Below are 57,671 nucleotides of genomic sequence, written 5' to 3' on the forward strand. Positions count from 1 at the left end.
ATGCAGTCGATCTACGCCATAGCACTGCTTGGTCTGAGTATGAGCGACTTTAACCAGTAGTTCACACTGATTGCGATGTATCTGTTGGTCGCTGAGATCACGACCCAGCCAGTCGTAATAGCTTGATAACTTAACACTTAGCACGCGGCACATAGTGGTGATGCGAAAGAGGTGCTGGTTATCTTTGATGAAGGCGTACCTGACTAGCTGTGCCTTGCAAAGTACGCCGTCGCCTCATTCGAGCATAGCTCTCATCTTGCGTCGGGGCGAAGCGGTGCTTCGCTTTATCCCTCCTCATTTAGAATTTCGCGCTCCTCTTCGGCTACTTTAAGCTGCCGCTTGAGCTGCTTTATTTCTTGAAGAGCACTCATAAGATCAGGATCATATTGTTCTGTGCCAATAAGCTTGCCTTGATTGGCTTTGTTCTGCCAGTTCGATAACGTTTGCATCGCTATGCCAAGTTGCTTGGCTGTGGCTGAAACATTACCGTTATTGTCTGCTATCTTCTTAACGGCTTCTGCTTTAAATTCGTCACTGTAGGTTCTTACTTTCTTGGTCATGGTAAACTCCAGTTAATACGCTTAGTTTACCAAGTTTAGTTGTACGGTTTCTTCAGCATAGCTCAGTCCTCTCATATCTGTATGAGCAACTTGATAGGGATTCATAAATTTATCCCAATACTTTGGAGAGTTTACCCTATTAGCTATAATAGCTAAACTTGCTGGTATTTTATATTTATCATGTAATGGCAATGCGATATCGTAGTTATCTATTAAGCCATCGTCGTACGAAAATGTAATATAACCCATAATCAATTCACAAATTTATTAATAATTAGACTGAAACATGAAAGCATTAAGTCAAAAGGCTAATAATACTCCACTTAAACAATCACTATATCAGCTGACATTCCCTTTCCAACAAAGTCACAGTTGCTCTTATAAAAGTCTGCATTGATGTCCCAACTATGACTACTACCATCCTTAGAACGCCATACAACGAAGTTAAATGGATCAGCTGCATAGACCTTTTTACCAGCTGCTTTCATACGTCTAAGTAAGTCTGAATCTTCTCCCTTAGAGGCTTCAAGAAAACCACCAACCTCAAACAGATCTGACTTTCTCATCACCAAAGTTGCTCCCATCACAAAATCAGTATCAATATGTCTTTGATTAGGATATTTAACAATTAACTTATCTTCCGACTCTAGATAAAAGAATCCTTCCTTTTTACCTACTACGCTCCAATCACCAAACTTAAATGGTAACATCATATCTGTTAAATAATTAGGGAAATATAAATCATCATCGTCAAACTTGGCTATGAACTCACCATTAGCTTGTTGTAGAGCTTGATTTAATCGTGCGCCAAGATTTTGAGCACTATTATTTTCTATTACTTTGCAAGTTATGTTTTCATAATTATCAAGCTTTAACTTAAGTTCATCTACTTCGTTTTTACTATAGCCTTGAGTAATTATTACACATTCAATATTAGAATATGTTTGATTTCCTATATTACTGACAATTCTATCTATAAAATACGGTCGCATTGTAGGTAGAATTATCGAAATTAAGGGGTTAGAAGCTTTATACTCAATATTTAAAGCTTCTAAAACTATCTCTTTTCTATTTTCATACGTATGCTTTATCATAACTTTTCGATACCCTTTATGCGCTAAGCGTGCGTACTCCCAAGGGTTATCTAAAAGGTTTCTAGCAATTCTCTCCGCTTCTTGAGCATTTGTCGCAATTTGTACAATATTAGGAAACTGTTCCTCAATAGCTTTTGATGGTGTTGATATGACGGGAGTTCCACATGCCAAAAGTTCATACACCCTTCTTGACATCATAGTAGGTGAGTCTGTAATTGTATTAACATTTAAGAATATTTTGAAATGCTTATACAGACCAGTCATATCTTTGAAATTAACACTATCTCTAATTATAGATTTATAAATAGATGGAAAGAAATATCTTTCATTATTTAATTGCGACATTCGATCATAAATCACTCCATCTAATTTTAGTAGAGCAGGAAGTACTCTATCCATTTGCTCTTTTCTATCATCATGACCGACTGAATAATAAGAACCTGCAAAACAGATACTTTCTTCTTCATATCGAGAGCGATTTAAAGGATTGCAAATGTATGGGTTAGCAGCAAACGGTAGAGAATAGACATTATTGTTTTTAAGATCTTCTTTATAGTCATTTACCTTATTAGCATCCGTAGTGAAAATAATGTCACACTTTTCAGCTATAGGTAAAAACTTTTCATAATGCATCGGATCTTCTTTATTCCAAAATAATATTGGCAGACCTTTATTTTTTGCTACATCTAGAGCTTTTAAAAGACTTTGAGCATTTTGATGCTTTAACCCTGGCGACGTAAATGCATACTCCCACTCTCCTTGATTTCCTTTCCAGCAGCTCTCAATAAATAATCCATTTGCTGTAGAAGCTTCAATTTGGTCAATAAAATTTTTCTTTACCAGTCGAAATAGCTTAAATTCTTCAGACCATGAGTTTTCTGATATCTCATCCAAAACAGATATAAATCTAGTATCTTTAACTTTTTTAGGCCAATGAGATTTGCCATACTCATAACTTATTCTTTTAAAGTCCTTATTGATATCAATATAATCTCTAAGAACTTCCACACTCTTGTCAGCTCCAGCTTGTACAGAATTATTATTAACTTCAGTTTGTTGGAACTTGTTATTCAGTAATCTCTCAGCTTTCACTTCCGTTTTATTATTAGTATTAGACTCATCAAAGAGTATACCTAAAACTTTCTCAAGCTTATGAGCATTCTTTTTCTTAGATCTTCTTCTAATACTCTCTTTGACTAAGTATGTGGAAGACTTAGGAATGTTTCTAATACCACTCTTAGGATTCTTGATAGTATCGATGATCGACTCACCTAACTGATAGGCAATAGTCTGTGACTCTTTACTGCTAAACTTATCTTTTAACTCATTACTTAAAAAATCTATTTTTGCATTTAAATTATTATTGATTTTCTTTTGATGATTCAAAGAATCAACCAACGCTGCATTTTGATTACTTAAAACATCAGATTTACTTTGTTGTGCATTCAACTGCTCTCTCAAAGCTTCAACCTTGATTTTTAAGGCCATTAGCTCATCTAAATTTTTTGAGCTCTCAGATTTAATTATTCTATTAATTTCAAGTTTGATATTATTCAACTCATCTTGCTTTAAGAAAAAAAGTTTTTCATCGATAATACGATCAATCTTATCTTTCATGACTTTGCCTATTTCTAAATACTAAAGGTTGTGTGCCAGTTTTACTAAAATCATCATTACTGATTAATTTATTATTCCTACTGCATCAACTAGTTTATCTTCAGGCAAACTAACTTCTTTAAACTGACTATGCCCAACTAATACAGCCAAAATATCTGCTTGTTCTAACGCCGAATCTAAATCAACTAAATTCCCTGCTATTAAACTCTTAGGCAGCTCATTAATATTTGGCTCAACGAGTAATAGCTCAGCTAAATCAGCATCTAACATGTCTCTTGCAATATTAACCGCTGGGCTTTCACGTAAATCATCGATATTAGGTTTAAAGGCCAAACCTAGTAGTGCTACAGTAGGTCTATCTATGCCGTGTTGCTTAAGTGCTTCTATTTGCTCATTAATCTTGGCGATTACCCACTTTGGCTTACCATCATTAATCTCACGCGCCATACGTGTAATGCGTGCTTCTTCAGGATTCTGATTAACAATAAACCATGGGTCAACAGCAATACAGTGACCGCCTACCCCAGCGCCAGGCTGCAAGATATTGACCCGTGGATGATGATTGGCCAGCTCAATCAGCTCCCAGACATTGATATCGAGCTTATCCGAGATGATAGACAACTCATTGGCAAAGGCAATACTCACATCGCGAGAGGCATTTTCAGTCAGTTTTGCCATTTCAGCGGTACGAGAGTTAGTTGCTAGTAAGTCACCCTCTACAAAAATGCGATAAACTTCTTGAGCTTTTCTAGTCGATTCTTTAGTCATACCACCAATAATGCGATCATTCGAAATTAGCTCTTCAACTACTTTGCCTGGTAATACACGCTCAGGACAATAAGCTACAAAGATATCCGCTTCGTTATCAGGCTCATGATATTTAGGAAAGCTTAAATCTACACGTTCTTCAGCGAGCCATTCAACCATTTTTTCAGTAGCACCTACTGGGGATGTGGACTCTAATATTACTACATCACCCTTTTGTAGTAGTGGGGCTAGTGCTTTGCTAACAGCTTGAATGTAAGAAAGATCAGGCTCATGATCTTGACCTTTGAAAGGTGTAGGAACTGCAATAAGGTAAGCATCTGAATGTACAGGAGTGAGGCTAGCCTTAAGATTGCCTTTATCCACGGCTTGCTTGACGATGGCTTCTAAACCTGGCTCTACGATATGTATTTTGCCTTGGTTTATCGTATCGACTGCATGCTGGTTAACATCAACCCCTATTACATTTGCTCCATGATGAGCGAACATTGCTGCTGTTGGTAAACCAATATAACCTAGACCAAAAACACAAATATTTTTCATTATTAACTCACTTAACTTATATGTAATTATTTATTTCGAAATTTTTTCTTGACTGAAAAAATTAACAATAGTTTCTGTGATGCGTTGTGATGCTTGTCCATCACCATAAGGATTATGTGCTTGACTCATTTTGAGATAAATAGCCTCGTTTTCAATCAAACTGCTCACTTCAGCTACAATAGTAGGTGCATGCGTCCCTACTAGTTTCACCGTTCCTGCCTCTACAGCTTCCTGCCTTTCAGTAGTTGAACGCATTACTAATACTGGAATACCAAGAGAAGGTGCTTCTTCTTGGATGCCACCTGAGTCGGTTAAAATTATATGGCTAGTACTCATCAAGTATACAAAAGGTAGATAGTCTTGAGGTTCGATCAATTTGACGTTGCCAAGGTTTTTTAATAACCTATTTACGGGCTCTTTAACGTTAGGGTTTAAATGCACAGGGTAAACAAATTCATAATCTGGGTACTTTTGCGCTAACTCTTGTATCGCTTGGCAAATCGACTCAAACCCATCACCAAAGTTCTCACGACGATGACCAGTAATCAGAACGCGACGTTTAGTAAAATCCAATTCAGAAAACTTAAGTTTTAATTCATTGCGTAAAGCTTCATTATTTTCAAGCTTGTCCTTAACTTCTAACAAAGCATCGACTACTGTATTACCAGTGGTATATATATAATCAGGGTTATTGTGTTCATCATATAAATGCTGTGCAGCGGTTTTAGTTGGGGCAAAATGTAACTTAGTAATTATACTTGTAAGCTGTCTATTAGCTTCTTCCGGCCAAGGAGAGTAAATATCATAAGTACGTAGACCCGACTCAACATGTCCGATAGGGATTTGCTGATAAAAAGCGGCCTGTGCTCCGCATAATGTTGTTGAAGTATCACCATGAACAAGTACTAAGTCAGGCTGGCATTCCTTTAATACTGGTTCAAGGGCAAGCAACATTCTGGAACTAGCTTGAGTTAAGCTTTGTCCTGACTTCATAATATCCAAATCATAGTCTGGAATGATTTCAAATAATGACAATACTTGATCAAGCATTTCACGATGTTGAGCCGTTACGCAAACTAAGGACTCAATATTTGGATTACTATCTAATGCTTTGACAACAGGGGCCATTTTAATTGCTTCAGGACGCGTCCCAAATATACTTAGTACTTTTATCATAAGGTTCTCTTATTAACTTTTGTCTGTTTTTGTTAGTGAATTATATCACTTTAGTGTAACCATTTGGATTCATGCTCTGCCAGTGCCATGTATCTCGACACATATCAGCAATCGATAATTCGGCTTGCCACCCTAACAGCATTTTCGCCTTATCGGCACTGGCATAACAACTCGCAATATCACCCGCTCGACGATCTGTAAACTGATAAGGAATAGCTTGTCCAGATACCTCAGAAAATGCAGATACCAACTCTAATACAGACGTACCTTTGCCAGTGCCTAAGTTGATAGGTAAAAAACCTACTGAGTTCTTTTTTGCCGTACCACTTCCGTTTGATCTGGTTTGTTTATTTAGATAATTTAGTGCAGTCACATGACCTTTCGCCAAATCAGTGACATGAATAAAGTCACGGACACCTGTTCCATCGACAGTAGGATAGTCATTGCCAAAGATACTGAGCTTATCAAGTTTGCCGACGGCCACTTGAGAGATATAAGGCATCAAGTTGTTAGGAATATCATTTGGGTCTTCGCCAATCTGCCCAGATGAATGCGCACCTACTGGATTAAAATATCTAAGAGCAATCAGGTTCCATCTGTCATCAGACACAGCTAGGTCTTCCAAGATATGTTCAACTGTTAGCTTACTTTGTCCATAAGGATTGGTGCAGGAGCGTGGTGATTCTTCATTGATAGGTAGGCTTTCAGGATCACCATAAACAGTAGCAGAGGATGAGAAAACGAAATTTTTGACATCATACTCTGACATCATTTCTAATAAAGTGATGGTTCCACTGACATTATTATTATAATACATGAGTGGTTTGGCAACAGACTCACCAACGGCTTTTAAACCAGCGAAATGAATTACGCCAAAAAAATGATGCGCGGCAAATACTTGTTTGAGTGATTCAGCATCTCGTATATCACCTTCGATAAACTCAATTGTCTGTCCAATAAGCGTAGAGACACGGTTAATCGCCTCACGGCTACTATTGAATAAGTTATCGTACACAACAAAATCATAGCCTGCTTCATGCAATGCTATACAGGTATGCGTACCAATATAGCCTGCTCCTCCCGTGACTAGTATCTTATTTTTCATAAAATTTTCAAGCATAAAAAAGACACCCCATTGTAGGGGTGCCTTCTTAATAATTCAATAGAGTTTTAGTAGTTAATAAACCTAATGCCTATCTTACCAGCCAGTAACTTCTTTTAGCTTATCGCCAAGTTTAGATGGGTCACGTGTATACGCGATACCAGCATCTTCAAACGCTTTGAATTTCTCTTCAGCAGTACCTTGACCACCAGAGATGATAGCGCCAGCATGGCCCATACGCTTGCCTTCTGGAGCAGTAACACCAGCGATATAACCAACAACTGGCTTAGTTACATGGTCTTTGATGTAAGCAGCAGCTTCTTCTTCAGCAGTACCACCAATCTCACCGATTAGGATGATAGCTTCAGTTTGTGGATCAGCTTCAAATAGCTTCAGTGCGTCAATCTGGTTCATACCAGGGATAGGATCACCACCGATACCGATACAAGTTGACTGACCAAAACCAAGCTTAGTAGTTTGAGCTACAGCTTCATAAGTCAATGTACCAGAGCGTGAGATGATACCTACTTTACCTGGCTGATGGATATGGCCTGGCATGATACCGATTTTGCACTGACCTGGAGTGATAACGCCTGGGCAGTTAGGACCAACCAAACGTACGTCACCAGCTTCTTCAAGATAGCGTTTTGCTTTTAGCATATCGATAGTCGGTACGCCTTCAGTGATCACAACGATTAACTTAACGCCAGCATCGATTGCTTCAACGATAGAATCTAGTACAAACGGTGCTGGTACGTAGATAACAGAAGCGTCAGCTTGAGTCGCTTCCATTGCTTCCGCCATGGTGTTGAATACTGGTAGGCCTAGGTGCGTTTGACCGCCTTTACCTGGAGTCACACCACCAACTACTTTTGTACCATATTCGATAGCTTGTTCAGAATGGAACGTACCATTTTTACCAGTAAAACCTTGTACCAATACTTTGGTATCTTTATCGATTAATACACTCATTATATTTTCCTTGTATTCGGTTGTCTTGTAACAGTGGTCTTTGTAACCATCATTATCAAATTTTGATAACCAATCTTTGCTATAAAACCACTACTACGATTTGACTACTATGCTTAAGCATTTATCTCTAAACACCTATATTTAAAGACTTACGCTTTAACAGCATCGACAATTTTTTGAGCCGCGTCAGATAAACCTTGAGCTGAAATCAATTTCAGACCAGACTCTTCTAAGATTTGTGCGCCTAGCTCAGCATTGTTACCTTCTAAACGAACAACAACTGGTACTTGTACATCAACTTCTTTGATAGCAGCGATAATAGCTTCTGCAATCATGTCACAACGTACGATACCGCCGAAGATGTTGATTAGAACGCCTTCAACACTGCTGTCTTCTAGGATAATTTTGAACGCTTCAACAACGCGATCTTTAGTTGCGCCGCCGCCAACGTCCAAGAAGTTAGCAGGCTTGCCGCCATACAATTTGATGATGTCCATGGTTGCCATCGCAAGACCAGCACCGTTAACCATACAGCCGATGTTACCTTCTAGAGCAACATAGTTTAGGTCAAATTCAGCGGCTTTAAGCTCACGCTCATTTTCTTGAGTCTTGTCTTGTAGCGCTGCGATTTTTGGCAAACGATATAGTGCGTTTGAGTCGATACCAATTTTGCCATCAACACAAACGATTTCGCCATTTTCACGAACCGCTAATGGGTTGATTTCCATTAGAGCAAAGTCGTTTTCAACGAATGCTTTATAAGCGCCAGTCATCAATTTAACGAACTGGTTAATTTGTTTGCCTTCTAGACCAAGTTTGAACGCAACGTCGCGCGCTTGGAAAGGCATTAAACCAACTAAAGGATCAACATTTACTTTGAAGATTTTTTCTGGAGTGCTGTGTGCTACTTCTTCGATATCTACACCACCTTCGGTAGATGCCATGAACGTTACACGACGAGTTGCACGATCAACGACTGCACCAAGATATAGCTCAGTTTGTACTGGATACATATCTTCTGCAACCAATACGAAGTTTACTGGCTGACCATCAGCATCAGTTTGGAACGTTACTAGGTTAGTACCGATCAGCTCTTCAGCAACTTGTTTAGCTTCTTCACGAGTTTTAACCAGCTTTACACCACCAGCTTTACCGCGACCACCAGCATGTACTTGCGCTTTAATTACCGCAATGTCAGTTGGGGTTTTATCAAAGGCTGCAGCAGCTTCTTCGCCGTTATGAGCGATGATGCCTTCTTGAATTGGCAAACCGTAGCTTTTTAATAGCTCTTTTGCTTGATACTCATGTAAATTCATTGATTGTATCCTTTATTTTTTACAATTAATAAAAAGTGAAATCAAGTGCGCACATATACATATTGATCATACGTCTGACGCACTCATGATTGTGGCATCACCAAAATAGCGATACCCCAATCAGGTTGTAAATCGATAATAACTAAACGAGCAATTACTTATTTCTTACGCTTTTTGCGCTGGATAGCGTGAATAGCACGGCCATCTGCAGATAGAGCAGCTTCATGTACTGCTTCTGAAATAGTTGGATGAGCAAATGTCATCAACTGCAAATCTTCGATGCTAGAGACGAACTCCATCGCGATCATACCTTGATGGACGATATCACCAGCACCAGCAGCGATAGCATGCATACCTAATAGACGATCTGTTTTGGCATCAGCGACTACTTTCACAGAACCTTGCGCTTCACTTTGTGCTAATGCACGACCGTTAGCAGCTAAGTTGAAAGAACCTGTTTTAACTTCATAGCCAGCTTCTTCAGCTTCTTGCTCAGTCAAACCTACCCATGCTATTTCTGGGTGAGTATAAATGACATTGATGATAGTGTCATAGTTAACTTGAGGTTTTTCACCATGAATACGCTCAACAGCCATCATGCCCTCTTCCATAGCTTTATGCGCAAGCATAGGACCACGGACCAAATCACCGATAGCATAAACGCCATCAAGATTGGTTTTGCATTGGTCATTGACATCGATAAGGCCACGTTCAGTCAATGTGATACCGCTGTCATCGCCAAGTAGCTTTTCAGAATAAGCGCGACGACCAACACAAACGATTAGCTTATCAAAGCTCTCCTCGCTCGACTCGCCTTTGCTTTCGCTAGTGACGACAACTTGGTCACCTTGTACTTCAGCATTGGTTACTTTGGTATCGACACGGATATCAAGACCTTGCTTCTTCAGCATTTTGCCAGCTTCTTTTGAGATATCTTTGTCAGCAGCAGCTAAGAAACTAGGGAGTGCTTCATATACGACTACTTCTGCACCTAGACGACGCCATACTGAACCAAGCTCAAGACCGATAACACCAGCACCAATAACGCCTAGACGCTTAGGTACTTCGGTAAAATCAAGTGCGCCAGTTGAATCAACGATACGGTCACCGTCAGTTTTGGCAACAGGAATCTCGATAGGCACAGAACCGGCCGCAAGAATGACATTCTTAGCAGTAATCGTCGTTTCGCTTTCGTCTTCTAGAGCAGTAAATTTAACTTTTTTGTCAGCACCTTTACCGTCAACTAAAGTACCCCAGCCTTGTAACCAGTCAACACCATTGCCTTTCAGCAACGCGGCAACACCACCAGTCAACTGCTTAACAATACCTTCTTTACGCTCTATCATTTTTTCGATATTGATAGCAACGTCACCAGTACTGATACCGTGCTCGTCAAGGTCATGCTTAGTAGCTTCGTAACGATGTGAGCTGTCAAGTAGGGCTTTTGATGGGATACAACCAACGTTTAAGCAAGTACCGCCAAGTGCTGGCTCACCTTTATAAACGCGCTTTTCGATACAAGCAACACTCATACCGAGCTGGCCTGCACGAATAGCTGCTTCGTAACCACCAGGACCGCCGCCGATGACGACTAAATCATAATTGTCTTTCATAGTACGTTCCTATTTTTAATTGTATGTGTCATTTAAACTGGTTGTTATCTCGCTGATAGATCAGCGTGATCTACACTGAATAGTTAATACACTACGTCAGTAAGATAGACTCACTTATCAATAGCAAATCACCATTATTAAATTCATTTAAATACAGTTATCAGCGCATCAAGTGATCGCTGATTAATAAAAATCATTATCTATACCAAAGTTAAAAAGCTTGTATCAGCGGTTGCCAATACAAGCTTAAAAGCTTACAGGTCTAGTAGTAGCATTGCAGGGTCTTCGACCAACTCTTTGATAGTTACCAAGAACTGTACTGCTTCTTTACCATCAATCATACGATGGTCATAAGATAGTGCTAGGTACATCATTGGTAAGATTTCAACTTTGCCATCGACTGCCATTGGGCGATCATTGATCGCATGCATACCTAGGATAGCAGTTTGTGGTGGGTTCAAGATAGGTGTTGACATCAATGAACCAAATACACCACCGTTAGAGATAGTGAACGTACCGCCAGTCATGTCTTCTAGACCAAGCTTACCTTGTTGTGCTTTACCGCCAAACTCACGGATTTTGCTTTCAACGTCAGCCATGCTCATGCGATCAGTATCACGTAATACTGGAACAACCAAGCCACGATCTGAAGATACCGCTACACCGATATCATAAAAACCATGATAAACAATGTCATCACCATCTAGTGAAGCGTTTACTGCTGGGAAGCGTTTTAGCGCTTCTGTCGCTGCTTTTACGAATAACGACATAAAGCCTAAACGTACGCCATGACGCTTTTCAAACTTCTCTTTGTACTTAGCTCGCATGTCCATCAATGGCTTCATGTTCACTTCGTTAAACGTCGTCAACATCGCTGTATCTTGTGATGCTGACAGTAGACGCTCAGCGACACGCTTACGAAGACGAGTCATTGGAACACGTTTTTCAGTACGCTCACCCATTGATTCAGCAACAGGACGGCCGCTATCAGACTTGATGCTGCTGTCTGATTTCAATGTCGGGTTTGCCATATCAGTTTTGGTTACACGACCACCGCGGCCACTACCTTCAACTTCTTTAGGATCTACGCCTGACTCTTTTGCTGCTTTACGAACTGCTGGGCTTTGATCTTTATGATCAGCTTCGCCTTTCTTATCTGTTGCTTGAACAGGCTCGCCACCATCAGCAGCTTGTTTAGCTTGAACTGGCGCAGCTGGTTGGTCTGGATCTACTGCTGGCGCTTCTTCTGCGCTAGCACCAGCACTTGCACCGGCTTCAAACTGAGCGATAAGCTCATCAGACAATACAGTATCGTCAACTTGCTTTACGATTTTGGTCAATATACCATCATCAGGTGCTACAACTTCTAACACAACTTTATCAGTTTCAATTTCAGCCAATAGGTCATCACGATTAACTTGTTGACCTTCAGTGACGTGCCACTCAACGATTGTGCCATCGGCAACCGATTCTGGAAAAACGGGGGCTTTGATGTCAGCCATCGATATACTCCTTAGATTTGGATATTCATACTTATTATTAAGTCGTGATAGGCAGTCAGTAATCTTCTAATAACTTTACTTATATTTTATTAAAAAACACTGACTGTCATCGCCTGATTCATTTATCTTCTATAATCTTTGATTAGACAAGGTATTACTAAGCTAATTCATCAACACTTATGCCAAGGCCACCAGCAATGAGTGCTTGCTGTTGTTGAGCATGCAGTTTCGGTGATCCTGTTGCAGGGGCTGCGCTAGGAGGACGCGCTACTGGCTCCATGACTTTTGCTTTGGTTGGATGCGGTACGACAATACGGAACATATGCGGTGCTAAATAGTACCAAGCGCCTTGGTTCAATGGCTCTTCTTGCGTCCATACGATTTCAGTTAGGTTGCTGTATTTTTCGATTTCAGCGATTAAGCGAGTCTCTGGCAATGGATACAATTGCTCAATACGAACGATAGCCACATGATCAAGACCTAATGCACGGCGCTGCTCTAACAAATCATAATAAACCTTACCACCACACAGAACCATACGGGTCACTTTATCTGCGTTGTGATCGTCCATCTCTGGCAATACCGTCTCAAACTTACCGTTAGCAAGCTCTTCTAGATTAGAAGTCGCTAGCTTATGACGTAATAAGCTCTTTGGTGACATGACAATCAATGGCTTACGAATAGGACGTACTGCCTGACGACGTAAAGCATGATAAATTTGCGCAGGAGTTGTTGGGGTAATGACCTGCATATTGTCTTCAGCACATAACTGTAAGAAACGCTCTAGACGCGCAGATGAATGCTCAGGACCTTGACCTTCAAAGCCATGTGGTAATAACATCGTTAAACCACAAACACGCTGCCATTTGGTCTCGCCACTTGAGATGAACTGGTCAATCACAACCTGAGCACCGTTAACGAAATCACCAAACTGTGCTTCCCAAACGATCAATGCGTTCGGTACAGTGGTCGCGTAACCATACTCAAAGGCTAGTACCGCTTCTTCTGATAACAATGAGTTGTAAGTAGCAAAGCGCGCTTGATTTTCGCTCAAATGAGACAACGGCACATACATGCTGCCATCATTGACATTGTATATTTCGCTGTGACGATGTGAGAAAGTACCACGGCCTACATCTTCACCAGTAATACGTACTAATACGCCGTCGTTATCGACCAATGATGCATAAGCTAATGTCTCAGCTGCACCCCAGTTAAGAGGCTCTTCGCCCGTTTGCATCGCTAAACGCTGCTCAACGACTTTTTGCACTTGACGTTGTAGCTTATAACCTTCTGGCATTTCAGCCATACGGCGTCCATAGCCTTTAAGCTTTTCGATATCAACACTGGTATCCCAGTCATCAACCAAGTCATGACCTAGATAAGGTTTCCAATCTACAAATAACTGTTCGTTAGGCTCTTGAACCAGTGAGCTAACAACATAATCACCACGGTCTAATGACTCACGATAGTCATCTTCGTACTGTTTCTCTTCTTCGGCATTCAAGATACCTTCTGCAATAAGCTTTTGCGCATAAAGAGTACGAGTAGTCGGAAGCTTCTTAATAACAGCGTACATCAATGGCTGAGTTGCAGATGGCTCATCTGCCTCGTTATGGCCATTACGGCGATAGCAGAACAAATCAATGATGATGTCTTTATCAAACTTATGACGATAATCTAATGCTAACTGAGCGGCAAATACGACTGCTTCAGGATCATCACCGTTTACATGTAGGATAGGAGCATGAACCATTTTAGCGACATCAGTACAATATTCAGTTGAACGAACATCTTCTTGACGACTAGTAGTAAAGCCAACTTGGTTATTGATCACGATATGCACAGTACCGCCAGTGGTATAAGCACGGGTCTGTGACATCTGGAAGGTTTCTTGAACCACACCTTGACCAGCGAAAGCAGCATCACCATGAATCACGATAGGTAATACTGAATTACCACCAGTATTGTCTAGTAATGGCTGATCGTTACGACGTACTTGACGGGCACGTACTGAACCTTGTAGTACTGGCGCGACAATTTCAAGATGCGATGGGTTAAATGCTAAAGCCAAATGCGCTTCGCCACCTGGTGTCATCACGTTAGATGAAAAACCATTGTGGTATTTAACGTCACCTGAGCCTTTTTCTGGCTGTACTTTACCATCAAACTCATCAAACAAGTCTGCAGGGTTTTTACCTAAGATGTTGACTAGTAGGTTTAGACGGCCACGGTGAGCCATACCAATGACCATTTCTTTTGTGCCATATCCGCCAGCACGTTGAATGATTTCATTGATAGCAGGAATGAAGCTCTCACCACCTTCCAAACCAAAACGCTTAACACCCGTATATTTACGAGCAAGGTATTTTTCTAGACCTTCAGCAGCCGTTAAGCGCTCAAGAATAGATAAACGTTTTTCTTTATCGAATTTGATATAGCCTAGATTGGTCTCTAGGTATTCTTCCATCCAGCGTTTTTCGGTACTGGTGGTAACATGCATGTACTCGACACCGATATGGCCACAGTAAACACGTTCCATGATTTCAATGATTTCGCGCAATGTCGCTTCATCTTTACCAATAACTAAATCATTGGTTGGGAATACGGTATCGAGATCAGCTTCTGACAAATTATGATAAGCAAGCGTCAAATCTTCTACTTCTGCACGTGGATGCAAATTTAAAGGATCAAGCTTGGCACGGCGATGACCGCGACGACGATATGCTGAGATTAATTGCTGTACGCCCATCTGCTTAGGATCACAGTTAGCAGAGCTGCTAGAGTCGGTATCAGTACTGCTACTCTTATTTGCCGTTTGATTACGAGCAAGTAGTAAGAACTGATCTTTGATAGCGTTATGCTGAGCATCGTTCTGCGACTTATACTGTTCAAAGTACGTTTGCCAGTCAGTATCAACGCTATTAGGGTCTGTTAGGTATTGCTCGTAGAGAGCTTCTATATAGTTGGCGTTATCGGCAGCCAGTTCGGTATGTACTTGGCCAGATTTTTCTTTGGTTATACTATTCATAATAATCGTCTATTTGATAGATAAATGAATGGAATCGTGCTTATTATTGTGTCAGTCGTTGTATGCTCAGGTAGTTAGACAATGTGTCATATCCTGTTAAATACTATTCGATAAAACACTTTTATCCCTAAGTATTGCCATCACCATAGAATATTGCTGTCATTGTCTACAAGAGCAAGTGATGCTAAATAGTGGTAACAAGTCTTATTGCAATACCCGTCTAAAAATAAAACTATTTGTGAACGCTCAGTTTTCTTATCTAGCTCGTTTCACAACATTAATTTATATATACTTCTTTGAGTCATAACCAATCCATTAATGATAAGCTATTAATAGATAATTATATTTTCAGCTAACCTATAAACTGGTTATTGATGCTGAATTACTCTAGATTTGCTGATAAATCTTGCCTTTTCAGACAGACATACATTGCTGTATAGATTATCATGCCCATTTTTTGCGACATAGTTTGTTTGTTCAATACTAGGTATTTATGTAATGAATATCTATCATCAATTATAAACGCATAATCATTGTGCGCATAGTATTTTAGCCCGATAATGTCATAATGTGTTCAAACGACACATACTAAGCGCTAAAAAAGACGCTTTGATCATCTCATTGAATGCCAAATACAATTATACCAAAATTCGACTATGTCTATATTCGATTATATAGGGTGATTGTCTATATATTATTTCTTCTTACATACGACCAACGTATTGACCATACAGTTTTACTCTTAAATCATTTAATACTTATTTTTCAATAGCCTAAATTCATCATATTTTTAAATGACAAGTTAGCTATAAAAGTAGTAAACCTATATATCAGCTTTTTAACTAACAAAAACACCACCTAATGAATAGGTGGTGTTTTTCGTATAGTAACTATAAATATCAATTACTTATGCTTAACCAGCTTGATCAATCAACATATTACGTAGATGACCGATCGCTTTGGTTGGATTCAATCCTTTTGGACAAACTGATACACAGTTCATGATACCGCGGCAACGGAACAAGCTAAACGGATCGTCTAAGCGAGCTAAACGTGCTTGAGTATCACCGTCACGGCTATCAGCAACGAAGCGATAAGCATGCAGTAACGCTGATGGACCTAGGAACTTATCAGGGTTCCACCAGAAAGATGGGCAACTGGTTGAACAGCAAGCACATAGGATACATTCGTATAGACCGTTCAGTTTTTCACGCTGTTCAGGCGACTGTAAACGCTCTGTTGGCGGTGCTGGCTGATCATTGATTAAGTACGGATGCACTTTTTCATACTGCTCATAGAACTGGTTCATATCAACAACCAAGTCACGAACCACTGGCAAACCAGGTAGCGGACGAACCGTTACTTTTTCTGGTAGCGTGTTCATGTTGATTAGACATGCTAAACCGTTCTTACCATTAATGTTCATGCCGTCAGAGCCACAAATACCTTCACGGCAAGAGCGACGGAAAGTAAGCGTTTCGTCTTCTTTCTTTAGGCGTAATAATACGTCAAGCAACATACGATCTGAATCAAGTAGCTCAATCGTATAAGTTTGCATGCGTGGCGCTGCGTCCAGATCAGGATCGTAGCGATAGATTTCGATGGTGCGAGTACCTCGGCTCATAATGCTAAACTCCACACGTAGGTGATGGCGGGCATACAAAGATTGCAACATATTTGCGTTAGCTATTAATCAGTACTGATAACCGATATCGAATACTAATTAATAGCGTAGTAACGCTGGCATGAGCATGTAGCTGGCGGTCACCTTTTTAATAAATTAATAAGGGATAAAACGTTAACACTGCTGTTATCTATCAACTATATTTAAAGCATGCAGTCTAGGATTAGTAGACGCGGACTTTTGGTTCGATATAATCAACAGTTAATGGCACTTTACGTACTGGCTTATAAATGATGCGATTGCCTTCAGAGTACCATAAAGTATGCTTCATCCAATCGTGGTCATTACGGCCGTTAGGTGCGTAATCATCATCTTCTGGACGATCATAGTCAGATACACTGTGTGCGCCGCGGCTTTCATGACGCTTCGCTGCAGATATCATTGTCGCTTTCGCTACTTCATACAAGTTAGCAACTTCGAATGCTTCAATACGCGCTGTGTTGAACACTTGTGATTTATCGCCAAGATGGATCTTGTCGATTTTTTCACCTAGCGCTAAAATCTTCTCAACGCCTTCGTCCATCATCGCTTGCGTACGGAATACACTAGCGTGTTTTTGCATCGTAGCACGAATCTCATCAGCCACGTCTTGAGCATTGTAGCCTTCAGTAGACTGTTGCAGTTTGTCTAAACGCTTCACTGTAAAATCAAGTACGCGTGGATCAAGTGGTTTATAGTTATGATCAGCATGATGGAACTCATCAACAATATGCTTACCAGCTGCACGGCCAAATACCAATAGATCTAGTAGAGAGTTCGTACCTAGACGGTTAGCACCATGTACACTTACACAAGCACACTCACCGATTGCATAAAGACCTTTAACGACGTTGCCTTTAGCATATAAGCCGTCTTCATCAGTACCTGCATCTAGATCCGGTACAATCACTTGACCATGAATAGTGGTTGGAATACCGCCCATCATGTAGTGAATGGTTGGGATTACTGGAATTGGCTCTTTAGTGATGTCAACGTTAGCGAAGTTTTTACCGATCTCAAATACTGATGGTAGACGTTTCATGATGGTTTCAACACCTAGATGCGTCATATCCATTACGATATGGTCAGCATTAGGACCACAACCACGACCTTCTTTGATTTCTTGGTCCATTGAGCGCGATACAAGATCACGTGGTGCCAAGTCTTTCACAGTTGGTGCATAACGCTCCATGAACGCTTCGCCATCTTTGTTACGCAAGATAGCACCTTCACCGCGGCAACCTTCAGTCAATAGTACACCTGCACCATGAACACCAGTTGGGTGGAACTGCCAGAACTCCATGTCTTGCAATGGAATACCAGCACGGACTGCCATGCCAATACCGTCACCGGTATTGATATAAGCATTGGTAGAAGCTGCGAAAATACGACCAGCACCACCTGTCGCTAGGACAGTAATTGGTGATTGGAATACTGCAATCGTACCCGTTTCTTGCTCAAGCGCGACGACACCGTTGATGTTACCAGCTTCGTCTTTGATCAAGTCAAGGGCGATCCACTCGATAAAGAACTCAGTACCCTGCTCTAGGTTTTTCTGATATAGCGTATGTAGTAATGCGTGACCTGTACGGTCAGCAGCGGCACAAGCACGTTGTACTGCTTTTTCGCCATAGTTGGATGTGTGACCACCGAACGGACGCTGATAAATAGTACCGTCTTCGTTACGGTCAAACGGCATGCCCATGTGCTCAAGCTCATAGACTACTTTTGGCGCTTCACGACACATATATTCGATAGCGTCTTGGTCACCTAACCAATCTGATCCTTTAACGGTATCATAGAAGTGGAAGTGCCAGTTGTCATTGCTCATATTACCCAAACTTGCACCGATACCACCCTGAGCGGCAACCGTGTGCGAACGCGTTGGGAATACTTTGGTAAGGACTGCAACCTTCATGCCCGCTTCCGCTAAATGCAATGAAGCACGCATACCTGAGCCGCCGCCACCAACGATAACTGCATCGTAGTTTAGGGTCTTGATATTACTAATGGTATTGTCTTGTCTAGTTGCCATTACGGTTTTCCTAATGCCTGTTAATGCGTAAAAGTAAATCAAAGACTTTTGAGACATCTCTATTACAGCTATAAAGGCTTACTATTTGGCCATCTCTACGCTTATAAAATAAAGAGTCTTAATAGTCGTTAACCACTTAATTTGCATATCTATCGTTATACTGAACTAAGCCTACTCAACTATAATCAGATTAGCTGATCAGTAATGCTAGTCCAATGCTATGACTATTCTTGGCTATCGACGGATGACTCTAAAATACTTTGCCAACTAATGTAGCAGCTAGATACATCCGTCGTTATATATAGATATCAGAGCTTTTTATGAGATGGTTAAACGGCAGCGATACCGAAACCGTTACCCCAAAAAATCATGATGCCCCAAAATAGAAATACTAGAATAGCGATAATCATCAAAGTCTGTAATACCAAACGTAGTCTTGGCGCACTTTCACCCATCTTGCCAGATGTAATATAGTCAGTAAATACTGTCCACATCCCGACCCAAGCATGACCAGCTAATGCAAGTACTGCAACCAAGCTGAATAGACGCATTGGTAGGCTGGTCATAAATGATGACCATTCAACAAAAGTGACATCGCCATGGGTCAAAAAGAAGCCCAGCAATACCACACTATAAACGGCTAAAACAACAGCACTAATACGCTGGACAATCCAATCACGTGAGCCTGAACCTGTCAGACCAGTAGCACTTTTGATTCCTGAATCATTTTTTCTCATTAGAACATCACCCATACAAATGACGCGACAACTAAAATCGCTGCAATCACAAAACTGACCATAGAGGCAGTGCGGCCAGATTTTAGCTCTTCGTTCATGCCCATATCAGCAAATAAATGTTTGATACCCATTACAAAATGATATGCAATGGCGGCAACAAATATCCATGCTAAAAAGCGCACAAGTACATTGTCAAATACGGTCGCAAAACTCTCAGGCGATGCCAATGAGTTCTGTAATATCCATAACATGACAGGAATCAATAAAAATAAAATAATGCCAGAGATACGATGCAAGATAGAGGCGATCGCGATCGGTGAGCGATTAACGCTAATCACTTGGCTTAAAGGCAGATCAATAGGTCGGTTGCTTTTCACAGCGGGCATCCTTTTGCGGTTATACTCCTGTATCTGCTATCAACGCCTGACATAAATAGTGTCAATTGAGCATCGAGCAACACACGAGACGAATAAAGTAAGGAAGAGCTAGCTGACTTCGTTTAGTTTGCGCTAAATATGAAGAAAGGATCATGTATATAAAAGTATTGATAGACTGTTCAATGTCGCTTGTCGAATCGACAGGCCTATCAAACAACCTATCTATTATACAACAAAGAAAATAAACATGAGTAACATCGACTAACCAGTCTATTTTAGAGGTCGTATGAATAGTAAGACAACGTTACTATGTCTTCTATATCAGAGCAGACCTTATACTAGGCACTTGAAATCCTGTGCCAAACAAATAAAAAAGATTGGTTAAGAAGAAAATTCAAACCATAGAATGCGGTTTGGTCTATCGTAACACCAGACAATCGTAAATAAGCATGAATAGAAGACGCTCTGAACGACACTATAACATGGTCATTTATTAATTCGCGCAAAGCTAGTGCCAGTTAATTCCTACAATTATAAAATGCCTGAGCAATAATTACAAATTTATCCATTCAGTAAGAATATATACATATTTAATCAATAAATGAATTGATAAGGATAATACTGGTTTTAACAGTGATTATTATGACAAACTTTAATCCGCTTACTAGGCATAGTCTGCCAGTTTTTGGTGTCATTATTTATGAGTTTTGTCTCTAAAATATATTTACAAACCCAAAATATTGCTCCAATAATGCTGCTATAAACTTGCTCAAAAACAGATGAACTTTAAGCAAAATAACCTGACAGACATATTTTGATACAAAAATTACAGCGAATAACTACCGCTACACCGCGCCAATTGGACACATGGTCCATAAAAGTTTTTTCAAATCATCAAGAATTGCTGCTAATATACCCTGCGTACTAAATGAGTTGAATGCACTTTTACCGTTCAACCGACAATGACGCGAAGGTATGCGTCTGTAGTAATTTATTCTAACAAGTCAAACCAATGGAGAGCAATTTATGGCTGATACTAATGCCAAACTAACCGTGAATGGTGAAGAATACGAACTTCCTATTATTAAAGGTACTTTAGGGCGCCCAGTTATCGATATTGCTGCTTTACAAGAATCAGGATTTTGGTCTTATGACCCTGGTTTTAAAGTAACTGCTCCTGTTGAATCAAAGATTACTTATATTGATGGTGGCAAAGGCGAGTTATTACACCGCGGCTACCCTATCGACGAGCTAGCGAACAACGCTGAATACCTAGAAGTTGCTTATGCACTTTTACATGGTGACCTACCTACTGCTGAGCAAAAAGCAGAATTTTTTGAAAAAATCCGCGAGCATACTCCTGTTCATGATCAATTGCGTAAGTTCTTTGAAGGCTTCCGCCGTGACGCGCATCCAATGGCTATTATGGTTGGTGTCGTTGGTGCCTTATCAGCGTTCTATCATGAAGACCTAGACGTGAGCAATGAAGAACATCGCGAAATCACAGCTATTCGTCTGATTGCTAAGATGCCTACGCTTGCTGCGATGAGTTATAAATACTCACAAGGCGAACCGTTCATGTATCCGCGTAATGACTTTAACTACGCAGAAAACTTCTTATACATGATGTTTGCAACGCCTGCTGATGTAGACTACGAGAAAAACGACGTTATCACTCGCGCAATGGACAAAATCTTTACTTTGCACGCTGACCATGAGCAAAACGCTTCTACGTCAACGGTACGTTTAGCTGGTTCTACTGGCGCAAACCCTTATGCGTGTATCGCTGCTGGTATCGCAGCCCTATGGGGTCCATCACATGGCGGCGCGAACGAAGCTGTTCTTGAGATGCTAGATGAAATCGGTACTGTTGAAAACGTGCCTGAGTTCATGGAAAAAGTGAAGAGCCGTGAAGTGAAGCTAATGGGCTTTGGTCACCGTGTTTACAAAAACTTCGATCCACGTGCTCAAGTAATGAAAGAGACTTGTGATGAAGTACTAGAAGCACTAGGTATCAACGATCCTAAGCTTGAATTGGCAATGGCACTAGAAAAAATTGCGTTAGAAGATCCGTTCTTCATCGAGCGTAACCTATATCCAAACGTTGATTTCTACTCTGGTATCATCTTGAAAGCCATTGGTATCCCAACGTCAATGTTTACCGTAATCTTTGCATTGGCTCGTACTTCAGGTTGGATCAGCCATTGGTTAGAAATGCACAGTGCACCTTTCAAAATCGGTCGTCCACGTCAGTTATACACTGGTGAAACGCGCCGTGATTTTGTAAAAGTTGAAGATCGCAAGTAAGCAAAAATAATCGTTATCCAATAAAAAATCCCGCCATCGTGCGGGATTTTTTATTATCTTAATTCTCGTTATTTGATATTGATTGTTTTATGAGAAATGACTAACTAAGTGAGTTTGTAAAATTATAGTCAGTTACTGAAACTCTTTTAACGTTTGCTCATATTTGGCAATCTGCTCATCGTATCCTTCGATGGTTTCATTAAACTTAGCCATCAAAGCTTCAAACTCTTGTTGCTGCTTCTGTTTCATTTGCTGCATATCAACCACTTGTTGTGCTTCTATTTGCTCCCATACCTGATGCTGAATAATTAAACGGGCAAGAGCCGGACTTTTTGCACTTACTCTGCCAGCAATCTCTGCATGCTCAAATAACTGCGGAACCAACGTCGCCATATTGATTAATGTATCAGAATCCTCTGCGCTCAGCGGTGTTGTCACCGGTTGATATAAAGCGTCCATAGTTTGCTGATATCGCTCTATGATTTGATCCTCGGTCAACATAACAGGTTTACGCGGCTCAAGACTGATGCGTTTTAAAACTTTTAAATCACGCTCACCAACTTCAGTGCTAGTATTGACATCTACCTCTGCATTTACATTTGAATTGCTGTCTATCGGGGCGATATCGTTATTCGATGACGCCACTTCTGCAGAACTGGTAGCAGTAGTATTCGCAATGGGAGCGGTATCATCGGTCGCTACTTCGTTATTACTATCTGTATTTTCATTATTATTAGTATTCAGTAATAAAAGCTCCTCACTGTCTGACGCATCTGCCGCTTGCAATGACTCATATTCCGCTTGCAATCGTCTCTGTAAACTCTGCGCCTGTGCGACATATATCGGCTGAAATTGTTTTATGCGCGCAGCAGCTGAGTCACTTTTTGGCATAGGCTGACTGTCTTCTACGCTTGTTTTTTCACTGGTTTGACTGTCATCAGCTACAGGCAATGTTTCAGACTGCTGACAACCTGTCAAAAACAATACTCCTGACAGTGCGGCTACAAGCAAGGTCGATGGATATCGAGTATCAACATTAGGCTTTACTGACAAAAATTTAAACATGAGAGTATATATCCTTTGGTAAAGCAAAATTATAAAAGGGTAAGTTACAATTGCGGTTCATTATTCTTTGATTTTTAGCGACACAGTTGACTGTTAAATCGTTCAACTTACTTATCCAATATTTATCCGACTGACCTGTATCTCAATTGCTATATAGTTTAATTGTTCTATAGTTCGGTTATGCTTATCATAGTTAAGCTTACTGTTACTTTTAAAAATTAGATGATTGATGGATTATCAGTATTTTTTGCCTTAATAGGCTGCTCTGTCAAAAATGGAATACAAGCTTCCCACTCTTGGCAGTTCTGACCACGATGACGACGTACAAAATAGTCTTGAACCATGCGTGCCTGCTGCTCAATACCATACTTAAAAAATGATTTGCCTGTTTCTAACACGTAGTCATATTTTCGGTTGATAATCGCTCCGCGTACAACCTTTAAGCCTTTCTGTATCTGCCATACGTGCGTTAGCTCATGTATAAGCCAGCTTTGTTTACTCAATGGAGCTTCGCTAAAATCCGTAATCCAATCGACTGAATTAAAGTAAATATTGCCATTGGGGCTAACGGCATAATGTTTTAGTACCCACCACGCTGTCTTTAACTGCACTTCATCAAGTTTGATGCTGTCACCAAATACTGAATGCGCCAATGCTATCTCGCCAGCTGTCAGATAACGTGACTGCTGCTTGCCCGTATCACTACGCAAGTAACGATTGAATAAGCGTTTAAGAGTCGGTTCAGACATCGTTAATGCAATACCTTATATTTGATAAGCCATTTTTAGTGTTTAATAGTTAATAGTTAACAGTCGCAATTGGCCAACTTTTCCCATCGATACGGTAAAACTGTTAATAGTAGAGCCGTTAATATAGATGAATGATGAAAACAAAAGTACTCCGGACACAAGCTATACGCTTAGTTAGCTTTCATTAACATATTTTTGCGCTAACCTAGCGCGTATGACTTATAACAAGTACCATCCTTATAAACTAGCTTACTTCTATTGCTGATGTCTAATACTCATTGCTATTATAAAATTGCTGCGAAAATCATGCCAAACGTATATGAGTATCTAAAATCAATGAAAATGATGGAGTTAGCGTAGTATGCTGTTATTTGGGTTTAGCTATAGATGCCTTGCCATTACTACCATTGTAGATAGTAGATAGCTTTTTTATTTTTCGATAGAGAGTCTTATGCCACCTAACTTCCATACCGATACCCCACTTGCTCAGCGTATGCGCCCTACTTCTCTTACCGATATTATTGGTCAAGAGCACTTGCTGGCGGCTGGCGCACCGTTACGACGCTTGGTAGAGCAAGGGCATCTGCCATCTATTATCCTGCACGGTGAAGCAGGTATTGGCAAAACAACCATTGCGATGTTGTTAGCCGATGCTGTGAATAGACCTTTTCATGCGCTCTCCGCGTTAAATACTGGGGTCAAACAGTTACGCGAAGTCTTAGATAGTAAAGATTCATTGGCATTTGAGTCACCTGTGGTCTTCATTGATGAGATTCATCGCTTTAATAAAGCACAGCAAGATGCACTTCTGGGCGCGGTAGAGTCTGGTGATATTACTTTGATTGGTGCTACCACTGAAAACCCATCATTTAGCGTTAACAATGCTCTACTATCACGTTGCCAAGTATATCGTTTAGAGCCGTTAACGCCTGAGCAGATAAGTACCGTGCTGCAACGAGCCCTCTCAGAAGACAATATACTCAAAAAACTAACCGTCGACTTACAAGTAAAAGATACCATTAGTCAGCTGGCCCACGGTGATGCACGAAAGGCGCTAAACTTATTAGAGTTAGCCATTCAGACTGCTGATACCAAGCAGTCGCCAGTGATTATCGATGATGAATTGGTCAGCCGAGTGGCACAGACTGCTTTGGTAAGATATGACAAAGATGGTGAGCAGCATTACGATATTATCTCAGCAATGATAAAATCAGTCCGTGGCTCAGATCCGGATGCGGCATTATATTGGATGGCACGTATGCTCGTAGGCGGAGAACCTGCTGATTTTATTGCGCGGCGCTTGGTGATTTTGGCCAGTGAAGATATCGGTAATGCCAATCCTAATGCCTTACTCCTAGCTGATGCAGCATTGCGTAGTGTGCAATCTATTGGTATGCCAGAAGCACGTATTATTTTAGGTCAAGTTGTGGTGTATCTAGCGACCAGTGCCAAAAGCAATAGCACTTATAAAGCGATCAATGCTGCGATGGCGTTGGCTGAAAAAGATGCCTCACCTGTACCGCTACATTTGCGCAATGGCGTGACCAAATTGATGCGTAGTCAAGGCTACGGTCAAGGTTATGCTTACCCGCATGATTATCCTAACCATTACTATCCACAAAGCTACTTACCAGATAATTTGGTTGGTACCAGTTTCTACGAGTTTGCAGATAATCAGCGTGAGCAGCACAGTAAGCAGTTTATGGACTGGCTAAAAAGCCAAGCAGCGAGCAATGACTAACTACGATATAGATCAATAAAAAAGATAACGCACAGTTTTATGAGTCAGTTTTAATGCTCATTGATAATATTTATGACTATTTTTGACATACTGAACGATATAGTGGGAAGATGGCGCAGCACGTGACGCTGAAAAGCGTTAAAATAACCTCATAATGATATATACAGGCAATTAAGCGAGTCACTTTTATATCAAATGATATTGCTTATAGCGCGATTTACTTGACCGTAGTAGCGCTTTGCTTGACCGTAACAGCTCTTTGTATTATCTACTGCTACAATAAGCAGATAGAGCCCTATATTCCAAATGACATCTATTTATAAATAATAAAATATTGAGATTTACTATGAGTTTAAATGCAATCCCTGAGATTATCGAAGACATTCGTGCTGGAAAAATGGTCATCTTGATGGATGATGAAGACCGCGAAAATGAAGGTGATATCATCATGGCAGCGACGCATGTCCGCCCTGAAGATATTAACTTTATGATTACTCACGCGCGTGGTCTTGTTTGTTTGACCTTATCACAAGCACGTTGCCAGCAATTGGCACTGCCACTAATGTCAGATCGTAACGAAGCTAAATTCAGCACCAACTTTACTGTCTCGATTGAAGCAGCTGAAGGCGTCACCACTGGTATTTCTGCTGGTGATCGTGCACGTACTATTCAGGCAGCGGTATCTTCATCAGCAAAGCCTGAAGACATCGTTCAGCCTGGACATATTTTTCCAATTATGGCACAAAACGGCGGTGTTCTTCACCGTGCAGGCCATACAGAAGCAGGGTGTGATTTAGCACGTTTAGCAGGTCTAGAGCCAGCAGCGGTGATTGTAGAGATTATCAATGCAGATGGTACGATGGCGCGCCGTGACGACCTTGAAATATTTGCAAAAGAACATGACATCAAGATAGGCACGATTGCTGACCTTATCAACTACCGTATCGCTAATGAGCAAACGGTAGAAGAGATTGAGTCACATCCGTTTGAAACTGAACATGGTACTTTTACGCTACATCGCTTCCGTGAGTTTGGGGCTGAAGAAACACATTTAGCCTTGGTAAAAGGTGATGTTAGCGAAGGCGTCAGCACTGTACGCGTGCATGGCTTCCACCCATTACGCGATTTATTTGCAGCTAAAAACGATATGACTGGCCGTAGTGGCTGGAGCGTACAGTCAGCACTAGAAGAAATCAGTGCTTCAGATCGCGGTGTGTTGGTATGGATTGGTAGCAATCAGCCAGTTGATTTGGGAGATGCGTTGAATAAAGCCGCGGACAACGAGTCGCAATCTACCATCACGCAGCAACCTTATCGTAGTATTGGCGTTGGTGCACAGATATTACGCCACTTAGGTGTTCGTGATATGCGCTTATTGTCATCACCAATGAAGTTTTTTGCATTATCAGGTTTTGATCTAAACGTGGTTGATTTTGTTCATGCGCCGCAACAAGACTAAAAACTGTTTAAGAGATTAGTTGAAGAATGAGTTATAGAAAAGGCACGCTGACATTATGTTAGCGTGCCTTTTTTTGTTTTTGGCTTTTAATTCAAGATAGCTTTTTTGAAAAAATAAACCATCGACTCATATAGAAACCGACCTAAAGCTCAGGCGTATGACCAAACTCGGCTTCTAATGCTAGCAGCTGTTGACGCTCTGCTGCTGTCCATGGCAATTTACCTTTACCATCACTATCCAGACGTACTACGACTGCTTCTGCCATAGCAACGATTGTTTCTTGTGCGGTACTATAGTAACTATATTCCATCGCCATACTTGTATTGCCTAAACGCTTACAACGAACTCCTAATAATAATGTATCAGGATAAGTGACTGGGCGTAAATACTGGCAGCTAGACTGGGCTAAAACAGTGACCATACTGCCATCAAACATACCTAGCGCATGCAAATAACTAATGCGTGCTGACTCAGCGTAACGATAGTAAACCACATTATTCAGGTGATTGAAGGCATCCATCTCTCCCCACTGTATCGGCTGATGATGAATAACAGGATAATGAGCTAGTAATTCAGGGCGGTGTTCGTTTGCTACATCAGACATAGATGCTGACTTTTCATTAGAATGGGTCATTGCTTACCTTACGTTTTATATTTTCTGTATTAACTATTGTGACTAACTCTTGTTAGCGTTGCGGCTTATCCAAAATTTCCGTCGTCAATAATGGCGTTGGTTTGGGTGCATGAGCAATCAACTGATTTAGCCATACAATTACTTCTGGTATGTCACTCGGTGCTTTCATTGTCTCAAGATTACTTTGACCATCGATTGGTTTTTTATCGGCTTGTACAATGCCAATCGCGCCAGCTTGTGCTGACTTTTTATTGTCGCTATTTGAGGCCTTAGGCACCAACGTTTTTAATTGTTTACGTGCTTGCGTCAAATAGCTGACCAGTTGATCTTGCTTACGCATATTGCTAGCTTGGCTTGCTAAATTCAACGTCATGATGACTTCATGGATAGTGAGCTGACGACGCGTTAGATTTGTACCACGAGTCGCTGAAGTATCAGTAGCATTGGTTACTTTAGGCTGCTGTTTATTTTCAATAGCTGCATCTACCAGCTCTCGACGCTGTAAATCCGTACCTTCATAGCTGCCAAGACGCTCATGACTGTGCAAAAATTCCTGAATATTTTGAACCGCCAGATTTTGTATTTGCCACGGGCTTGGCTGCGAGCTTTGTGCCTGCAGACGCTCAATATCTTTGAGCAAACTTTGCTTAATAACGATGGTGAGCGCAGGCGCAATCTCATTACTGCTTTGCGACAACTGCCAATGTAGACCTCGCAATAACTCAATCGCGGCACTGTCATTACTATCCGCCAACAGTCTATCAGCAGCTTTGATTTGGATACGCAACAGGTCCAACTGATTCTGCGCTTGGCTACTGGCCTTAACTCTAGGCTCTGGCAGCGTCTGCTGACTCATGGCAAATAAACGATCGTCCATTTCGTTTAATCGACTGATTACTTGCTCATTGCTCTGCAAACGATCGTTGACACTATGCTGAAAGCGCTGCTGACTAATATATAGCCACAATAATGCAGCGATCAGTAATAAGATAACCAGCCATTGCATCCGTAGCAGCAAAATATTTGCTTGCCGGCGCTGCTGAACAGTAGAAGGATCCTTAGATAAGGACTCAGAATTCATTGACATAAGGCAGTACCGTTATTGGTATAGATAAACATGTTTAAAGCAAATGGGAAGTTTAAGGTATTATATTTTGGAATTAATGGCTGAGAGAATCGTATCTGGCGACAAATCCTCTACTCGCCAGTAGCTCAACTGCTGTGCGGCAACCATATTGGCCAGACGCTCACCCAGTACAACGTAAGAAAAGTCTTTTAGCGTAAGCGAAGGCCGCTCTGCTATATCAGCCACTGCATCCGTATTTTGCTCTATTTTTAACATCTTTGATTGGCCATCATTGACGATATTTGACCAATGCTCAAAAGCTGCCGCACTGCTGATTACGACAATTGGCTTTGGCTGCTTTAGTAGGGCAATATCTGACGCAGTATTATGAGTAAGAAACGCTTGTTGCCACTGCTGATACTCAGCCATTGCATCGATAGGCATTGTACGCTCGTACCAAGCAATACTATCGATATGTACACCGCGCGCCTGCAATGTATCAATCAATAATCGTCGTCCACCAAGCCCGCGCCATATCAGCAATTTATCGCCTGCTTGTAAGCTATCAATTTCAGGCATTGCTAGCATGCCTTCGTTATTGGCCGTCTCAGGCTGAAGTATTTGATAGTTTGTTGTATCTATACGCACCTGACTGAACTCTGCCGCCGTTGCTTCACCAACCGCAACCAGAGGACTAGGTAGGGATAAGCCTTCTGACAATCTCTGCGCATACTTATCAGTACTGTCTTTCGCTTTGTATTCACGCTTTTTATGGTCAAGTAATTGCCAAACAGTTAGCCCTGAAGTGGCAGCAGTTGGGCTAACGATAACAAGCGCTTTGTACTCCCCCGCCAACCACTGACGCATTAATGCAATATCTAGATCAGTTGTTGGACGTGATCGTAGCGTCAACATTGGCATCTCAACCACTGTCAATCCTGCCGCTTGTAAATACTGAGTCAACGGTGCTGCTCGCTCTACTGGGCGAGTATTGATGACAATTTGCGGCACGACTTTTGACTTCTCATTAGAATGATTCTTATGAGAAGTTATGTATGGAGATTGAGTTGGCACTGATGACATCGATATACCATGACAAAAAACGAATAAAAAAGGTGCAAGCCTACAAAAATGGCTGGTGCTCAGAACAGCTGCTCTTACGGTTACTCAAACCTATAGCGACAGTGCTTTCACTACTCAGGCTGATAAATGGCTGACAAAATAGCGCCTGCACCATCGGCAAGTAGCATTTCTGCAACATCGATGCCCAGTTGATTGGCTTGGGCTTCTTGTTCAGCTTGTGACCCAACCAACGTAGCTCGTTTGTCTGCCTTCAACAATTCGCTACCATCGGCCTGGCCTACTCGACCGCGTAGCCACAACACATTACCGCTGTCGTTATTGCCGTTATCGCCATTGTTATCATTATTAACACTGGTTTCTTCAGCTGTCTGCAGAACTGCATAAGCGGCGATCGGTACTTGGCAGCCACCCTCTAAATGACGGTTCAGAGCACGCTCAGCGATAAGTCGAATACGGGCTTTATCATCATTGAGTGGTGCAAGTAATTTAAGGACTTCTTCATCGCCTTCACGACATTCGATCGCTAAAGCTCCCTGCCCAACTGCAGGCAAGCAAGCTGCGATATCAAGCTCACCGCGTATTCTCGCGTCCAGCTCAATACGTTGCAAGCCGCTCGTTGCCAGAATAATGGCATCGTATTCACCAGCATCTAGCTTGCCCAAACGAGTGCCAACATTGCCGCGCAACGTTTTGATTTGCAAGTCAGGACGATAGGCTTTGATTTGGCATTGACGACGTAAACTTGATGTTCCAACGACTGCACCTTGTGGTAGCTCATCAATACTATTATAAGTGTTTGAGACAAAGGCATCTGTTGGTGACGCGCGTTTACAGTAGACGCCTAATGTGAGGCCTTCGGGAAGCTGCATCGGTACATCTTTTAGCGAGTGCACTGCAATATCGGCCTGCTTGTCATACAGCGCTTGTTCAAGCTCTTTTACAAACAACCCTTTGCCTCCGATTTTGGCCAAAGGTGTGTCCAAAATCTTGTCACCCTTAGTGACAATTTTTAGTAAATTAATCGTCAGATTGGGATACAACGCCAATAAACGATCACGGATATGCTCGGCCTGCCATAAGGCTAAAGGACTTTGACGTGTAGCGATATTTAGAGTAGTCAAAACAGGTTGCTGCGAATTGCTCATAAAGGGCCTCAATAAGTTCGATACTAATACTATAGTGGCTATAGTCCCTATGTCAGTACTATTCGTATTTATACTGAATAATATCGATATTACTCGATAGGGTAAATTTGCCAAAGCATAGGCGACTCAAATGATTAATAGTAGATGCTGACGCAAAAAAATACCCCTATTTAAGCATAAATAAGGGTTTGATGATATGGAATGATTGGTCGCTATCAGGACAGCCTATTACATGCTTTGGATTTTATCACGTAAGGCAGGTAAGTGACGACGGCTTACCGCTAGCGTCTCATCAATACCTTTAAAACGTATCTGATACTGACCTGCATCCAAAGTTTCTAAAAAGTCCAAATAACTAAGATTGATAATGGCATTGCGATGTACTCGGAACAGACGATCATCAAACTCTTGCTCTAACTCTTTTAGCGTTTCATCAATCAATACCATGCCATCTTTGTGACGCACTTTAACGTATTTTTGATCGGCTGCAAAATAGTAGATATCTTTTAGTTTAATCAGTTCAACACCGCGATGCGTACGGGCAGCGATATGTTCACGTATCGGACGTGCTGTCGGGTCTTCAAGCTTGCGAATTTCGTTTAGCTGCGCAGCATTTAGGTTTTTTGCTTTGTTTAGTGCTTCTAGTAGCTCATCTTTGTTCGCAGGTTTTAGCAAATAGCCAATTGCATTGGCTTTTAATGCTGCGATTGCATAATGGTCGTATGCCGTCACAAATATAATCGCTGGTGGATGCTCAAGTGTGGCAAGCTCTTGAGCACAGCGCACGCCATCCATTTCAGGCATTCGGATATCTAATAATATAATATCTGGCTGCTGGGTTTTTACAGCGACGATGGCTTGTGCACCTGTTGTGGCCTGAGCAACTACTTCATGACCTGATTCTTGTACAATTCTCACCAAGCGCTCACGCGCTAAGGGCTCATCATCACAAACTACGATACGCATGCAAACTCCCATCCAAGTACATACTTAATATTTTTTCAATAGTATTACGGCTATATTAGCACTCATTATCAATTACTTAGAATCTAAAGTCTAAATTATTTAATGAAATTTTGACAAAAACTACCAATTTTTATAGCGAACAATATACTCCTGCTATAGGTAGGTTTTATATGATGTAATTGTGTTTCACATTAGCTATGATATTACTGATTCGTAATCATCATTTATCAAACACGAAATATGATACCTATACATGGTAATGCAATAAGTATGCCACATAGGTTTTTAAGCGTTGAAAAAAGAGAGGAAATTAATAAATAACAGCAGGTTATAAACCCACGTCTTGTAAAGGATAGTCGATGATAGTGATAATTTGAGTACTGGCTACCGAGCTTTGAATGTCCGCACTTTGTCCAAAATGGGCGCGCAAACGATCAGCTTGAATATAGAAATTCATGTGTTGGCGCAAATCATGATTGATGATTAACGTCTTTTTGGGAAGCGCAACATCAATCATAATTTTGACTCGGTGTTGTTCCCACGTGACTTCGATATTAATGCAGATAGTTTCTGTGGTCATCTCTACCACATTGAGCAGTATTTTTTCTAGCACGCTTTGTAGCGTCAGCGCAGTGATAACCATGTCGTACATGATATCTTCTTCAGGTAACTTCCAATTGACTTCGAGCTTATCTGCTAGACGACTAGATTCGATTGCCAAATAATGCTCACAGAGATCGACCTCTTCTTCGAAGCTAATCTCGCGTGTACCACTAAAACTAGCACGGAACAATGCAGAGACGTGCTGTAATAAGTCAGCGGCTTTAGGCGGGTTTGACTCAATCAGTGATACAAGTGTATTGATAGTATTGAAGAAAAAGTGCGGAGCCGTACGCGCTTTTATTAGATCGTTTTGCGCAGTCAATTTATATTCAAAGGACAACTTAAGCGCATTAAGCTCACGATAGCTACGCAAAAAATACAATAAGAACACAGCAGTAAAACCACCGGTAAGCACTGTGTTGAAAAGCAAATTAATGACAAAAGCTTGACGGTTATACTCCATCCACCCTAGATTGATCATAACCAAAACCACCAACACCATAGAGACCGTGGCAGAAAACATCATGAGCATGACAATACGCAAACTCACACTAGGAATGCTCGCGTTTTTGAAGACAGGACGCAAATAATCGACCAAATATAGTGCGGGAATAACCGTCAGTGCATTTTGTATCACGCGAGAAAAAAGCTTGATAATAAAATCAGACCAGCCTGATAGACCATGGCGCTCAATCACCGTCAAAAACAATGACCAAAAAAAGATATATGTCAGCCACTGCCAAGGCCTCATGATTTCCATGAGTTTAGGAATAAAAAACTCTAAGCGTGTAGCTAGTAAGGCAACCTCATCATTTGCTATACTCGAGTTCTTATTCTTTTGACTTGTCTTGTACCGATATGAACGCCAATTCTTCAAAACCTAGTAATCCTGAATCAAGTAAAAGTTCATCTGACTCTGATTTTAGCACAGATGTTCCTACAACAAGTACCACAACGCAGACTGCGCCTGCTAGTAGCCAAGGCCAACAAATGTGGGGCGGGCGCTTCAGTGAAGCGACAGATAGCTTCGTTGCCGCCTTTACTGCCTCTGTAGGCTTTGACCAACGCTTTGCTCGTCACGATATTCAAGGCTCGATTGCGCATGCAACGATGCTAAAAGAATGTGACATTTTAACTGCTGATGAAGTTGCCACCATTATCGATGGCCTGCAGCAAGTATTGTGTGAGATTGAAGCGGGAGAGTTTAACTGGTCGATCGCTCTGGAAGACGTGCACATGAATGTCGAGTCACGTTTGACTGACATCATAGGTGCCGTTGGTAAAAAGCTACATACTGGACGTAGCCGTAATGATCAGGTAGCCACAGACATTCGCCTATGGTTGCGCGAAGAGACTGATAATATTATTGAGTTATTAGTACGCTTGCAAAGCGGCTTGCTTGATTTGGCTGAGCAGCATATTGATACTATCATGCCAGGCTTTACTCACTTACAAACAGCCCAGCCTGTTAGCTTTGGCCATCACGTAATGGCATGGTTTGAGATGTTATATCGTGATACTGAGCGTTTAGTTGATGCACGTCGCCGTATTAATCAGATGCCACTTGGTAGCGCCGCGCTTGCTGGCACGACTTTCCCAATCGATCGTACTATCACTGCTAAATTGCTAGGTTTTGAGGGTATTTGCCAAAACTCACTTGATGCTGTTTCAGACCGCGACTTTGCGATTGAGTTCACTTCAGCAGCATCGATCCTGATGATGCATATGTCACGCATGAGCGAAGAGATTATTCTTTGGATGTCAGCACAATTTAATTTCGTGCAGATACCAGATCGCTTCTGTACGGGCTCATCGATCATGCCGCAAAAGAAAAATCCTGACGTACCTGAGTTGGTACGCGGCAAAGCGGCACGTGTCTTTGGTCAGTTGATGACTTTGCTTAGCCTAATGAAGAGCCAGCCGCTCGCCTACAACAAAGACAATCAAGAAGACAAAGAACCTTTATTTGATTGTGTCGATACGTTGACAGGTTCACTATTAGCGTTTGCTGATATGCTACCAAATATCACGCCAAACAAGGAAAGTATGCGTGCCGCTACGATGAAAGGCTATGCAACTGCGACTGACTTGGCAGATTACCTAGTACGTCAAGGCGTGGCATTCCGTGACGCGCATGAAGTCGTTGGTAATGCTGTTGCTTTGGGCATCAAAGAAGGTGTTGATCTAAGTGATTTGTCATTGGCACAGCTACAGCAATTTAGCGATGCCATCGGTGAAGATGTCTTCGACTATCTAACGCTAGAAGGCTCATTAGCAGCTCGTGACCATTTAGGTGGCACTGCGCCAAACCAAGTCAAGCAAGCAGTGGTCAATGGACGTGCTCGCTTAAAAGCTTTTGCCTAATCAGTACTTTTGAATAAAAGCTAACCTGCTAATATAAATTTAACACCCGCTATCTATGCGGGTGTTTTTGTTTGTCCTATAACCTTTACCGGTTTAGCCAATGTCATTATCAAAATATCACTAGCTTTGAAAACCTAAATAAAAAGGTCAAACGTAGATAGTAATTGTCATGTACCAACTACCAAAGACTTTTAACAAATGGATAGAGGCTTGACGATATACATTAGTACCCTTTGCTAAATCTACCAAGACCGTTATCATAGACTCATATGATATTTGATTTAACCACTTAATATAATGAATAAGGAATGCCTTATGACTGAGACTTTTAACCCTCAAGCAAATACTGTGTTTTGTCGTAAATATAAACAAGATTTACCAAAGATGCCGCATCCACCCTTCCCTAATAAAAAAGGTCAAGAGTTGCAAGAGACCGTATCTGAAAAGGCGTGGAAAGAATGGCTTGAGCATCAAACTATGCTCATTAATGAGAATCATCTAAGCATGATGGACCCTGCTGCCAAAAAATTCTTGACCGAGCAGCGTGATAAGTTTTTAGATAATGAAGACTACGAACGCGCGCAAGGTTGGACGCCTGAAAGTTAATCGTTTTGATTTGATAATTTTGGTTTAATAGCCATAAAAAAACGCGCTTACTATAGCGCGTTTTTTATTGTAAGGTAAAAATTATAATCCTTCTTATCAGCCTTCATCACTATCTGACGTCTCAAGCTCACTGGCTGGCAATGTGCTTACTTGACGAGCGGCTAAGCGATCATTGGCCTCTTGTACTGCTTTTTCGACCATTGAGTAGTCAGAGTGACGCACGTCTTGGCCACTGATATAGTTGATGACAAGTTCGGCAACGTTTTGAGCATGATCGCCAATACGCTCAAGCGAACGTAAAATCCACATGATATTGATGACTTTTGATACGTGGCGTGAGTCTTCCATAATATAGGTCATCAAAGCACGTATGGCTGACTGATATTCGGTATTGACCGCGCTGTCATTACGCATCACTTCAAACGCTTGTTCCGCATTTGATTGACTGAAAGCTTCTAGCGAGTTGTTTAGCATTAGACGAACTTGATTGCTCAAGTGCTGAACCTCAGCATAGCCGTATGCTGAGTTGCCTTCTGCCGCAATTTTACTGGCCATTCGCGCAATCTTTACCGCTTCATCGCCGATACGTTCCAAATCAACCACACCTTTACTGATCGACATGACTAAGCGCAAATCACTGGCAGCTGGCTGGCGTTTGGCGACCAATAATAAAATATGCTCGTCGAGTTCGACCTCCATTCGATTGATATCGAAGTCCATATCGATGACTTCTTGCGCCAGTGTTTCGTCTTTATCGATCAGAGCGTGAATGGCTTTGGCCACTTGGTTGGCCGCGCTATCACCCATGTATAAAAATAAACGAATGGCTTCATCAAGATCTTGGTCGAAACTTTTGGAGATATGCTTATCACTTTGCATGAGAGGTATTCCCTAGAATCTATATTTTAATAGCGCGGTGTGCTTGTGAAGTTAGAAAGTCGGCTTATGACATGCTAATCAGCGTTGTCTGCTTGTACCGATTTCAATCTCAATCAATATTAGCCATAACGACCTGTAATATAGTCTTCTGTCGCGGGTTGGGTAGGTTTAGTGAATATCTGATCGGTCTCACCCATCTCAATCATGTCGCCTAGATACATATAGACCGTATAATCAGAGACGCGTGCTGCTTGCTGCATATTGTGAGTGACGATAGCGATGGTGTAGTCGTTTTTCAGATCTTCGATCAAATCTTCGATAGCACCCGTCGAGATAGGATCCAGTGCTGATGTCGGCTCATCAAGCAACAGTACTTCAGGCTTGGTCGCGACACTACGGGCGATACACAGACGCTGCTGCTGACCACCTGATAACGACAGTCCTGATGCTTTTAGCTTGTCTTTCACTTCTGGCCATAGCGCTGATTTTTTCAGTGCCCACTCGACGCGATGATCTAGCTCGTCTTTATTTAATTTTTCATATAGTCGTACGCCAAAGGCGACATTGTCATAGATTGACATCGGGAACGGCGTTGGCTTCTGAAAAACCATACCAACTTGTGCACGCAATAAGTTCACATCGATGTCTTTACCCAAGATGTTTTTGCCATCTAGATTGATATTGCCCTCTGCACGCATACCTGGATATAGATCGTACATACGGTTAAAGGTACGTAGTAGCGTAGACTTGCCACAACCTGAAGGACCAATAAAAGCAGTCACTTTTTTATCCGCGATATCAATATTGATGTTTTTTAATGCCTGAAAATCATCGTAATAAAAATTTAGATCTCGAACTTCCATTTTTGCAGCAGGCATGTTTTTAGGAATATCTTGAATCGTTTGCTTATTAAAATCAGCAGTGTTTGGTTGCTGTGCTTGGGCGCTAGTAGACATGGGTCTATTTAATAGGCTGCCTGTTGCCGTATTAAAGTTGTCAGCAGTCGTGTTCGTACGGACGTTGCTTAGGACATCATTCATAATATTTCAACCTAGCTCAATTAATTTCATATAAGTTTAAGTAAATGCTTAGCGTGTAGCGTACTACAGTCTGGTCTGCGCTCAGCCCTTATTTAGGCTGACCTCTACCACCGATAAATCTTGCCAAAATATTCAATACTAGGACAGACGCGGTGATAAGTAATGCTGCCGCCCAAGCCAATGTATGCCAGTTGTCATAAGGACTCATCGCAAACTGGTAAATGGTATTGGGTAAGTTAGCAATAGGCTGACCCATATCTGTACTGAAGTACTGATTGTTAAGTGCGGTAAATAGTAACGGTGCTGTCTCACCGGTGATTCGAGCAAAGGCCAGTAGCACACCTGTGGTCAGTCCCGCTCGCGCAGCTTTTACCGTAACTTGAGTGACCAACTTCCATTTAGGAGTACCTAGCGCATAGGCCGCTTCACGTAGACTATTAGGTACCAGATTCAGCATGTTTTCTGTCGTACGCACGACCACTGGAATAACAATCAGTGCCAATGCTAACGCGCCCGCCCAACCAGAGAAACTTTGACCTTTTACCATCAGTGCATAGATAAATAGACCGATGACAATCGATGGTGCTGACAATAGAATATCATTTAAGAAGCGAGTGACCTTGCCCAGCATACTGCCTTTAGAAAACTCAGATAAGTAAATACCTGTCATAAGACCAATAGGGGCACCGATAAACAAGCCTGAAAACGCCAACATGACCGAACCAACGATAGCATTGCGTAAGCCGCCTGCACTCATCGGCGGCGGCGTATCAGCAGTAAAGATTGGTAGCTGCACCATGCCTTGGAAGCCTTCAACAAACAAAGTCACCAAAATCCATGACAACCAAAATAAGCCAAAAACCATCGCTGACATGGCAAAACCTAGACCTAACTTGTTGGTCAAACGACGCTTGTTATAAAGGCTTTGATTGTAGCGGGTAGCGCCGTTTGGCTGAGTAGGTAGTGGTGCATTGATCGCATTGTTAGCAGGCATAATATTTATTTCCCATATCTTTTATCAATATCTATCAAGGTTCAATAAATCGGTAACAGACTTATCGGTTACCTGCTTTGTGATCCATGCGCATGAGCATCAGTTTTGCTAAAGACAGCACAATGAAGGTGATGACAAATAAGATTAAGCCTAGATGTAGTAGAGACGCAAGATGTAGCTCACTAGACGCTTCAGCAAACTCATTGGCCAAGGCCGAGGTAATCGTCACACCCGAAGTAAATAGGCTTGGACTGATATTAAACGCATTACCAATCAAGAAAGTAACTGCCATCGTCTCACCCAATGCTCGACCAAGACCCAAAATTACACCACCAACGACACCAGCTTTGGTATAAGGCAGGATAATTTTGAACATGACTTCCCAAGTCGTCGCACCCATGCCATATGCTGACTCTTTCAGTAAGTCTGGTACGACAGAGAAAACATCACGCATGGTGGCAGCGATGAACGGTATGATCATAATGGCAAGTACTAGGGAGGCGGTAAACATACCCAGTCCCATAGGCGCACCTGCAAACAGTTTACCGACAATAGGCAAAGGCCCGACGTGCTCAATAAACCATGGCTGAATGTGATCACCAAAGAATGGCGCAAATACGAACAATCCCCACATGCCATAAATGATAGATGGGATACCAGCCAACAACTCAATGGCGATACCAAGTGGTTTTTTGAGGAACTTAGGGCACATCTCGGTTAAAAATATCGCAATACCGAAACTGACTGGAACCGCGATAACAATAGCGATAAATGACGTGACTAGGGTGCCGTAAATAGGCGCTAATGCACCGTATTCATTGGCGACTGTATCCCAGTTATTGCTGGTATAAAATCCCAAACCAAACTCTTGAATACTCGGCCATGCTCCAACAATTAGAGACACCAAAATGCCCCCTAAAGATAGGAGGACGAGTATGGCAAACGCTTTAGTAGAGTTAACAAATAAAGCGTCGTAACGTTTTTGTTTAGCCAGTTGGGACCTTAAGTCTGTCATAAGTGTCTCAGCATTGAATGGGATGAATCGAAATATTAAAAAGATGTATATCAGGTTTTAACACAACAAACTTAAACGGTATGAGTAAGCATATTTATCGAGATGTATCCATCAAATTTGCTGTGTTAAAACCTCTCAAACAACTACCGGAGAATAGTTATTCGAGAGGATAACTTGTCAGTTGCTAAATAGTATTTAGCAGAAACAGATTACTGAGCTGGCTTGTAGACAGGCTGTCCATCGCTACCTTTTACTTCGTTCCACTTCTCTTTGAACAAGGCCACTGCCGTGTCAGAGAATGGTACGTAGTCTAGTTCCATAGCGTCATCATCACCTTGGGTATAAGCCCAGTCAAAAAAGTTCAACACGCCAGCGACTTGCTGAGGATTTTCTGGTTGCTTATGTACCAAGATAAAGGTCGCAGCAGCGATAGGCCATGCTTGCTCAGTCTCAGAGTTGGTGATGACTTTATAAAAGCCTTCTTGTTGTGACCAGTCGATATCACCTGCCGCAGCAAACGTCTCAGCAGATGGCTGAACGACGTTGCCAGCTGCGTTTTTCAGCGCAGTATGTGACATCTTATTTTGCTTAGCGTAAGCATACTCAACATAGCCGATAGAGTTTTTCATGCGGTTTACGTAGCTTGAAACGCCTTCGTTACCTTTACCGCCTGCACCAGTAGCAGAGGTCGGCCATTTGACGGTTTTATCAACACCAACGGTGTCTTTCCAGTCTGGTGAAACCTTGGCAAGATAGTCAGTGAAGTTGAAAGTCGTACCTGAACCATCTGAGCGGAATACTGTTGTGATTGGGGCATCTGGCAAGGTCAAATCTGGGTTCATCGCCTTAATCGCAGGGTCATTCCAGTTGCTAATCTTACCCAAATAGATATCAGCCAACGTTGTGCCGTCTAGCTTCAGTGCACCAGGCTCGACACCATCAATGTTGACGATTGGTACAACACCACCGATGACTGTTGGGAACTGGATCAAACCTGCTTCGTCTAACTCTTCAGGCGTCATTGGGGCATCAGAAGCACCAAAGTCTACTGTTTTTGACTGAATTTGTTTGATACCACCAGATGAGCCAATCGACTGATAGTTGACTTGGCCACCGGTCGCAGCATTATAGTCATATGACCATTTCGCATAGATAGGCTGCGGGAATGACGCACCTGCACCTGTAATATTCATAGCGATATTTTCAGCAGATTTAAAATCTGACGTAGCAGAAGATGCTGTCTGAGAGGTTGTTTCAGCTGTTGTCACAGCGCTACTGCTAGTATCAGCAGTTGGCTCCGCCGTATCTGTTGACTTATTACACGCCGTAAGCATTAATGTACAACTGACGGCCACTGCTAATAACGAATAACGCATGTAGGACTCCTGAAGTTTAACAACGGTATAAAAAAGCATTGCTTGTGATATGCGTGTTATCTTGCCAAATCTTTATGACAGTTTAATGACAACTTCTATAATCCTTCATTCGCTTTACATAATATTTGAACAATTTGCCTACAGCCTAATAGTACTAAGCACCCTCATCTATCAACACTCAGAAAAATTATTCACAAAAATATGAAACCTTGTGTTTGACACAGAATATTTGTATCCAAATACTATTAGCCGTTGGTACAGAATTTTGTTAATATGAAGGCTGATTTACAACACTGACAGACTCGGGGTGCGGTGTATTTTTGGCTCACTTTATTAAACTTGCTTTATTAAAGTAGTCGCCTTGATACATTCGCTGAGAGATCACCCGCCGAACCTGATGCGGTTAGTACCGACGCAGGGAAGTCTTAAGCACTTTGTTATTTATGACAAAGGGCGCGTAGAAATACATTTTTATCGTCACTACTGTCTTAATATGCGTGATGCATAACCAGATAAGAAGAGAGGATATAAAGCTGCGTCCAATATTTGATGAGCACCATGCGCGACGATATTTTTTGGTCGAAGTTGTGGGTTCATGATATAAACTTGTCTAGATGATGGATGCCTACCCCCGCAGATACTGGCGGTGTTGATTTTATTCAAAAACCAACACGCTAGGACAGCATATGACTACTGCAGACACCACCTCAATTGCACCGAAAGCCCAAACGCATAACCCAGCCGACAACTCAACGCTTGCTTCAAATGCTGCTGACACAACCAACGTCAAAGCAGATAAAAAAGCAGATGCGCTGAAAACCCCTGCTCACCGTGCCGCAAGTGATGCCCGCTTTGAAGAAGATGCGCGCGACCTACACCGTATTTTACCTGCCTCAAGAAAAGTCTATATCGAAGGCTCAAGACCTGACATCCAAGTGCCGATGCGTGAAATCAGCTTGGCTGATACGCCTGTTGGTGGCACTGGAGATAAAGACGGTGAGCATAATCCGCCCTTTTATGTGTATGACACCTCAGGTGTATATACCGACCCTAATGTCGATATCGATCTCACACGTGGATTGCCAAAGTTGCGTGAGAACTGGATCTCAGAACGCGGTGATACCGAGCAATTAAGCGGCCTATCTAGCTCGTACGGGCAAGCGCGTGCTCGTGATATCAGCACTGCCAACCTCAGGTTTGCTCATATTGACAAGCCACGCCGTGCCAAAGCAGGGAAAAACGTCACGCAGATGTACTACGCGCGTCGCGGCATCATCACCCCTGAGATGGAATATATCGCGATACGTGAGACGCAAAAGCAGCACGAGCTGACCGACATGCGCCAACATGATGGCGAGAGCTTTGGTGCCAACACGCCCAAAATTATTACCCCTGAGTTTGTCCGTGATGAAGTAGCCGCTGGACGCGCAATTATCCCCAACAACATCAATCACCCTGAATCTGAGCCGATGATTATCGGGCGCAACTTTTTGGTAAAAATCAATGCCAATATCGGCAACTCAGCGCTCGGCTCATCGATTGATGAAGAAGTGTCCAAAATGACGTGGGCCACGCGTTGGGGCGCGGATACCATCATGGATTTGTCCACGGGCAATCACATTCATGAAACTCGTGAATGGCTAATCCGTAACTCTCCTGTGCCGATTGGTACCGTACCGATTTATCAAGCCTTAGAAAAAGTAGATGGCGTCGCTGAAGATCTGACGTGGGAAATATTTCGTGATACCTTGATCGAGCAAGCCGAGCAAGGTGTGGATTACTTCACCATTCACGCAGGCGTCCTGCTCCGCTATGTACCGCTCACCGCAAAGCGTTTGACAGGTATCGTCTCACGCGGTGGCTCTATCATGGCGCAGTGGTGTCTGGCGCATCACAAAGAGAGCTTTTTATACACGCATTTTGAAGATATCTGCGAGATTATGAAGCAATACGATGTGGCGTTCAGTCTAGGTGACGGTCTACGCCCCGGCTGCTTGCAAGATGCCAATGATGAGGCGCAGTTTGGCGAACTACGTACGCTTGGTGAATTGACCAAAGTGGCATGGGAGCACGACGTACAGGTGATGATTGAAGGCCCTGGACACGTGGCGATGAACCGTATCAAAGAAAACATGGACTTGCAGCTTGAGCTGTGTGCTGACGCGCCGTTTTATACCTTGGGCCCATTAACGACTGACATCGCCCCGGGTTATGACCACATCACTAGCGCCATCGGAGCTGCAATGATTGGTTGGTTTGGTACAGCGATGCTGTGCTATGTCACGCCAAAAGAACACTTAGGCCTACCGAACAAAAAAGATGTTAAAGACGGTATTATTACTTATAAAATCGCTGCACACGCTGCTGACCTTGCTAAGGGTCATCCAGGAGCACAGGCACGTGACAACGCACTATCTAAAGCACGTTTCGAATTCCGCTGGGATGATCAGTTCAATCTAGCGCTCGATCCTGATACTGCACGTGAATATCATGACGAGACGTTGCCAAAAGACGCACACAAATCGGCACACTTTTGCTCCATGTGTGGCCCGAAGTTTTGCTCCATGAAAATCACTCAAAACGTGCGTGAATATGCAGCAGGGCTGGATAAAGATGCCGCTAACCAAAAAGTAACGCCGCAAACGGGCGACTTAACCGATGCTAGTCACCTAATCAAAGAGGTAGATACAGAGCTCGTCGGACAAGTTGGTGAGGCCACTGCTGAGGAAGTTCGCCAAGGCATGGCGGAGATGACTAAGAAATATAACAACGAAGGACGCCAGTTATATAAAGAGGTGTAGGATTAATAATCCTATACTTTTGAAATAAGAAAAGCCCTACTATTTAAGTATTTGCACACTTATCTAGTAGGGCTTTTTTTGGCTTATTTACTCATGATTTATGTACGAGTTTTTATTTACTACGTTTACACTTTCGATGCTTCATAAATCTCTTCGATTGAAGCATTAATGGTCTCAGCAAACTCGCTATCGCTTTGTTGCTTACTCAAACCTTCGGTAAAGGCACGCGAGAAGCTCGCAATCATACCTGGGTTTTGTTCGAGCTTGGCACAAGCATCGCTACGACTATAGCCACCAGATAACGCCACTACTTTGAGCACTTTAGGATGGTCAATCAGCTCCTGATAAAACCCCGCTTCTTCTGGTAACGTCAGCTTCAGCATCACTTGATGTTCGTTATTCAAGCGTTCCAGATTGCGCAGTATATCTGCTTTTAGCAGTAGTTCACACTCATGCTTTTGAGTGCTATCAATATTGACCTCTGGCTCGACGATAGGCATTAGGCCTTTTGAAATAATCTGCTTAGCCACATCAAACTGCTGTTGTACCACAAGCTCGATACCATCGACATTTGGCTCATAGATGACTGAGCGCATTTTAGTACCAAATACGGGATAGTTTTTTGCTTTATCTAATAATAGATCTAGATTCGGGATTGGCTTCATAACTTGTACGCCGCTCATTTGCTCAGCCAGACCTTTATCTACCTTTAAAAATGGTACGATATTTTTATCTTCCCATAGGTAATTAGCCGTCGACTTACCGTTGACTTCGCGCTCCATGGTGTCTTCGAATAAAATTGCACCAAGTACACGCTCATTATCAAAACAGTCACATGTCATGATACGAGCACGCATTTCATGAACCAAATCAAACATGGCTTCATCATTATCATAAGCATCACTGCTGACACCATAAGTCTCTAACGCTTTCGGTGTACTGCCACCACTCTGATCAAGAGCAGCAATAAAACCTGAACCATTTTTTATACGCTGTAATTGCTTATCGTATTCCATTGAGCCTGCATCCTATTTTTATTGGTTAAGTTAAATATCATAAACTAAGCTTTTTTATTCCATACAAGCCGTGTTATTTGTAGATAACCTTATCATAGGATGATTTGTATGCCTATATAGGATACGTGACAATATAGCCAAAAAATCATGAAACCAATACTTTTGGACAGTGTGCATTACGCCAAAAATAGCACCCCTACACAGCAGACTGCCAATACTAATCCTATTATATTGATACGGTTCAGCTGCTCTTTAAACACACCGACGCCAATCAATGTCGCTACGGCAATAACACCGACATTCATACCAGTAAAAACAATACTAGGCGAATCATGCAGCACTTGGTGTGCCCGTACATAGGCGTAGATATTGCCCATGTTTAATGCGCCGAGCAGCAAGCCTGACATAAGTGCTTGTTTTTGCCAACGTACCCGTGTGACAAGTAAATAGATTAGAAGTAATACACCTGCTACCCCGAAGCTAACCAATAAAGTCAACGGAAAGGCCGCCCCTTGTTTGGCAACTTGTTTGAACAAAATATCAATAATGCCGTAGCCTGCCCATACCCCGAATAACCATAGTGGCGTATGCTTTGCTTGCCGAGTAATATCGTTATGCTGTGGCCGATAGACAAGCGCACCTAATGCCAAAAATCCTAACGCCAATCCAAGTATACGTGTACCAGTCAGCACCTCACCGAATAGCAAGAAAGCCGCTACGATAGGAATAATAAGTGATAAGCGCTGAGACGCGTCGGTTGCTACCATCCCCACCGCCTCAATGGCTCGTCCCAGAATGATAAATACGGCAGGCAATAGTACCCCAAGCGCGATGATGATGCCCCAAGCGCTATCAAGCGCATGAATGGCACCCACATCAGGTTTTAGTAATACCCAAGTCAGTAAAAAAGCCACAGGATAGCCTGCTACGATGGTCTGACGAATATCTATATTTTTCTGGCGCAATATTTTTAAAAGTACTGAGACGGCGACGCTACATAGCACCGCTATTATTAAATACATCATTCACTGCTACCTTTTGAACTTCAATGTTGAGTTATTACTGTTCGTATATTGATAAAAACCATTAAATAAAATGCCTGCTAATCAGCTGATTTTCGCAATAAAATCATGCTTATAAAAGCAACATTTAAACCATAGATAAGTTTGGATATAGAATGTAACAAAATATGTTTTCTACAGCAATCTATTTATTATGGTTATAACTGAAGCTCTCAAAACATAGCTATTCTTAAGCAAATTACAATTAGCATGCAGGTATGATTAGTAATTTTGCTAAAATAGCACCTAATCCCAATCACAAAAGTAAAGATTCTAGATAACGAGTCCTCTCGTTCATCTTGACGTACTGCTATTGATGTTTTATTACTGCCTATGAATGCTTTATTTCGCTTTTTTGAAAACCGCCTACCCGCTTTTCCAGACACACCTATGCCATTACCATCACCTCGCGATGGCATGCTGAAGTTTTTGTGGGCATGTACCAATGGCCTACGCGGCTGGCTACTAATCTTTATGATTTTGTCCGCTGGTATCGGTATCTACGAGGCCATGCTGTTTGCTTGGATAGGTAATATCGTCGATTGGTTGGGCGTTTATACGCCGCAAAACTTATGGGTAGAAAAAGGCGATATGCTACTCATCATGCTCGCTGTCATGATAGTTAGCCCACTGTGGATTGCCTTGTCATCGTTTATCCACTTTCAAACCTTGCAAGGCGTGTTTCCCATGCAGATGCGCTGGCGTTTTCATCAGCGCATGCTTGGGCAATCCATGCAGTTTTATCAGGATGAATTTTCGGGACGTGTCTCAGCTAAGGTAATGCAGACAGCGCTAGCAGTACGCGATACCGTGATGACTGTCACCGATATGTTTATGTATGTCTCTGTCTACTTTATCACCTCAGGGGTGATTTTGTTTAATTTAGACAGCTTACTACTCATTCCATTTATTATTTGGCTGGTCTTGGTTGCCATCACCATTTGGTACTTTATCCCTAAGCTCAAGGAGACAGCGATTGTGCAAGCGGATGCTCGTGCCTTGATGACAGGACGAATCACTGATGCTTATGCCAATATCATGACCGTTAAGCTATTTAGCCATTCTCGTCGTGAGCTGGGCTATGCCAAAAATGCCATGGGACAATTCTTAGGTACGGTACATGCACAGATGCGCTGGGTCAGCTATTTAGAAGTATCGACCCATCTTATCAGTGTGATCTTGGTCAGTAGTACCGCGGGTATTGGATTGTACTTGTGGCAACAAGGCGCAGTTGGTGTTGGTGCCATTGCTGCTGCGACCGCTATGGCATTACGTCTAAATGGTTTGACGCGTTGGATTATGTGGCAGACAGCCAGTTTGTTTGAGAGTATCGGTACAGTTCAAGATGGTATGCGTACGTTATCAGCACCGCAGACGATCATTGATAAACCTGACGCACCAGCGCTAGCCGTCACGGACGGTCGCATTGTGTTCGACCATGTTGACTTCAGTTATGAAAATGACGAAGAAGACAATGGACAAACTGGCGAGCCTATTGATAGTACCAGCATCGCTAAGCGCGCTCCTAATTCATATATCAAACTGTTGGACAACTTCCACTTAGATATTAAGCCAGGTGAAAAGATTGGTTTGGTTGGGCGTTCAGGTGCTGGTAAATCGACCTTGGTCAATTTGCTACTGCGCTTCTTTGATGTCGATAGCGGTAAGATTCTAATTGATGGTCAGGCTATTGATGCGGTTACGCAAGAATCATTGCGCCAACAGATTGGTATGGTGACTCAAGATACGTCATTGCTACATCGTACCGTGCGTGAAAATATCGCTTATGGTCGTCCTGATGCTACTGATGATGAGATTATAATCGCTGCCAAACAAGCTCAGGCATGGGATTTCATCAAAGATCTGTACGATGATAAAGGCAATACAGGGCTTGATACCCAAGTGGGTGAACGCGGAGTCAAACTATCTGGCGGTCAACGTCAACGTATTGCTATCTCACGTGTTATGCTAAAAAATGCGCCGATTTTACTTTTAGATGAAGCGACCAGTGCACTAGATTCTGAGATTGAATATGCCATTACCGAAAGCTTAAATGACATCATGACCGGCAAGACCGTTATTGCTATCGCCCATCGCCTGTCTACTATTGCCGCACTGGATAGGCTGGTCGTTATGCATCAAGGCCGCATCATTGAGCAAGGTAGTCATGATGAACTATTAGCATTGAATAGTGTCTACGCTCGACTGTGGCAACGTCAAAGCGGTGGCTTCTTAGGTGAAGACAACTAGGATTCATTAAGTCAGCTCAATCATAAAAAGCAAAACTACAAGAAAACAAATCACTCAAAATAAGTCACAAGGAAGTGTTTATTTTATGGAAGCATTCACAAACCGCATTAATCTTGGCGGAAAACAGGCACGCTACTATGACCTTAGCCAGTTTAATCAGCCGCTAGACTCAAGCTCTACTCCTCGCGCGCCAGCACATTTTTATAGTGGTAATAGTTTTACCGTTGGCACTTATACACCACTATTAAGTAAGCTAGCCACTGAGTTTGATATCAGCTCACTTGCCCTACGTGGTTACTGGTATGATAAGCCTCAAAGCCGTCGTCTTACGCGCGAGCAAGATGCTGATCTGCTGATTGAGTTTTTAGAAAAGACCCAAGACAAGCCTGTCGTAGGTATTGGTCACTCGCAAGGGGCAACGGCTACAGCAATGGCAGCTGCTAAACGTCCAGAGTTGTTTTCGCAGTTGTACCTGATCGAGCCTGTCACATTTACCAAATACCAAGCCACTCTATATAACCTTTTGCCACGCTCTGTCCTACTGAGCCGCGAGCCTTTCAAAAGCACGTTAACCAAGCAATCTACTTGGCCAAGTACCCATAGTTATTACGAGAGCCTACGTGCGCAGCGTGCTTATAAGCGTATCAGCGATGAGCATTTGCAAGTGTTTGCTGAGCAAAGCTTGAGCAAGAATGCAGATGGTAGCTATACGCTTATGTTTGCACCAGAACAAGAGCTGGCCAATTATTTTGGCGCACCTCATATCGATGCCGCCCTTAAAAAACTACGCTGTCCCTACACGTTGATTACAGGCAAACCTACCCTGTTCATCAATGACAAAGTACGAAAGCAATGGAACAAATTTGTCCCAGATAGCAGTCTTATTTCGCTGTCAGATTATGGTCATCTATTGCCAATGGAAGCGCCTGAATTATGCGCTCAAATCATCAACGAGCACTACCAAAGCAGTAAATAAGGATTTACAACGACTAAATTATGACTGACCTCTTTGCTCCTGCACCCACGGATAACTTACTACCCTATGATGGTAAGGTGAATGATCTAGGCGTGATTATCGACGATGCCACTGCCCTTTATAATACTCTACTAAATGAGCTACCTTGGCAATCAGACATCGTGACGTTATTTGGTAAGACCCATATAACCACTCGGAAAATTGTCTGGATGGGAGATACAGATGCAGACTATCAATACTCAGGACACGTGCGCCAAACTGTTCCATGGTCAGATATAGTGTTTCACGTGAAACAGGAAATCGAACAAGCTTTAGCAGAGGTTGGCGTAACTGCCAATTTTAATACCTGCCTGCTTAATTACTATCCTTCTGGCGCTGATGGTATGGGCTACCATGCTGATGACGAAAATGAGCTCGGTCATCAGCCAGTCATCGCCTCCTTATCGCTCGGTGCCACACGCAAATTTGTTTTTAAGCATAAAAAAACTCAAGATAAAGTCGAGCTTTATCTTGAGTCTGGTCAGCTCGTTGTGATGCATGGTGACACACAGACCTTTTGGAAGCATACGATTACTAAGACAAAGACGGTCGATGCTGGGCGAATCAGTCTAACGTTTCGGCATATGCTTACATCTTGATACTATCGCTGACTTAACGAGCCATCTAACTCTTATGCTAGACGATCTAAAAAACGCTCACGGTAACACTGATAAGCAGCTTCACAAACATTGGCAGTGTAGCTAGCATTAACACCACCTGCGACTACTGCACCCACCGCTGGAATGATTTGCGCCGCTTTTGTCTTAACGATGTTAGTGGCTACTTTAGTCGCTGTCTGACGCAGTACACGAGACATGACTTCTTCATTAATCTGATTGAATGCTTGAGTTTCTGGATCTTGAATCATCGCATGAGTGTCATCTAACGCCGCTTTACGTTCCTCAACAGAGGCAGAAGTTGCTACAGCCAACAAAGACATCGCAAATAACTGTTCGCCTTCATCATTGATATCAAAGCCATAGTACGTTGCATATTCTCCAATCGCACGTAGGTTGGCTGTAATAAGCCCAACGACGTCAGCAGGGATACCTGCCCAGCCTACAACCCCTGTAGTCACCCCTTGCGCACTGGTTAGCGCTACATATTTGCTTTTAAAAAGCTTAACTTGTTTATCTACAGCCGCAATAGGTAGACTTTTAATGTCACCAAGCGTTTTGATAGAGGAATCGTTAATATCTACTTCCTCTTGATAGCTATCGATAACGTCTTGAGTATCTAGTGTCCAATTGGCTGCATCACTCAAAGCAGTAATCGTTTCCTCAGTTGCTTTTTTTAGAGAATCACCAAATTTTGGAGCTTCCATCAACGCATCGCCGGCTGCTACCACAGGGGTATTAAGCACTGCTAGCGCTTTATCCAAAATCCCTTTATCAGGGTTTTTCCATGCTTCTATCTCTGCACGAACTTTTGCTTCATAAGCAATGTGGTCATCTGTTTTTTCATTGCTGGTCTTATTATTGGTAGTCTTATTGTTGATAGTCATATTATTTCCTTTATTAGTATCGTTCGCTTTCTATCCTATGATAAATAAGCAAAGACTACAGGGACGTTCTGTTGTTCAAAATAAAACTTTTGTATGATTTGTTAAGTCATCAGTTAAGTTTACTGGGTTTCAACAGACATCCCTTTACTAATAAACCTTATCAAACACTACCTAATACTTGGGAAATCTTTACATTCACTCAGCTGCCGCTAAGACAATTTTGCCAAAAGCATCGCCTTTTTGTAGCTCATGGTGCGCTGCAACAACTTCTGAGAGTGGATAGGTTTTTTGAATTTTTAAAGTTAAATTACCATCGGCCACTCCCTGTAAAACACGCGCCATATCTTGACCACTACGCTGCGCTTTGTAACCTGCTACTGCTAAGTCTTTTCGCTGACCGGCTTCTTTGAGCTTATCAACCCAGATAGTTGGTAACACATTTACTCGAGCGCCTGACTTGAGCACGCTAAGCGCACGGACACCTGCTTCATCGCCGACTAAATCAAGTAGCACGTCGGCTTGTAGGTCAGGGAACGCTTCATCTTTGGTATAATCTATCCAACCCGCAAGCTTAGATACGTCTATCAACTCATCAAGCTTGGCGTACTTTTCTGGCGAGCAAATTACCGTCACCTTGATGTTATCTTGCGCCACTTTATTCATGAGTAATTGGATTAACAAATGACCGACACCGCCTGCTGGTGCATTAATCACCACATGTTCGCCTGTTTTTATATCAGCAAAATCTACAAACTGTAGTGCCGTTTGTCCAATACAAGGCAAAGCACCTGCCTGCTCTAAGGTGACATTGTCTGGTACTTTTGCAAGCAACTTGGCATCTACTGCCACATATTGCGCATAGCCACCACCGCTAAAGGTCAAAGCCGCTACTCTATCGCCCAAAGCAAACTCGTCACTATTGCTGCTGACTACTTCGCCTGATACATCAAATCCTAAAATAGCTGGCTGATCATTATCAAACTTGTCTTTACGGATGTTCTCTGCACCCCAGCCTTTACCTTGGCGGGTTTTATAATCGACAGGGTTAATTCCAGCATAGGCAATTTTTACCAGTACTTGGTCGTCCTGTAGCTCAGGGACATCAGCACCATCTTGATATTTCATTACTTCAGGCTCACCGAACTCGCGTATGAGTACGGCGTGCTGTGTCTTAGGTATGTTGTGTTTAGCTTGTTGATTATTATCGGTAGTAGACGCTGTTGCCATCGTAGAATATCCTTATATTTTGTTTATTAGGCTGTACTTGTTATTTATTTTATTGAAAAATTGTGCTGTTAATAGCACGTTCAATCGAGAGCGTAATTAATCAATAATATGATCAATAAAGACAATTGTTCATACATTGATAGATTGCCAATATAATACATTTAGACGAATTATTATAGTTAGGTATTAGGGTAGCATCAGCTCTGCACTGATAGGCAGGTGATCTGATAGCGAGGACCAAGGTTTTCCAGTGTGTACCCAAGCATCCTTTACAAGCAAATTACGCACATAGATACGATCTAAGCTAAGTACTGGCAGTTTTGCGGGAAAGGTTGGCAACAGCTTGCCATGACAATGTTTGAACGCTTCTATCATACCGAGATCTGATGCCAGTTTGTCACAAGACATCTTTTTCCAGTCATTAAAATCGCCTGCCAAGATGAGCGGTTGATCCGGTGCAATCTCATTTCGCACATAGTCACTAATCGCTTGATACTGCTTGATACGATCACGCTCAAATAAGTTTAAATGTGCACACAATACGACAACTGGCATCTCCCAACCGATAGGTTGTACCTCACAGTGCAAGACACCGCGCTGCTCAAGCTTATTAACCGTAATATTTACATTGTGTTTGGGATCTAGCGGGAAACGGCTTAATACGGCATTGCCATGGTGGCCGTTTTCGTATTCGGAGTTTTTACCGTAACTGTTTTGTAGATCTAAAAATTCGCCGAACCATTCATGCTGCGATTGATCTGGGTACTCGTTGTATTGCATATTGCGTTTAAGGTTTTGGCCTTGTACTTCTTGCAAACACAAGACGTCTGAACCCACAGACTCTAGCGCCTGAGCAATACCTTGCATCTTCACTTGGCGATTCAGCGGTGACATGCCTTTGTGGATATTGTAGCTGGTTAAAACAAAAGAGGTGGTAGTCATAGTTTGGTTAGTTGTACGCTCATTATTTATGGAGTAAAGATCAATAGCTCAGCTACGATAGCATCCATAGTGATGGTAATGACAGACATAAAAAGAGCACTGGCTCGTATTGAACCAATGCTCTCATATTACACCTATGTATTATCAATGGCTAATTCATAAATGGCTGATTCATAAATGAACATCGCGCATAGGTGTCATCGTCAGATTAGTAGCGAGTTACTAGCGCTATTGGTTGATCTTCACCCATAATATCTTGTGGCATAAATACAGCTTCGCCGCCATTATGAATGACGTGTTCGATGATTTCACCGATTGCATCATCTGTGATGCCTTCCGTAGTAGCATCATTGGCAGGGCTTAACGTTTGTGCCTTTTCATCAATCTTAGCAGATTGTATATAGCCACGGCGTACATAAAGTGTCTCGCCAGCCCCTTGGAAAGCACTTCGATATACTTCCTGCAGATCAGTCTGCAACATATTCGCACCGCGAGCTTTATCGATTTCACCCAATGCAGCTTTGTGCAGTGAAGTGCGATACTCTTCTACGGCTTCTTGTACACTATCTACGATATGCTGAGCGCTACCATCTTCTAGATTGGTCGCATTCGATACTGTAGCAATGATATTATCTGGACGATCACAGACTTCTTTGTAGTAGCCAATATTTTTTGCATCACCAACTATAACAAGAGGCATTTTATGCTCACCCCATAGTTCTTGGACACTTTTATCAACTTGGTTAAAGAATTCTTTTAAGTGGCTGCTTTCATTATTTGATGAACGATCTGAGCCACCGTCACCTGTTGTATATAGTCCGTTGTTTTCGACAGGGAACTGAATATTCTCCATGTTGTTTTGTGCATCATCATCTTTATCGAACTCCCTCACAACGCGGTCATTAGAGGCTTCAATTAAACGCGCATTGTCACGAGTTAAGACAACTGTATAGTAATGTACCGCACTTGCCATATCACGAACCAAGTCACGCGTAGCAAACCTATCTGAAATCACGACGCGTTCTGTTGTATCAATTGGCATACGAATAACTTGCACATCATCTGTACTAGCAAATATAGCTAACGTATCAAGGTTATAGTTGTGATTGAGCTCACTGATTTTATTTTGAATGTTATCTAGAATGGTAGTCGCTGTGCGTTTATCGTATTCTTTCGTCAAACGATCTTCGGCAACCTTCAATTGATTTTTTAGCGCGATAGGATCTTGCTCATTAGCTGGATGTTCACGATGCGTTTTAACAAAGATACTTACGGCAGGGTTAGCTTTAGTTTCACGTAAACTTTTAAGAGTCGCTTTCATATATTGCTCCTTGTTTTATTATCGTTCATTTTTAACTTTATGTATTTCTTCACTCATGTACTTTTATAAGTGTAGAAATTTCTATCCGTGTTTTTCTTGCATCCTGTCGATGCATAATATTTAAATTCCATTATCTTCATGCTAACAGCTATACCCCACTCCCTGTAGGGTTAATTTGCAAGCAAATGATAGCGCTTTGTAAGTAGAGCACTCTATATTGTTAAAGAACTGCCTTAACGAACATAGCTACATATTCAGATAATTATCTTAAGAAGTTGAATCTAAATACCGGAATCTCGACATCTACTTTCAGATTGCTAGCACTGTCCTAATTAGTTGAATCGTATAAAAGTGCTTAGGTTGTATTTTTACCAAACGAACCCATCTTTTATATAATCTATATATAAAATAAGAACACACTGTATATTTCAATAGTAGCCAGACTTTTCTCATTTTGATTAATAATAATTCATTGATATCGGATACCTATATGACACCTTCTCCTTTAGATTTACGCCTTGTCGATTTTGCCGACACTGCGCCACATACGTTACAAAACCAAGTAATTGATGCCATTGATGCTGCCAATGCTTTTTTGGATACCTTAACCGTGATAGAAAGCGATAGTGCTGAAAAAACAAGTGCTGAAAAAATAAGCGCTGAACAAGCTTTAGCAGATGTGATGAGCTTTGACCATATCAATTTGGCATTAGATCGTAGCTGGGGTATTTTGTCGCATCTCAATAGCGTGATGAGCAACGATGAGATTCGCCATGTTCACCATGAACTGCTACCAAAACTATCTGCTTACGGTACGCGAGTGGGACAACATCAGCCTTTGTTTAATCGCTATCAAACTATCGTCAATGACACAGATTTCTTTGCTACGTTAGAGCCTGCTCGTGCACGTGCAATCGAACTGGCATTACGTAGTTTTGAGTTATCAGGCGTTGCATTACCTCAAGCTGAGCAAGAAAAATTTGCTGCTATCCAAAGCGAGTTATCTACCCTGTCTGCAACCTTTTCGGACAATATCTTGGATGCGACGCAAGCATTTGCCCTGCCTTTAGAAGACTCTCAGTTAAAGGGGTTAACAGAGAGTGGTTTGGCACTATTGGCAGATGCAGGCGAGCAATACAAAGCACGTGAGCTTGCTAGCGGTGCACTTAGCCAAGCTGATGTAGATGCACTTCCTACTCCTTACTATGTGGCCAGTTTAAATATCCCTGTATATCTAGCGATTATGACTCATGCGGACGATCGTAGCCTACGTGAGACGCTGTATCGTGCTTATGTTACGCGTGCTTCTGAGTTTGATACGCATACCAATGCAAAAGGCAACTCATTAAATAACGCTGACAATATGAGTCAAATCCTCTCATTACGTGAACAAAAAGCTAAGCTATTTGGTTTTGCAAATTATGCCGAAGTATCGCTATCGACCAAGATGGCAGACAGTGTCTTAGAAGTTGAAACATTCTTACGTGACTTAGCAACGCAAGCAACCCCTGCTGCCAAAGCAGATTTGGCACAGCTACAGAAATACGCTAGCGATTATGGCATTGCCGAGTTGCAACCGTGGGATAGCGCCTATATCGCTGAAAAAGTAAAACAAAGTGAGTTCAGCTTATCGCAAGAGGAAATTCGTCCATATTTCCCATTACCTAAAGTGATTAATGGCTTGTTTACTATCGTTGAGCGTCTATACGGTATCAAAGTACAAGAGCAAGGTCATAAAGATGCAGAAAGTGACTCAGTCTCTCGCTGGCACGATGACGTAAGCTTTTATCAATTATTCGATGCTGATGATCGCTTGCTCGGTGGCTTCTACTTTGACTTATTTGCACGTAGCGGTAAGCGTGGCGGTGCATGGATGAGTGGTTTTCAATCTCGCTATAGCTACGAAGAACAGAACCATCAGCAGCTGCCTGTTTGCTTCATGGTTGGTAACTTCACGCCAGCACTTGACGGCAAGCCTAGTTTATTGACCCATGATGAAGTATTAACCTTATTCCACGAGTTTGGTCATGGCTTACATCATTTATTGACTCAAGTCACGGTCGGCGATGTCGCTGGTGTCAATGGCGTTGAATGGGATGCAGTCGAGCTTCCTAGTCAGTTTATGGAAAACTGGGCTTGGGACGCTGAAGGTATCGCCCTTATCAGCAGCCACGTTGAGACTGGTGAGCCATTGCCTAAAGACAAACTTGATGCACTATTAGCAGTGAAGAATTTCCAAAGCGGCATGCAAACGCTGCGTCAGATTGAATTTGCTCTATTTGACCTACTAATTCATGCTCATACGCCAGCATTGAGTTACGAGGGCATTTTAGAGACGCTCAATACTGTCCGTAATGATATCTCCGTTATGCAAACACCTGACTATAACCGTTTTGCTAATGGTTTTAGTCATATCTTCGCGGGTGGTTATGCTGCAGGCTATTACTCATATAAATGGGCGGAACTGCTATCAGCGGATGCGTTTAGTAAGTTTGAAGAAGACGGTATTTTCAACCCAGCGACAGGCAAAGCGTTCCGTGAGTCCATCTTATCTGTTGGCGGCAGCTTCCCGGCCAAGACCAACTTTGAAAACTTCCGCGGTCGTAGCGCCAGTATTGATGCCTTGTTACGTCATAATGGTTTCACTGATGCTAAAAATATCGATGCCGCAAATACTCAAACGACGCGCGAGGTCATTTAAATGCGTTATCAGTCATCTAGTCCTAAGCGCCGATTTTTAGCAGGCGTGCGTTGTCCGAAATGTCAGGAGATGGACACTGTGGTGCAAGTCAATATCGTGACTCCTGCCCCAGATGAGTATATTGAATGTACGCAGTGCGGACACACAGAGCACCGACCCGACTCTGAGGCCATTAGTGCTAAGAACCATTTAGAAGATCAAATGGCTCGTGATGCGATGGCGACTGGCACCAGCGGCACTGTAAAATTTAAGCCTTAGTTATTTAGTTTTCATATCTAAAAACAGATTAAATCCTTTATTATTTAATGGTCTATTAAGCCTATCTATCAATAGATAGGCTTTTTATTTTGAGTTTGCTATAGTATGGCTACTTATATTCTTGACATGAATCGATCACAATATGAAACCAGACAACATCCGGCCTTCATCAACCCACACTTCTAAGAAAAAGCAGACTAAATCACGTCAGAAAATTTTGGCAATACTTATCTCAGTATTGCTACTTATCGTCATTGTCTACCTTATCGTAGGAAGGTCTGGCACTCAGTCCACACTCCCTGTAGATGACGCCACTTCGGCACCAGTAACTGAGCAAACGCCGACAGAGTCAACAACAGACAATATATCTGAGACAACAG

Annotated in this window: 45 protein-coding genes, 1 pseudogene and 1 riboswitch (1 of these 47 running past the window's edge); of the genes and pseudogenes, 12 read left to right on the forward strand and 34 right to left on the reverse strand. The window is 42.1% G+C overall.

The window, feature by feature from the left end; all coding sequences use genetic code 11:
• The 15 genes and pseudogenes from JMX91_RS02040 to sdhC form a co-directional block, all read right to left on the reverse strand.
• Positions 1-560 (reverse strand): annotated as a pseudogene (locus JMX91_RS02040) (transposase); the annotation flags it as partial.
• Positions 561-581: 21 nt separating this feature from the next.
• Positions 582-809, reverse strand: a complete 228-nt coding sequence (locus JMX91_RS02045; RefSeq protein ID WP_201547473.1) for a hypothetical protein — start codon at positions 807-809, stop codon at positions 582-584.
• 74 nt (positions 810-883) lie between these two features.
• Entirely contained in the window at positions 884-3,271 is a 2,388-nt protein-coding gene (locus tag JMX91_RS02050) for a glycosyltransferase (protein WP_201547474.1), read from the reverse strand.
• 63 nt (positions 3,272-3,334) lie between these two features.
• Positions 3,335-4,579 (reverse strand): UDP-N-acetyl-D-mannosamine dehydrogenase, encoded by a 1,245-nt coding sequence (gene wecC / locus JMX91_RS02055; protein WP_320157578.1) that lies wholly within the window; start codon positions 4,577-4,579, stop codon positions 3,335-3,337.
• A gap of 30 nt (positions 4,580-4,609) precedes the next feature.
• Positions 4,610-5,755: a non-hydrolyzing UDP-N-acetylglucosamine 2-epimerase gene (gene wecB / locus JMX91_RS02060; protein ID WP_201547475.1), complete on the reverse strand. Its 1,146-nt coding sequence runs from the start codon at positions 5,753-5,755 to the stop codon at positions 4,610-4,612.
• 40 nt (positions 5,756-5,795) lie between these two features.
• Positions 5,796-6,875, reverse strand: coding sequence for a UDP-glucose 4-epimerase GalE (galE, locus tag JMX91_RS02065; RefSeq protein WP_227679229.1), 1,080 nt, complete (start codon positions 6,873-6,875; stop codon positions 5,796-5,798).
• A 78-nt stretch (positions 6,876-6,953) separates the two neighbouring features.
• Positions 6,954-7,829 (reverse strand): succinate--CoA ligase subunit alpha, encoded by an 876-nt coding sequence (sucD, locus tag JMX91_RS02070; protein WP_101204626.1) that lies wholly within the window; start codon positions 7,827-7,829, stop codon positions 6,954-6,956.
• Positions 7,830-7,978: 149 nt separating this feature from the next.
• Entirely contained in the window at positions 7,979-9,145 is a 1,167-nt protein-coding gene (sucC, locus tag JMX91_RS02075; RefSeq protein WP_057757869.1) for an ADP-forming succinate--CoA ligase subunit beta, read from the reverse strand.
• 158 nt (positions 9,146-9,303) lie between these two features.
• Positions 9,304-10,758, reverse strand: coding sequence for a dihydrolipoyl dehydrogenase (lpdA, locus tag JMX91_RS02080; protein WP_201547476.1), 1,455 nt, complete (start codon positions 10,756-10,758; stop codon positions 9,304-9,306).
• Between the two features lie 254 nt (positions 10,759-11,012).
• Positions 11,013-12,260 (reverse strand): 2-oxoglutarate dehydrogenase complex dihydrolipoyllysine-residue succinyltransferase, encoded by a 1,248-nt coding sequence (gene odhB / locus JMX91_RS02085; RefSeq protein ID WP_201547477.1) that lies wholly within the window; start codon positions 12,258-12,260, stop codon positions 11,013-11,015.
• Between the two features lie 157 nt (positions 12,261-12,417).
• A complete protein-coding gene (locus JMX91_RS02090; protein ID WP_201547478.1) occupies positions 12,418-15,291 on the reverse strand; it encodes a 2-oxoglutarate dehydrogenase E1 component in 2,874 nt (957 codons plus the stop codon).
• 913 nt (positions 15,292-16,204) lie between these two features.
• Entirely contained in the window at positions 16,205-16,915 is a 711-nt protein-coding gene (locus JMX91_RS02095; RefSeq protein WP_055123743.1) for a succinate dehydrogenase iron-sulfur subunit, read from the reverse strand.
• Between the two features lie 223 nt (positions 16,916-17,138).
• On the reverse strand, positions 17,139-18,989 hold the full coding sequence (sdhA, locus tag JMX91_RS02100) for a succinate dehydrogenase flavoprotein subunit (protein WP_201547479.1): 1,851 nt from the start codon (positions 18,987-18,989) through the stop codon (positions 17,139-17,141).
• Between the two features lie 329 nt (positions 18,990-19,318).
• Positions 19,319-19,726, reverse strand: coding sequence for a succinate dehydrogenase, hydrophobic membrane anchor protein (sdhD, locus tag JMX91_RS02105; RefSeq protein ID WP_201547480.1), 408 nt, complete (start codon positions 19,724-19,726; stop codon positions 19,319-19,321).
• Positions 19,726-20,112 (reverse strand): succinate dehydrogenase, cytochrome b556 subunit, encoded by a 387-nt coding sequence (gene sdhC / locus JMX91_RS02110; RefSeq protein ID WP_082624524.1) that lies wholly within the window; start codon positions 20,110-20,112, stop codon positions 19,726-19,728. Before sdhC ends, sdhD begins: the two co-directional genes overlap by 1 nt.
• Positions 20,113-21,129: 1,017 nt before the next feature.
• Here sdhC and gltA point away from each other — a divergent pair.
• On the forward strand, positions 21,130-22,410 hold the full coding sequence (gltA, locus tag JMX91_RS02115; protein WP_057757851.1) for a citrate synthase: 1,281 nt from the start codon (positions 21,130-21,132) through the stop codon (positions 22,408-22,410).
• 132 nt (positions 22,411-22,542) lie between these two features.
• On the opposite strand, the gene JMX91_RS02120 is transcribed toward gltA, so the two are convergent.
• On the reverse strand, positions 22,543-23,475 hold the full coding sequence (locus JMX91_RS02120; protein WP_227679231.1) for a hypothetical protein: 933 nt from the start codon (positions 23,473-23,475) through the stop codon (positions 22,543-22,545).
• Between the two features lie 218 nt (positions 23,476-23,693).
• Positions 23,694-24,224 carry a type IV secretion protein Rhs gene (locus JMX91_RS02125; protein ID WP_102092683.1) on the reverse strand — a complete coding sequence of 177 codons (531 nt, stop codon included), beginning with the start codon at positions 24,222-24,224 and terminating at the stop codon, positions 23,694-23,696.
• Positions 24,225-24,675: 451 nt separating this feature from the next.
• Here JMX91_RS02125 and JMX91_RS02130 point away from each other — a divergent pair, with 451 nt between their 5' ends.
• Positions 24,676-25,965 carry a replication-associated recombination protein A gene (locus tag JMX91_RS02130; protein ID WP_201547481.1) on the forward strand — a complete coding sequence of 430 codons (1,290 nt, stop codon included), beginning with the start codon at positions 24,676-24,678 and terminating at the stop codon, positions 25,963-25,965.
• Positions 25,966-26,311: 346 nt separating this feature from the next.
• Positions 26,312-27,424: a bifunctional 3,4-dihydroxy-2-butanone-4-phosphate synthase/GTP cyclohydrolase II gene (gene ribBA / locus JMX91_RS02135; RefSeq protein WP_101204636.1), complete on the forward strand. Its 1,113-nt coding sequence runs from the start codon at positions 26,312-26,314 to the stop codon at positions 27,422-27,424.
• 142 nt (positions 27,425-27,566) lie between these two features.
• On the opposite strand, the gene JMX91_RS02140 is transcribed toward ribBA, so the two are convergent.
• The 6 genes from JMX91_RS02140 to JMX91_RS02165 form a co-directional block, all read right to left on the reverse strand.
• On the reverse strand, positions 27,567-28,058 hold the full coding sequence (locus tag JMX91_RS02140; protein WP_201547482.1) for an acyl-CoA thioesterase: 492 nt from the start codon (positions 28,056-28,058) through the stop codon (positions 27,567-27,569).
• Positions 28,059-28,110: 52 nt separating this feature from the next.
• Positions 28,111-29,145: a hypothetical protein gene (locus tag JMX91_RS02145; protein ID WP_201547483.1), complete on the reverse strand. Its 1,035-nt coding sequence runs from the start codon at positions 29,143-29,145 to the stop codon at positions 28,111-28,113.
• 60 nt (positions 29,146-29,205) lie between these two features.
• Positions 29,206-30,207 (reverse strand): uroporphyrinogen-III synthase, encoded by a 1,002-nt coding sequence (locus JMX91_RS02150; RefSeq protein WP_201547484.1) that lies wholly within the window; start codon positions 30,205-30,207, stop codon positions 29,206-29,208.
• Positions 30,208-30,317: 110 nt separating this feature from the next.
• Positions 30,318-31,352: a hydroxymethylbilane synthase gene (gene hemC / locus JMX91_RS02155; RefSeq protein WP_201547485.1), complete on the reverse strand. Its 1,035-nt coding sequence runs from the start codon at positions 31,350-31,352 to the stop codon at positions 30,318-30,320.
• A gap of 228 nt (positions 31,353-31,580) precedes the next feature.
• Positions 31,581-32,318 (reverse strand): LytR/AlgR family response regulator transcription factor, encoded by a 738-nt coding sequence (locus JMX91_RS02160; RefSeq protein WP_057757830.1) that lies wholly within the window; start codon positions 32,316-32,318, stop codon positions 31,581-31,583.
• Between the two features lie 328 nt (positions 32,319-32,646).
• Positions 32,647-33,672, reverse strand: coding sequence for a histidine kinase (locus tag JMX91_RS02165; protein ID WP_227679233.1), 1,026 nt, complete (start codon positions 33,670-33,672; stop codon positions 32,647-32,649).
• A 239-nt stretch (positions 33,673-33,911) separates the two neighbouring features.
• Here JMX91_RS02165 and argH point away from each other — a divergent pair, with 239 nt between their 5' ends.
• Positions 33,912-35,285: an argininosuccinate lyase gene (argH, locus tag JMX91_RS02170; RefSeq protein WP_201547591.1), complete on the forward strand. Its 1,374-nt coding sequence runs from the start codon at positions 33,912-33,914 to the stop codon at positions 35,283-35,285.
• Between the two features lie 315 nt (positions 35,286-35,600).
• Positions 35,601-35,891: an oxidative damage protection protein gene (locus JMX91_RS02175; RefSeq protein WP_057757820.1), complete on the forward strand. Its 291-nt coding sequence runs from the start codon at positions 35,601-35,603 to the stop codon at positions 35,889-35,891.
• Between the two features lie 96 nt (positions 35,892-35,987).
• On the opposite strand, the gene phoU is transcribed toward JMX91_RS02175, so the two are convergent.
• The 5 genes from phoU to pstS form a co-directional block, all read right to left on the reverse strand.
• Complete coding sequence (gene phoU, locus JMX91_RS02180) at positions 35,988-36,770, reverse strand: phosphate signaling complex protein PhoU (RefSeq protein ID WP_201547487.1); 783 nt, start codon at positions 36,768-36,770, stop codon at positions 35,988-35,990.
• A gap of 119 nt (positions 36,771-36,889) precedes the next feature.
• Positions 36,890-37,726: a phosphate ABC transporter ATP-binding protein PstB gene (pstB, locus tag JMX91_RS02185; RefSeq protein WP_201547592.1), complete on the reverse strand. Its 837-nt coding sequence runs from the start codon at positions 37,724-37,726 to the stop codon at positions 36,890-36,892.
• Positions 37,727-37,898: 172 nt separating this feature from the next.
• Positions 37,899-38,804, reverse strand: a complete 906-nt coding sequence (gene pstA, locus JMX91_RS02190) for a phosphate ABC transporter permease PstA (protein WP_201547488.1) — start codon at positions 38,802-38,804, stop codon at positions 37,899-37,901.
• A 61-nt stretch (positions 38,805-38,865) separates the two neighbouring features.
• A complete protein-coding gene (pstC, locus tag JMX91_RS02195) occupies positions 38,866-39,819 on the reverse strand; it encodes a phosphate ABC transporter permease subunit PstC (RefSeq protein ID WP_102092671.1) in 954 nt (317 codons plus the stop codon).
• Between the two features lie 209 nt (positions 39,820-40,028).
• Positions 40,029-41,195 carry a phosphate ABC transporter substrate-binding protein PstS gene (gene pstS, locus JMX91_RS02200; RefSeq protein ID WP_201547489.1) on the reverse strand — a complete coding sequence of 389 codons (1,167 nt, stop codon included), beginning with the start codon at positions 41,193-41,195 and terminating at the stop codon, positions 40,029-40,031.
• 293 nt (positions 41,196-41,488) lie between these two features.
• A riboswitch (TPP riboswitch) is annotated at positions 41,489-41,633 on the forward strand.
• 248 nt (positions 41,634-41,881) lie between these two features.
• Here pstS and thiC point away from each other — a divergent pair.
• Positions 41,882-43,996 (forward strand): phosphomethylpyrimidine synthase ThiC, encoded by a 2,115-nt coding sequence (gene thiC / locus JMX91_RS02205; RefSeq protein WP_227679234.1) that lies wholly within the window; start codon positions 41,882-41,884, stop codon positions 43,994-43,996.
• A 125-nt stretch (positions 43,997-44,121) separates the two neighbouring features.
• On the opposite strand, the gene JMX91_RS02210 is transcribed toward thiC, so the two are convergent.
• Positions 44,122-45,012: a fructose bisphosphate aldolase gene (locus tag JMX91_RS02210; RefSeq protein WP_201547490.1), complete on the reverse strand. Its 891-nt coding sequence runs from the start codon at positions 45,010-45,012 to the stop codon at positions 44,122-44,124.
• A gap of 176 nt (positions 45,013-45,188) precedes the next feature.
• Positions 45,189-46,037 (reverse strand): EamA/RhaT family transporter, encoded by an 849-nt coding sequence (locus tag JMX91_RS02215; protein WP_201547491.1) that lies wholly within the window; start codon positions 46,035-46,037, stop codon positions 45,189-45,191.
• 369 nt (positions 46,038-46,406) lie between these two features.
• Between JMX91_RS02215 and JMX91_RS02220 the strand changes: the two genes are divergently transcribed.
• The 3 genes from JMX91_RS02220 (at position 46,407) to JMX91_RS02230 (ending at position 49,937) form a co-directional block, all read left to right on the forward strand.
• Positions 46,407-48,323: an ABC transporter ATP-binding protein gene (locus JMX91_RS02220; protein WP_201547492.1), complete on the forward strand. Its 1,917-nt coding sequence runs from the start codon at positions 46,407-46,409 to the stop codon at positions 48,321-48,323.
• 85 nt (positions 48,324-48,408) lie between these two features.
• Entirely contained in the window at positions 48,409-49,299 is an 891-nt protein-coding gene (locus JMX91_RS02225; RefSeq protein WP_201547493.1) for an alpha/beta fold hydrolase, read from the forward strand.
• A gap of 20 nt (positions 49,300-49,319) precedes the next feature.
• Positions 49,320-49,937, forward strand: a complete 618-nt coding sequence (locus JMX91_RS02230) for an alpha-ketoglutarate-dependent dioxygenase AlkB family protein (RefSeq protein ID WP_165597084.1) — start codon at positions 49,320-49,322, stop codon at positions 49,935-49,937.
• Between the two features lie 32 nt (positions 49,938-49,969).
• On the opposite strand, the gene JMX91_RS02235 is transcribed toward JMX91_RS02230, so the two are convergent.
• The 4 genes from JMX91_RS02235 to JMX91_RS02250 all read right to left on the reverse strand — a co-directional run bounded on the left by JMX91_RS02235 (position 49,970) and on the right by JMX91_RS02250 (position 54,332).
• Positions 49,970-50,842 (reverse strand): EcsC family protein, encoded by an 873-nt coding sequence (locus JMX91_RS02235; protein ID WP_165597085.1) that lies wholly within the window; start codon positions 50,840-50,842, stop codon positions 49,970-49,972.
• Positions 50,843-51,037: 195 nt separating this feature from the next.
• Positions 51,038-52,069, reverse strand: coding sequence for an NADP-dependent oxidoreductase (locus JMX91_RS02240; RefSeq protein ID WP_201547494.1), 1,032 nt, complete (start codon positions 52,067-52,069; stop codon positions 51,038-51,040).
• A gap of 186 nt (positions 52,070-52,255) precedes the next feature.
• The gene (locus JMX91_RS02245; protein WP_102078254.1) at positions 52,256-53,011 is read right to left on the reverse strand and encodes an endonuclease/exonuclease/phosphatase family protein; all 756 of its coding nucleotides are present in this window, start codon (positions 53,009-53,011) and stop codon (positions 52,256-52,258) included.
• Positions 53,012-53,219: 208 nt separating this feature from the next.
• Positions 53,220-54,332, reverse strand: a complete 1,113-nt coding sequence (locus tag JMX91_RS02250; protein WP_191114503.1) for a hypothetical protein — start codon at positions 54,330-54,332, stop codon at positions 53,220-53,222.
• A gap of 490 nt (positions 54,333-54,822) precedes the next feature.
• Here JMX91_RS02250 and JMX91_RS02255 point away from each other — a divergent pair, with 490 nt between their 5' ends.
• The 3 genes from JMX91_RS02255 to JMX91_RS02265 all read left to right on the forward strand — a co-directional run.
• Entirely contained in the window at positions 54,823-57,033 is a 2,211-nt protein-coding gene (locus tag JMX91_RS02255) for a M3 family metallopeptidase (RefSeq protein WP_201547495.1), read from the forward strand.
• Positions 57,034-57,291, forward strand: a complete 258-nt coding sequence (locus tag JMX91_RS02260; protein WP_201547496.1) for a YheV family putative metal-binding protein — start codon at positions 57,034-57,036, stop codon at positions 57,289-57,291. It begins immediately after the preceding gene.
• Positions 57,292-57,433: 142 nt separating this feature from the next.
• Positions 57,434-57,671 carry the start of a hypothetical protein gene (locus tag JMX91_RS02265; RefSeq protein ID WP_201547497.1) on the forward strand. It continues 311 nt past the right edge of the window, so 238 of the gene's 549 nt are visible here — the first part of the coding sequence; its start codon is at positions 57,434-57,436; its stop codon lies beyond the right edge, outside the window.

The sequence above is a fragment of the Psychrobacter sp. Pi2-1 genome (assembly GCF_904846645.1).
Taxonomy (GTDB): domain Bacteria; phylum Pseudomonadota; class Gammaproteobacteria; order Pseudomonadales; family Moraxellaceae; genus Psychrobacter.

Bases quoted from the DNA above. Each gene is read 5' to 3' on its own strand.
- JMX91_RS02150 (WP_201547484.1), bottom strand. From the start codon at position 30,207: ATGTCATCAGTGCCAACTCAATCTCCATACATAACTTCTCATAAGAAT.
- sdhC (WP_082624524.1), bottom strand. From the start codon at position 20,112: ATGCCCGCTGTGAAAAGCAACCGACCTATTGATCTGCCTTTAAGCCAA.
- wecB (WP_201547475.1), bottom strand. From the start codon at position 5,755: ATGATAAAAGTACTAAGTATATTTGGGACGCGTCCTGAAGCAATTAAA.
- sdhD (WP_201547480.1), bottom strand. From the start codon at position 19,726: ATGAGAAAAAATGATTCAGGAATCAAAAGTGCTACTGGTCTGACAGGT.
- JMX91_RS02240 (WP_201547494.1), bottom strand. From the start codon at position 52,069: ATGGCAACAGCGTCTACTACCGATAATAATCAACAAGCTAAACACAAC.
- gltA (WP_057757851.1), top strand. From the start codon at position 21,130: ATGGCTGATACTAATGCCAAACTAACCGTGAATGGTGAAGAATACGAA.
- JMX91_RS02090 (WP_201547478.1), bottom strand. From the start codon at position 15,291: ATGAATAGTATAACCAAAGAAAAATCTGGCCAAGTACATACCGAACTG.
- JMX91_RS02125 (WP_102092683.1), bottom strand. From the start codon at position 24,224: ATGTCTGAACCGACTCTTAAACGCTTATTCAATCGTTACTTGCGTAGT.
- JMX91_RS02045 (WP_201547473.1), bottom strand. From the start codon at position 809: ATGGGTTATATTACATTTTCGTACGACGATGGCTTAATAGATAACTAC.
- sdhA (WP_201547479.1), bottom strand. From the start codon at position 18,989: ATGGCAACTAGACAAGACAATACCATTAGTAATATCAAGACCCTAAAC.
- JMX91_RS02145 (WP_201547483.1), bottom strand. From the start codon at position 29,145: ATGTCAATGAATTCTGAGTCCTTATCTAAGGATCCTTCTACTGTTCAG.
- JMX91_RS02220 (WP_201547492.1), top strand. From the start codon at position 46,407: ATGAATGCTTTATTTCGCTTTTTTGAAAACCGCCTACCCGCTTTTCCA.
- pstA (WP_201547488.1), bottom strand. From the start codon at position 38,804: ATGCCTGCTAACAATGCGATCAATGCACCACTACCTACTCAGCCAAAC.
- JMX91_RS02140 (WP_201547482.1), bottom strand. From the start codon at position 28,058: ATGACCCATTCTAATGAAAAGTCAGCATCTATGTCTGATGTAGCAAAC.
- JMX91_RS02260 (WP_201547496.1), top strand. From the start codon at position 57,034: ATGCGTTATCAGTCATCTAGTCCTAAGCGCCGATTTTTAGCAGGCGTG.
- JMX91_RS02230 (WP_165597084.1), top strand. From the start codon at position 49,320: ATGACTGACCTCTTTGCTCCTGCACCCACGGATAACTTACTACCCTAT.
- JMX91_RS02255 (WP_201547495.1), top strand. From the start codon at position 54,823: ATGACACCTTCTCCTTTAGATTTACGCCTTGTCGATTTTGCCGACACT.
- JMX91_RS02165 (WP_227679233.1), bottom strand. From the start codon at position 33,672: ATGAGGCCTTGGCAGTGGCTGACATATATCTTTTTTTGGTCATTGTTT.
- JMX91_RS02245 (WP_102078254.1), bottom strand. From the start codon at position 53,011: ATGACTACCACCTCTTTTGTTTTAACCAGCTACAATATCCACAAAGGC.
- odhB (WP_201547477.1), bottom strand. From the start codon at position 12,260: ATGGCTGACATCAAAGCCCCCGTTTTTCCAGAATCGGTTGCCGATGGC.
- JMX91_RS02250 (WP_191114503.1), bottom strand. From the start codon at position 54,332: ATGAAAGCGACTCTTAAAAGTTTACGTGAAACTAAAGCTAACCCTGCC.
- galE (WP_227679229.1), bottom strand. From the start codon at position 6,875: ATGCTTGAAAATTTTATGAAAAATAAGATACTAGTCACGGGAGGAGCA.
- JMX91_RS02215 (WP_201547491.1), bottom strand. From the start codon at position 46,037: ATGATGTATTTAATAATAGCGGTGCTATGTAGCGTCGCCGTCTCAGTA.
- hemC (WP_201547485.1), bottom strand. From the start codon at position 31,352: ATGAGCAATTCGCAGCAACCTGTTTTGACTACTCTAAATATCGCTACA.
- JMX91_RS02175 (WP_057757820.1), top strand. From the start codon at position 35,601: ATGACTGAGACTTTTAACCCTCAAGCAAATACTGTGTTTTGTCGTAAA.
- JMX91_RS02095 (WP_055123743.1), bottom strand. From the start codon at position 16,915: ATGAGCCGAGGTACTCGCACCATCGAAATCTATCGCTACGATCCTGAT.
- JMX91_RS02225 (WP_201547493.1), top strand. From the start codon at position 48,409: ATGGAAGCATTCACAAACCGCATTAATCTTGGCGGAAAACAGGCACGC.
- lpdA (WP_201547476.1), bottom strand. From the start codon at position 10,758: ATGAAAGACAATTATGATTTAGTCGTCATCGGCGGCGGTCCTGGTGGT.
- JMX91_RS02160 (WP_057757830.1), bottom strand. From the start codon at position 32,318: ATGCGTATCGTAGTTTGTGATGATGAGCCCTTAGCGCGTGAGCGCTTG.
- argH (WP_201547591.1), top strand. From the start codon at position 33,912: ATGTGGGGCGGGCGCTTCAGTGAAGCGACAGATAGCTTCGTTGCCGCC.
- JMX91_RS02130 (WP_201547481.1), top strand. From the start codon at position 24,676: ATGCCACCTAACTTCCATACCGATACCCCACTTGCTCAGCGTATGCGC.
- JMX91_RS02210 (WP_201547490.1), bottom strand. From the start codon at position 45,012: ATGGAATACGATAAGCAATTACAGCGTATAAAAAATGGTTCAGGTTTT.
- sucD (WP_101204626.1), bottom strand. From the start codon at position 7,829: ATGAGTGTATTAATCGATAAAGATACCAAAGTATTGGTACAAGGTTTT.
- pstB (WP_201547592.1), bottom strand. From the start codon at position 37,726: ATGTCTACTAGCGCCCAAGCACAGCAACCAAACACTGCTGATTTTAAT.
- phoU (WP_201547487.1), bottom strand. From the start codon at position 36,770: ATGCAAAGTGATAAGCATATCTCCAAAAGTTTCGACCAAGATCTTGAT.
- pstC (WP_102092671.1), bottom strand. From the start codon at position 39,819: ATGACAGACTTAAGGTCCCAACTGGCTAAACAAAAACGTTACGACGCT.
- JMX91_RS02235 (WP_165597085.1), bottom strand. From the start codon at position 50,842: ATGACTATCAACAATAAGACTACCAATAATAAGACCAGCAATGAAAAA.
- thiC (WP_227679234.1), top strand. From the start codon at position 41,882: ATGACTACTGCAGACACCACCTCAATTGCACCGAAAGCCCAAACGCAT.
- JMX91_RS02050 (WP_201547474.1), bottom strand. From the start codon at position 3,271: ATGAAAGATAAGATTGATCGTATTATCGATGAAAAACTTTTTTTCTTA.
- sucC (WP_057757869.1), bottom strand. From the start codon at position 9,145: ATGAATTTACATGAGTATCAAGCAAAAGAGCTATTAAAAAGCTACGGT.
- wecC (WP_320157578.1), bottom strand. From the start codon at position 4,579: ATGAAAAATATTTGTGTTTTTGGTCTAGGTTATATTGGTTTACCAACA.
- pstS (WP_201547489.1), bottom strand. From the start codon at position 41,195: ATGCGTTATTCGTTATTAGCAGTGGCCGTCAGTTGTACATTAATGCTT.
- ribBA (WP_101204636.1), top strand. From the start codon at position 26,312: ATGAGTTTAAATGCAATCCCTGAGATTATCGAAGACATTCGTGCTGGA.
- JMX91_RS02120 (WP_227679231.1), bottom strand. From the start codon at position 23,475: ATGTTTAAATTTTTGTCAGTAAAGCCTAATGTTGATACTCGATATCCA.